This window comes from Caldicoprobacter guelmensis, from assembly GCF_016908415.1.
GTDB lineage: Bacteria > Bacillota > Clostridia > Caldicoprobacterales > Caldicoprobacteraceae > Caldicoprobacter > Caldicoprobacter guelmensis.
The window spans coordinates 288,358-346,028 of sequence record NZ_JAFBDW010000003.1 but is presented as its reverse complement, the minus strand read 5'-3'; the positions used below and the strand labels follow the sequence as shown (position 1 = coordinate 346,028).

The window sequence follows — 57,671 nt, the reverse complement described above, 5'->3', positions numbered from 1 at the left end:
GCCGAACTTCTAGGAGTAAAGCCGGGGCACAAGGTATTAGACCTGTGTGCAGCGCCTGGCGGCAAATCATTTCAGATAGCTGCTCGTCTCAAGGGAGAAGGTTTCCTGCTATCCAACGAGATTGATGCCTCGCGTGTCATCGTTTTGGGTGAAAACTTGGAGAGGTTAGGGGTTAGAAACGTCGCCATCACCCAGGAGACGTCGGGCAGGCTGGCCGCGGTCTTCAAGAACTATTTTGACCGTATACTGGTGGATGTCCCTTGTTCGGGCGAGGGTATGTTTAGAAAGCGCCCTGACATGTGCTCAGTGTGGTCTTATACTCTGCCTGATAGAATCAGCGTCAGACAAAAGAGCATATTAAAGCATGCTGCACAGATGCTGGCCCCTGGTGGGAGGATGGTGTATTCAACCTGCACCTTCTCTCCAGAAGAAAATGAGGGGGTGGTAGACTGGTTTTTAAAGGAGCACCCCGATTTTTGTCTGGTTGATGACGTTCACTTCACGTGGTTTGATAGAGGGGTTCCAGAATGGGTAAACGGAAGTTCCGAGCTTGTGAAGACCTATCGGCTTTGGCCGCATAAGATAAAAGGTGAGGGCCATTTTATGGCGCTTTTTGAAAAGAGGGTAGAGGGTGGTGCCGCCACTTTACCACTTTTCTACAAGCGTAAAGGAATAAGCAAGCTGCCTGTAGAGTATGAGTGTTTTATGAAGGAGTATATGAAGGAGTTTATAGAGGGGCCCCTTTATGTCCATAAGGACCAATTGTACTGGATACCTCCCTCTCTACCGGATTTGAGCGGGCTTAAAGTATTGCGTCCTGGCTTGAGGCTGGGCACTATCAAGAAGGGGAGATTTGTGCCTGGGCATGCGCTGGCTATGGCCTCTAAAAAGGAGTCTGTAGTGCAAACTGTAGACTTTTCAAGTGACTCAAAAGAAGTAATACAATATCTTGAAGGTTTTACCCTTACGGGGTTTGACGGGAAGGGATGGGTACTGGTTACTGTAGACGGGTATTCGTTGGGATGGGGCAAACTGTCGGATGGCATGCTTAAGAATTATTATCCCAAGGGACTGCGGCGTGTATTGACGTAATGTGTGAATAGGTGATACAATTATCCAAATATACCTTCAATAAAAGAAGGAGAGGGTTGGCTTATGGTCAATGAGATTCTTGAAATATTGAATGAGGACAGCAGAAGAACTCCTGAGGAGATAGCCGTGATGCTGGGAGTCGATGTGGAGACAGTAAAGCAGAAGATAGCAGAGCTTGAGAGAAATAAGGTTATAGTGAAGTACAACACCATAGTCAACTGGGATAAAACTGATCGGGAATACGTTACGGCGCTTATTGAGGTAAAGGTGACACCGCAGAGAGATCAGGGGTTTGATGCCATCGCTGAAAGGATTTATAAGTTCCCGGAGGTTAAGTCGGTGTTCCTTATGTCGGGGGACTACGACTTGGCTGTTATGATTGAGGGGCGTACTATGAAGGAAGTGGCCTTTTTTGTCGCTGAAAAGCTATCGGTATTGGATTCGGTGCTCAGCACAGCTACCCATTTTGTATTAAAGAAGTATAAAGTGGATGGGGTTATATTAGAGGACGGAGAAAAAGACTACAGGCAGGTGATTGTACCGTGAACGTGGAGAACATGATAGCCGAGCGGGTAAAAGAGGTACCACCCTCGGGCATACGGAAGTTCTTTGACATAGCCAGCGAGATGGAAGGAGTCATTTCTTTGGGGGTGGGAGAGCCTGATTTTGTGACCCCTTGGAACGTGCGCGAGGCATGCATATATTCCCTAGAAAAGGGGATGACGTGTTATACCTCAAACTGGGGGATGCCGGAGCTCAGAAAGGCCATAAGCTGTTACTTGAGCAGACGATTTGGATTGGAGTACAACCCCAAAAACGAGATAGTGGTGACCGTTGGTGCCAGCGAGGCCATAGATCTGGCTTTAAGGGCTATCTTAAATCCTGAGGATGAGGTTTTAATTCCTGACCCGTCGTACGTGGCCTATATGCCCTGCGTCCGTTTTGCTGGAGCGAAGGCTGTAGCGGTGGAGTGTAGGCCGGAGGACGAGTTCCGTTTAACTCCTGAAAAGCTGGAACAGAAGATCACTCCCAGAACAAAAGCGCTTATTTTGCCCTATCCCAACAATCCCACCGGAGCTATTATGACCCGAGAGGATTTGGAGGCCATCGCGCAGGTATTGCGCCGTACTGATATTATAGTCATATCCGATGAGATTTACGCAGAGTTGACTTACGGGCAAAGGCATGTTAGCATAGCCAGCCTGCCAGATATGAAGGAGCGTACCATTGTGATAAATGGCTTTTCAAAAGCATTTGCCATGACTGGCTGGCGGCTGGGGTATGCCGCAGGCCATCCGGCGTTAATTGGCGCTATGGTTAAGATTCATCAGTATACCACCCTGTGTGCTCCCATAATGGCTCAGGTAGCTGCTATAGAGGCTTTGAGGAAAGGATTTGAAGACGGGTTTGCTTCGGTGGAGTACATGGTCAAGCAGTACAACATGCGCCGTAAGGTCATGGTGAACGGTTTCAGGGAGATAGGATTGGAATGTTATGAACCAAAGGGGGCTTTTTATGTCTTTCCTTCTATAAAGAAGACCGGTATGTCGTCGGAGGAATTTTGCGAGAAGCTGCTCATGGATCAGAAGGTGGCGGTCGTTCCAGGGACAGCTTTTGGAGCCAGCGGCGAGGGCTTTATAAGGTGTTCATATGCCTATTCTATCGATAATATCAACGAAGCCATAAAACGTATTGGCAACTTCTTGAAAAAGGTACTGTGACTAAGGAGGACGTCATGAAGTATGAATGGGACCGCGAGCCCGAAGTCATAGAAGGGGAATATGAAGTTTTAGACGAATGGGACGCGGGAGAAACGGGTGACGGCTGGGGAAACAGGAATATACGGCTGGACCCAAGACCGCCGTATGTTACCTATGCTATTTTGGGACTGAATGTTGCCGTATGGCTTGTGATGAGCTTTATAGGTACGTTGTTTGACATCGATTTAGATTACCAGTTGTTTTATTTTGGAGCCAAAGTGAATGAACTGATTGCAGAAGGGGAGTACTGGCGTCTTTTTACTGCTATGTTCCTGCATGTCGGGGGCATGCATCTGCTGTTCAATTCATACGCCCTGTATGTATACGGTCCAATAGTGGAGAAGCTGTACGGCAAAATCCGTTTTGTGGTTATATATGTGCTGTCGGGGCTGATGGGTAGCCTCTTTAGCTACCTTTTTAGCCCTCACCCTGCGGCTGGTGCATCAGGTGCCATATTCGGCCTTATGGGCTCACTTCTCTATTTCCGCAAACGAAAGCGTGATGCATTTCAACGGGTATTTGGTCCGGCTCTGTTTATCGTAATCGGCATTAACCTACTTTTGGGGTTTATTCAGCCAGGCATAGATAACTGGGGGCATATAGGAGGTCTGGTGGGAGGATTTTTAGCGGCAAATGCCGTGGGGTTGTACAGGGAGCGCAGGTTATCGGATAAGGTGATTGCCTGGGCACTCATCGTTATGATCTTTGCATTAGGCCTGTGGATTGGACAGCAAAAATACCACCCAAAAAAGGCAATGTATATAGAAGGTTTGCGTCAAGCCTATAGTGTGCCATTTTGTCAAAAAGTGTAGTGCGGAGAAATGATTCGTATGGGTATGGAGTCTGGTAATCACATTAGGCTTTGTTTTTTCACTCTCAATGATGTTATAATGCCGCTATGTGTTAAAATCCGTTAATTTGAGGATTGTTACATTGTGAACGCACGAAAAACGGTTATCGATGGGGGAATGGGAATGAAATATGGACCGGTGGCGCTGGTAAAGTGCAAAGGTTATGACCGCCAGGAAGTTGACAGTGCGGTGAGCCGGGCCGTAGAGATGCTGGGTGGCATTGATAGATATATAAAGCCCGGGATGAAGGTTCTTTTGAAGTGTAACCTTCTGGCTAGGAGAAGGCCTGAAGAAGCTGTGACTGTGCATCCTGCCGTGGTGGAGGCCGTGGTGAGGGTTGTGCAGTCGATAGGGGCTACACCTGTAATTGCCGACAGTCCAGGGGGGCTGTATACAGAAAGGATTTTGAGGGGGATATACAGAGCCTGTGGCATGGAAGAGGTGCATGAAAGGACAGGGGTTATTCTTAACTATAATACCGATACAGTTGAGGTCAGCCACCCCGAGGGTAAGGTGGCAAAGCGCATGACAGTGATAAAGGTGCTGCAGGATGTGGATGCAGTCATATCCGTGGCAAAGCTAAAGACCCACGAGCTCACTTTGTTTACCGGCGCGGTCAAAAACCTCTTTGGCGTTATCCCGGGTATGACCAAGGCGGAATATCACCTGCGCATGAAGCGGCTGGAGGATTTTTCAGATTTGCTGATCGATATATGCACGTATGTGAAGCCTGTGCTTTCGGTGATGGATGGGATAGAGGGAATGGAGGGTAACGGCCCTTCGGCCGGTAGTCCGCGACATGTGGGGGCGCTGCTTGTAAGCCCCAGCCCTTACGCACTGGACGTGGTTTCGGCGGCTTTGGTGGGGCTGCCAGTTGAGAGGATATGTACAGTACAACGAGCCGAGGAACGGGGCTTATGCAGCAGCAAGTTAGAAGACATAGAACTTGTGGGGGACCCATTTGATGACCTCTACATATCTGATTTTAAGCTGCCCGATTCCAAAAAGCTGGGCTTTTTGGTCAGAGCCCTTGAAAGCAATAACAGGGTCTCAGAGTTTTTGAAATTCTATCTTGGACCTCATCCTGTGATAAGGTATGATGCTTGTGCAGGATGTGGTGATTGCGCCAGGTATTGCCCGCCCAAGGCAATAAAGATTATAGATAAAAAACCGCACATTGACTTAAACGCCTGCATTCGCTGTTATTGTTGTCAGGAGCTGTGTCCTCACAAGGCCGTTGCCATAAGGCGAAACTGGTTCTTTAGGATATTTAAATAATGCGTTAGGAGTGGGATGATGTTTGGCAAGTGGGAGTTGCTGTGGCAGCTCATGAGAGGCAACAGAATGCGGTATGCAGGGGCTGTAGTAGCTACCGCCTTTTCTGCTTTGCTCTCCCTTATACCTACTCTGGTTATAAGGACTACGGTGGACTCGATAATCGGTGATAAGCCCATGGACGTGCCCACATGGGTTGAGGGAGTTGTGCTGTCTTTAGGGGGCAGGGATGTTTTGACACATAACCTGTGGGTGTGTGGGTTGGCTCTGCTCGTCGTAAGCCTTATAAACGGAGCGTTGATGTATGTAAGGGGTAAGTGGACGGCTCAGGCCTCAGAATCCATGGCAAAGGGCTTGAGAGACTTGCTCTATGACCACCTTCAGAATTTGCCTTATGATGAACATGTGAAAGCCGAGACTGGCGATTGGATACAGCGTTGTACTTCTGATGTGGAAACCATACGTCGTTTTTTTGCAGTACAAATGGTTGAAATTGGAAGGACTGCGTTTTTGCTTGTTATGGCTTTGGCCATAATGTTCAGCCTTGATATAAGGATGACGTTTATTTCCATCGGCGTGATTCCTCTTATCTTTGCTTTTTCTTATGTGTTTTTCACAAAGGTGAGGGACGCCTTTCGCTTGGCTGATGAGGCTGAGGGGAGATTGACTACCGTGTTGCAAGAGAATCTTACAGGGATCAGGGTGGTAAAGGCTTTCGGACGGCAAGCTTATGAAGTTGAAAAATTTGATAGTAAAAACAGAGAATACAGGGATTTATCGTATCGTTTGGCACGACTGATGGCCAGTTACTGGGCGCTTTCAGATTTTCTTATCATGGCTCAAATGGTAGTGGTGATGATTACAGGCGTTTACTGGGCAGCTCAAGGCATCATGACGTTGGGAACTTTGCTTACATTTGCAAGTTACGAAGGTATGCTTTTGTGGCCCGTTCGCCAAATGGGCAGAATGTTGACCGATATGGGCAGAGCGCAAATCTCCCTCACGCGAATTAAAGAGCTGCTTGATAAGCCCAAGGAGGATATGGAGGAAGATGGACTTACTCCTGACCTCAATGCTGATATCGAATTTAAAAACGTGTATTTTGAGTATGAAAAGGGGCGCCCTGTGCTTAAAGACGTATCGTTTAAAGTTAAAAAAGGGCAAACCGTCGCTATTCTTGGTCCCACTGGGGCAGGAAAGTCGTCGTTGGTACACCTGCTTTTGAGGTTATATGACTATCAAAAGGGTTCTATCACCATCGGCGGAGTTGAGCTTAAAGAAATAAACAAGAGGTGGTTGCGCAAAAACATAGGGATTGTGCTCCAGGAACCTTTCCTGTTTTCTAGGACAATAAAGGAAAATGTGGCTTTAGGCAGAAGCGACGTCACTGAAGAGGAGATACTGGAAGCCATGCGTGTAGCTGCCCTTACAGATGTCATACAGCAATTTGAAGAGGGCTATGATACCCTGGTGGGAGAAAGGGGAGTAACCCTCTCTGGGGGGCAGAAGCAAAGGGTTGCCATTGCCAGGGCTCTGGTCAGGAACAGCTCCATATTGATTTTTGACGACTCCTTAAGTGCTGTAGATACCGAAACCGATGCGGCTATACGCAAGGCTTTACGGCAGAGACGAAAGGGAATAACTACGTTTATAATATCCCATCGCATTACCACCTTGTCGGAAGCTGATTTGATACTGGTGTTGGATCAGGGACGGTTGGTTCAGTCGGGTACTCATGAAGAGCTTATAAGGCAACCGGGTCTATATCAGAGGATATGGGCTTTGCAGAGCAGGCTCGAGGAAGAGCTGCTAGAGGAAAATGGTAGTCTTGCCTATCCAGCGCAGGAAAGGGGGGCGATGTGAGTGAGTGCCTATCAGGAACAGGAATATACCCAGCCGTTTAATATGGAGTTATGGAAAAAGCTTATACGTTATGCCCGCCCTTATAGAAAAGACCTACTACTTCTGGCAGCGACTATGGCAATCTCCGGCGGCATTGATGCCATCTTTCCGCTTATGAATAGATATGCCGTTGATAATTTTATTGTGCCTGGAAAGCTTGGAGGACTTTGGATTTTTGCCTTAATCAGCGTAATTTTGATCTCAATTCAGGCGTTTAACGTGTGGAGGTTGATATGCATTGCTGGCAGAATTGAGACCGGGGTGTGCTATGATATAAGAAAAATAGGCTTTAAAAAGCTGCAGGAGCTGTCATTTTCATATTTTGACAGGACCCCGGTTGGCTGGATCATGGCGAGGATGACTTCCGATATACAGCGTCTGGGGGAAACTGTTGCTTGGGGACTTGTGGACCTCATGTGGGGAAGCGCCATGATGGTGGCCACGATAGCTATCATGCTTTACTTGAACTGGAGATTGGCTCTCATAACCCTCTCAGTGGTGCCGATTTTGGTAGCCGTCAGCGTTTATTTCCAGAGGGTGATATTGAAGGCTTACCGTCAAGTGCGGAAGATCAATTCCCAAATCACCGGAGCTTTCAACGAGGGGATCATGGGGGCCAAGACCACGAAGACCCTTGCCAGGGAAGAAGAAAACCTGGAAGAGTTTAAAATACTTACTGAAAGGATGAGGCATTCATCGGTTAGGGCGGTTGTAGTGTCATCAATTTATATGCCGGTTGTGATGGCTTTGGGGAGCATCGGGACCGGACTGGCTCTATGGGTAGGAGGCGAGGGAGTCATTGCACAATCTATTACTTATGGTACTTTAGTAGCGTTTATAAACTATACCACTCAACTGTTTGAACCAATCCGTGAACTGTCCCGAATATTTGCCGAGCTGCAAAACTCGCAGGCTTCAGCCGAAAGGGTATTTTCTATGATTGAGACTGAACCTGATGTCAAGGATTCGCCGGCAGTTATTGAAAAGTATGGGGACCTGTTTAACCCAAAAAAGGAAAACTGGCCACCAATAAAAGGAGATGTGACTTTCCATAATGTCTCCTTTTGGTATAAAGAGGGCGAGGAAGTGCTTAAGGATTTTAATCTGGAAGTAAAAGCTGGAGAGACTATTGCTTTGGTGGGCGAGACGGGGGCTGGTAAGAGTACAATCGTAAACTTGCTTTGCCGCTTTTATGAACCTACCAAGGGTGAGATCAGGATTGATGGGGTGGACTATCGTAAGCGTTCTCAGCTGTGGCTACAGTCCAATATAGGGTATGTTCTTCAGACTCCACACTTATTCAGTGGAACGGTAAAGGAGAATATAAGGTATGGAAGGCTGGATGCTACCGATGAAGAGGTGGTAGGAGCTGCAAAGTTGGTCAATGCCCATGATTTTATCGTAAGGTTGGAGAATGGATACGATACCCAAGTGGGCGAAGGTGGAAACAGGTTATCAACGGGGCAGAAGCAGCTCATTTCATTTGCTCGTGCTGTCTTGGCTAATCCCAAAATATTTGTATTGGATGAAGCCACCTCTTCGGTAGATACCGAAACCGAGCGAATTATCCAAAATGCCATACAAAAGGTATTGCAGGGCAGGACCAGCTTTGTCATAGCCCACAGGCTATCAACCATAAGGTCTGCTGATCGCATATTGGTGATTCGCAACGGGCGTGTGGTTGAGCAGGGCACTCACTGGGAGCTACTAAGGCGAAAAGGGTATTACTATAGGTTGTACACAAACCAGTTTATGGAGGAGAAAGAAAGGGAGATTATTTCACAGATGAGGGGATAATTTTAACCTTATACTTAAGGTAAGTGGCTTTCATATACCATATTTTTCAACTAGAAGGTCCTCCCCCAACCGGGTTATAATATACTTACAATAAGATACAAGCCATCCTTTTTAGCACATCATTTCAATTATTTGGGAGAGGGGAGGAAAAAGCGTGTTGAGGCTCAATAAAAAGCTGATTCTGTTGATGGTTTTGAGCTTAACCCTTATTGTGTTTATGTGTGTAGTTACTTCAGAGGCTTCAGCTGCAGGGTACCAGCTTACCAGGGATTTGAGAAGGGGTATGAGTGGCCAGGATGTGGCCGTTGTGCAGCGCCTTCTTAAAGACCTGGGTTTTTTTGTATACCCACAAATCACAGGTTACTTTGGCAGCGTAACCGAGACGGCCGTAAAGGCTTTTCAAAAGGCGAATGGGTTGGTGGCTGATGGCATCATAGGGCCTGTTACCCGCAGCGTCATGAACAGGCTCCTAGCGGGTTCTACTACCTCACGAGGCGATGCTACTACTGTTTACATTGTACAGCCGGGTGATTCCCTATGGAAAATTAGCCAGCGTTTTGGGGTTTCGCTGGATGTGCTATGTGCCGCTAACAACATTAACAGTTCAGCTGTGATTTATCCAGGGCAGAAAATAATTATCCCGCGAAATACCATGCCTGTGGATACACCGAGGGTTACATATATAACCCATACAGTGGTCAAAGGCGATACGCTATGGAGCCTGTCATACAAGTATGGCGTGCCTGTCGAAGACATTGCCGTGGCAAATGGCATAACCACTTCTACTGTTTTGTATGTGGGCCAGGTTTTGAAGGTTCCTCAAAGAGAGATACCTGTAAAACCCACACCAGGACCTCAATACGGCGAACTACTCGATTGGTGGACGGAAGCCCAGTATGTATTTCCACTTAATTCCACTGCAACCGTAGTGGATTTTTATACCGGCATCAGCTTTAAGGTGGTTAGGACCTATGGTTCTGGACATGCCGATGTGGAGCCGCTTACCTCTGAAGATACACGCACAATGAAGAGCATATGGGAGAAATACGAGAAGATGGCAAGCGGTGCTGTAAATTACTGGGCAAGGCGTCCGGTGTTGGTGCTGATAAACGGGCGTAAGCTGGCGGCTTCTGCCACTGCGGCGCTGCATGCTGGCCTGGATTCTGCACCTGATGGAGCATACGTGAACTGGAGAAGCGGCGATTATGGTCCAGGAATAAATTATGATAGGATAAAGGGCAATGGAGCCGATGGGCATTTTGATATTCACTTCTTAAACAGCGTGCGCCATAAGGATGGACAAGTGGATCCCGAACATCAGGCCATGGTAAGACTAGCCGCAGGGCAATAAGCGATGAGTTGGTATGAAATAAGGTTTGACGCGATAGAGAAATTTGTTGGTCAATCGTAAAGACAGAATGGTATGAGATGATGTATAATATAGAATTGAAATGATGTGCAAAAGGATGGCGCTTTTTATGAAAAAGCGCCAATTGAAACTTTTTAACGAAGTTTTTTGTTAAAGCGGGGGTAATAAAGCTGGTTCTAACAGGGGGACTATGGGATGACTGAGTACGACAGTAGGTTTTATGACATGGAGAGTATAAGCATCGAAGATGTCGTTGATGTAAAAGAGTTGAAGAGCATACTCAACTGTTTTGTGCTGGCCACGGGGTTAGGGGCTATATGCGTAAATACCAAAGGTGAGCCTATTGTTGTTCCAGATGAATATGAGGGTCAGTGCCCATTTTGCAAGATAGTGCGCTCTGACCCTGAAGGCTTGAAGCGGTGTAATCAATCCATGAGCTATGCGGGAAGGCAAGCGGCTCAACTTGGTGAGCCATACATCTTTAGATGTCATGCAGGGTTGATAGAGTTTGCCGCGCCTATAATGTTTAAGGATGTATACCTCGGCAGCATTTCGTGCGGGCCGGTCATCATGTGGGAATGGGATGAGATTGCCGTTCAGGAGTTTTTAAACCTGACGCGAGACCTTAACATTAACCGTGAAGCTCTGGTGGTGGCTAGCAGGCAAGTGAAAATGCTTTCCAGTAGAGGTGTACAGGCAGCAGCCCGGCTTATCTTCATAGTAGCCAATCACATTGCAAAAACTGGGATGTTGACTTTGCAGTATAGGAAAGAGCTAAATGAACAGCAGGCAAAGCTGGCTGAGGCGATATTTGAGAGAAAGCGTGCAGAGGAGACCATTAAGGCGCTTGAGGCCAAGGTTCAGGAGCCGTTATATCCTATAGATAAAGAACATGAGCTTTTAAGCAAAGTAAGGTTAGGAGACCGTGCAGGAGCAAAAGAGATTTTAAATGACCTGCTAGGGGATATATTTTTCCGTACTGTCGGAAACATGGACCTCATGAAAGCTAGGATATTGGAGTTGGTAGTTGTGGTGTCGAGGGCGGCAGTAGAAGGTGGTGCCAGCTTAGAAAAACTGTTAGGGCTAAACTACGGCTTTATTTCTGAATTATCGCGGATAGATAGCATGGATGAGATATGCCATTGGGTTGTGAAGGTGTTGGACACCTTTATGGATACCATGTATGAAACCAAAAAAGTTCGCAATGCCAGAAGCCTTGGAGAGGCTTTAAAGTATATTCGGGAGAATTATAATAGAGATATCACGCTTGAGGATGTAGCTCGAAGTGTTTATATAAGCCCGTATTATCTCAGCCACCTGTTTAAGGAGGAGCTCAATATAACGTTTCTGGAGTATTTAACTATGGTACGGATGGAGGAGGCAAAAAAGCTGCTTAAAGATACGTCACTATCCATAGTGGCTGTAGCATCTCAGGTGGGCTATGACGATGCCAGCTATTTCAGCAAGGTGTTTAAGAAATACGTGGGAGTAACCCCTGCTCAGTACAGAAAAAATCTTTAGAATGGGTTGACAAGATTTTACCTATGTTCACAAGATTTAACCGATACAGCTTAAGACAAACCTGCTATAATTTATTATAGTAAGATTTTAAAAGCAACACAGTTAGCATTAGGCCATTACTTTTGTTGAAAAAGTGAACTCGTAAATATTTGAAGAGGAGGGGGTTAAACCGATGGCTGATTTCAGAGCGATTGCTGATGCCTTGAAAGCTGGCAATGCTCCAAAAGTGAAGGAAATGGTTGAGGCAGCGCTGGCAGAAGGGATAAGCCCGGAGGATATTCTCAATAAGGGGCTCATAGTAGGGATGAGCGAAGTGGGCGAGCTGTTCAAGAATAACGAGATATACGTTCCAGAGGTGCTCATCGCTGCCCGCGCTATGTATGCTGGGTTGAACATATTAAAACCCTTATTGGCTGAACGAGATGTGAAGCCCATGGGTAAGGTAGTTATCGGTACCGTAAAAGGCGATTTACATGATATCGGGAAGAATTTGGTTGCCATGATGTTGGAAGGGGCGGGATTTGAAGTAACTGACCTTGGCATCGACGTCTCGCCCGAAAAATTTGTCAATGCAGCCAAAACTGCAGGGCCAGGTTGTATCGTCGCTATGTCTGCGCTGCTCACTACCACTATGCCGGCTATGAAGGATACCATCGAGGCCTTGAAGGCGGCAGGAATAAGGGACCAAGTAAAGGTTATGGTGGGAGGAGCTCCGGTTACACAGAAGTTTGCCGATGAGATCGGAGCTGACGGATATGCCCCAGATGCTGCATCGGCTGCTGACCTGGCGAAGACCTTTGTTGCGTGATGCATTTTATCAAAAAATCAGCAAGAAGACCTTTCTTTTTTACAGTACTGTACTTTTTACAAAGTTTTTAACTCTTGAAGTAAAAGGCGGTTCAACGGTGTATAAAACTACCAAAATAGGGCATTTTACAATGAAATGCCCTATTTTTTGTTGTATTCAATTTTTCTCTCTAATACGCAATTCATTGCTGAAATGCCTTTTCCAGCTTTTTTGTATGGTGTCCATCACAGGCTGTCTAGTCTTTAATATTACTACCATTTGCGAGATGTCGCGTTCTATGTTAATAGGCGTTATAGAGAAGGAGCTGTTAACCCCGTCCACATAATGCCATCCTTCCTTTAGCTTAAAGAATCCTTTTATTCTGAAAGCCAAGTCCGAAATGCTTTGTAAAAACTTCTTCAGCTTTTCCCTGTTGAACTCTCCATCGGTTTCAAGAAGCAGGGTTTTTGGTCTGTTCGTTGGGCAGTTTAGGTTGGGAGTAGCTGGAGGCAGCGGGAAATCTTTGAGATTTTGCTGCAACCAGGCATAATCCAACCTACCGTAGGAAGTAGTTACGATGGGAGCGACAGGATTTAAGCTGCGAATCCTTTCGTGAATGCTTTTGAGTCTTGCCTCATCCACCAGGTCTACCTTGTTTATTACTACCAGGTGGCTGTATTCAATCTGTTTCCGTGTGACCTCTAGTGTCTGTGACAGCTCTATAAACGAGGTGGCGTCAACTATGCATATGGTACCTCTAAAATCGTAGATATCGCCGGTTTTTGGCTGTACATCGTAAAGGACCTTTTCCATACCAGATGGGTCCGAAAGCCCTGAGCTTTCGATAAACAGCCACTCGATGGGAGTACTGGCCATGGCGATTAGGCCCTCGGCAAAGGTAGAGGAAAGGCAACTGCAGAATATAGACCCGTTATTTATTTCAATCAGGTCAACGCCTTCATTTTTTACCAGTGTACCGTCTATTCCCACGCTGCCAAATTCGTTCATTATTATGCCCATCCTTTTGTTTTTGCTGAATTCTAACAGATTTTTTAAAAGGGTGGTCTTGCCTGCCCCAAGGAAGCCGGTGATCAAGTAAACCGATATATTGTGCCTCATTATTTTAGACACTCCTCTATGCTTTTAAACAAGTCATTTCTACTAGGTATTATGGATGAATACTTGAGCTTGCCATTGATATATATGCAGGGCAGATTCTTTATGCCCATCTTCTTGATACGGGCTATACCTTCACGGGTGGTAAACTTGTGTTCTACCCAGTCTATTTTATCTCCAAAATGTTCCTTGGCAATTTTCACGGCGTTTACCATATAGGTACAAGCGGCGCAGGTGGCCGAGTCCAGGGTGAAGACCTCAATGAGTGGTTTTTGAAGGTTTTCATAGTCGGGCAGTTCAACCTCTACGTCCAGCTGTGTGCCCTGGTAATTCTCCAGCATCTTTCTTATCTCGTCAGTATTGCGTATGGCCTGTTGTATGCCAATGGGGTTTTCGGGTGGGACGTCATATGGCATGTCGCATCCCGGTGCAATGACCAAGTTATGATGGCTTAGCTTGTCAAGCAAGTCTATTACATATTTCATATTGTCCTGCTGGCTACCGTACAGCATTACTGATGTTAAGGGGATGTTGCCGCCTAACACTATATTGTATCTATCGGTTATCTTTTTTGCTTCCAACATGTCTATGTTTTCATCTATGAATATAGAATCGGGGCCGGTTTTACACATCTCCTCGATGTTCTTTGCTGCGTTACCACACACGAAGAATGAGGACAAGGCTCCCTTTTGTCTGATGAAGCTAAAAATATCGGTAGCAGGTTTTGATACAAACTGGGCAAAGTGCTGTGGAGAGATCTGCGAAACTAAAGGATCCACAATGGCGATGACATCCATACCTGCTTCTAGATAATATTCTGCCATTCTTTTGGCCACTCTTGCGGTGTATTCAATTAGTTGGTGTACGTAATCGGGGTCTATGAACATATCCATGAACAGCTCTGTGCCTCTTAAGTGGGATGCCAGAGTCAAAGGCCCGCATATCAGTCCAAATAGGGCGGTGTTTTGACCTACTTCGGTTTTAAAGTTCTTCATTACGTCTAGTATCATGGGAATCCTGCCGTCTAATTTTTCGGGCAAACGTTGAGGAACAGATTTTTCAGAAGCCAGTGGATGGAACTTGACAGAGGGTGGGGCTTTTTCTGCCCATACCAGCTCACATCCCAGGATTTCGGCTTCCACCTGCAGGTCAAACAATACTGGCTGCCCATCGGGACGGTACAGCCTGTTAGCTTCTATAAGGGATTCAAGGAGCTTTTTGCCATCGGTTAAAACCTCAATGGCGCTGTAACCCTTAAGTCTGCCTGCATGGACGCCTGCAAAGGGTACCCACGGCACTCTTGGAAGGTCTTTTTCATGTTTGAAGGTTTTGATAAGTAGCTCTTTTCCAGTAATTGCGTCCATATCTGATAACCCCCTTTTTTGCTGCAACTGCATTGTATCCTTATTTGTCTTTTATTGTATCAGCCGGAATTTGAGATGTCTGTATCGTATCTTGTTATGTTTGGTGAAATCTTGTGGAAAAAGTATTTTGTTTGTTAAACGATTGTGTTTATATCAGATAGGCTATAAGAGTAAAAAGGCATCAATGTTTAAAAAGGATATAAAAAACAGCGCACTAAGCGCTGCATTTACTTCACTACAGGCCTTTTATAGTGTTTGTCCCTTTTTAATACATAAGATGCAATATTAAAGGCGTGATCACCTATGCGTTCTAAAAAATATTACACCCGAACTGGGGTTACATTTGCCTTCGTTAAGCCTTTTTATATGATTTTCACGGAGTTTTTCGTCCATATAATCTATGTCGTTTTCGTTATTTACTAAAATTTGCTATGAAATTGGTGAATTGAGGCATCTTAGAAAGGGGTTTTAGGCCAACTTCCATGGTTTGCATGCCGAAAAACAGGAGCTCAAAGCCTAGGATGACCTCTCCCCAGAATTTTCGTCTTTTATTTTTTTGAAAACATGTATATTGTTGTACCTAAACCAATAGCGGGGAGAGCAATTTTGGTAAGCTTTAGGGCTATGAGCTGAGCTGTTATTGTGGTACCTATATTGGCTCCCATTATGACTCCAGTAGCTTGCATAAGATTTAAAAGCCCAGCATTGACTAATCCTACTATCATGACTGTAGTGGCGCTGCTGCTCTGGATGATTACTGTTACTAAAGTCCCAGTCAAAACACCCATTAGCCTATTTTTGTAAGATATCCTAGTATTGATTTTAATCTGTTACCAGCTATTTTCTCAAGTCCATCTCCCATGAGCTTCATTCCGTATATGAAAAGGCCCAGCCCACCTATAAAAGAAAATAAATTTTCCAACTGCAAAACAGCTTCCTCCTTTTGTGAATACTTATATGAGTTTTGCACCTCGGATATTATAACATAACGTCGAAAAATGTTAAACTTGGTTTTTTGTTAAACATGCTTTCTTGAGTAATGATTTGTTTCAAAAGTATAGTGAGGAATTGTGAAGTCACGTTTGACATAGCATAAAGAAGATGGTAGCATAAAGTCAGTAGTTAACTACTTACTACGTGAAGGGGTGTTTGATTATGGATAAAAAGCTTGCTATCATACACACTACCCCTGTTACTATAGAGCCCTTGAAGAATTTGGCATCTGAACTTATCCCTGAGGTTAAAGTGATAAATCTTCTTGATGATTCGATATTACCTCAGCTTATAGAAAATGGGGGCAATGTTGCAGAGGTAAGGGAGAGATGGTTTACCTATGCCAAAATTGCGGAGAGTCTGGGGGCGGATGTCATACTGAACGCCTGTTCGTCTGTAGGGGAGCTGGCTGATGAGTTGAATGGCAAGCTCAGCGTGCCGGTGATTCGTATAGACGAGGCTATGACAGAGCGGGCAGTAACTTTAGGGAGCGTTATCGGAGTGGTTGCCACCCTAAGTACTACTTTGAAGCCAACCATAAATTTAATTAGGGTAAAAGCCGAAAAAGCGGGTAAAAGGGTAACGGTAGAACCGGTACTTGTAGATGAGGCATATAAGTTGCTCATGCAGGGCGATGGAGAAGGGCATGACAGGGTACTGGCTAAAAGGCTAAACGATCTTGCTCAAAAGGTAGATGTTGTGGTGTTGGCTCAAGCTTCTATGGCCAGGGTATTGGATAGATTACCTGATGAGATAAAAGATAAATTTTTGACTAGCCCTAGATTAGGTATTATAAAGGTAAGGGATATACTGAGAGGGGTATGAGACAGTGAACGATGTTTTAGTTGGAATAGATATAGGTACCACACACTGCAAGATAGGGCTTTTTGACGTTAAAGGTTGCCTTATAGATGTAGTTAGGTACGTTAACAGGGTATATAACAACGGGGATGGTTATTATTATGACCCTGAGGAGATTTGGCAGTCGGTTGAACAGGGCTTGATCAAGGTATTATCATCAGCTGGAAGGGATAAACTGGTGGCTATTGGTATCACAAGCATGGCCGAAACGGGGTTATTAGTAAGTACTGAAGATGGCAGGTCTTATACTCCCTTTATTCCATGGTTTGATATGAGAGCTACGGAAAAGGTGCGGTTTATACAAGAAAAGATCCGACAACTTGATGTATTTTCAAAAACGGGATTAAGGGTAAGTTACAAGCATGGCCTGCCAAAACTTATATGGCTAAAAGACAAAAAAGGAGAGCTACCGCTTAATGTAAAATGGCTTTCGGCAGCCGATTATATAGCTTTTAAGCTAACGGGAGTAATGGCTACCGATTATACCTTGGCTGCCAGGACTTTTGCATATGATTTAGAGAACAACAAGTGGAATGATGAACTTATTAGTACCATGGGTATAAGAGTAAATATCTTCCCTAAGGTGGTAGAAAGCGGTACTTCTATAGGATTTTTAAAAGGTGAGATGTTGTCGAAGTTAAGGTTGGCAGGGGATATACCGGTATGCATATGTGGGCATGACCACCTGTGTGCTGCCTTTGGTGCAGGAGTAGTAACTCTTGGGACTGTACTCGATTCTATGGGTACAGCCGAGACACTGGTAGGGGTAACGCCGAGTAGGCGGCTGAGGGAGACAGAGTGGAATACTGGTTTCAGCTTTGGAAAGCATGTAGTGGAAGGTTATTATTTCTGGATGGGTGGATTGCCGGCTTCGGGTGGATCAGTTGAATGGATAAGGAGCATGATGTCAGATCCGCCTTTGAATTACGATGATTTGTCTGAACTGTTAGCGCACGCGCCACAGGGTCCTACTGGGATATTGTATTTTCCATATCTGGCTGGAGGCAGTTCGCCTGTTTCCAGCATACCCCTAGAAGGCGCTTTTGTGGGACTTAAAAGAAGTCACAAGAGGCATGACGTGGCCAAAGCCATCCTGGAAGGAGCTGCATACGAAGTAGAATACATGAGACAGGTAGCCGAAGAGAATTTGAATGTTGAGATGAATAACATTATAGCTGTAGGAGGTGGTGTACAGAACAAATATTGGCTTAATATAAAAGCCAATGTGTTCAGCAGGCCCATAAAGGTGATAGCAATGCCGGAGGTTGCGCTTATGGGTGCGGCATTTTTAGCGGCGCTCAAGACAGGGTATTTTTCTAGTGTGGAGGAGGTATATCAGGGCATTAATACGGAAACGCACATTGTGTATCCTGATGACGACTTGAGTGCTTTATATCGTCGACAATATAAAAGGTATGCACAATTTCAAAAATATTTGAAACAGTATTATACTTCGATATGATATCGGGATGTAACAAATCGAGTTTATAGCCCTTAAGAAAGGTAGTGTCAAATAAACAATGAAAAAGTGAACGATAAGAGAATCGCTACCAAAACATGGACTTAAAATATAAAAGCACAGCAATTAGAAGCACTTTATTTGGTGGGGGTGATTATGTGAAAAAAATATGTGTGGTTGGTAGTTTAAATATGGATTTGGTGGTGACAGTTGATAGGTTTCCTAGACCGGGAGAGACCATCATAGGTAGGGAATTCACTACATATCCGGGGGGTAAGGGTGGTAATCAAGCTGTAGCTTTAGGACGCTTGGGTGCTGATGTATTGATGGTTGGGAAATTAGGGGATGACATATTTGGAGAGCAGTATATTAAAAACTTAAAAGAAAATGGTGTATACGTAGATGGAGTGCGGGTAGAAAAAGGGATTTCATCGGGGATCGCTGTAATAGAAGTGGATAATACTGGCGAAAATAACATTGTTATTGTTGCAGGAGCTAATGGGAGAGTCGATAGAGCTTTTATTGATGAAAATTGGCCTCTTATGGAAGAAAGGGATATTTTTTTATTTCAGCTGGAAATACCTTTAGATACTGTGCTGTATACCGTAGAAAAGCTCAAAAAGGCCGGTAAAATAATCATCCTAGATCCTGCTCCTGCAAGGGTACTGCCTGACGAGATTTTATTGAACGTTGATTATATTACTCCAAATGAAACCGAGATAGAAATTATAACAGGGATGAAGATAGAAAACGATGAAGATTTGCATCGAGCCTGTAATTGGCTTATCAGCAAAGGTGTGAAAAACGTTATTGCCAAAGTGGGTAAGAGGGGTGCATATCTGGCAACCCATGATAGCTTTGCTCATGTACCTGGTTTTTCTGTAAAAGCAGTGGATACAACTGCTGCAGGAGATTCTTTCAACGCGGGATTTGTTTTTGCGTTGGCTCAAGGCAAAGGCATAATTGAGAGCATACAGTTTGCTAACGCTGTGGGGGCCATATCTACTACCGCAAAAGGAGCCCAGTCTGCTATGCCTACCTTAGAGCAGGTGAAAGCCTTTATGGATGAGCAGATGTGTTAATCCCGTTTCAGTAAAGAGCCTATTCCAACAGTCAGATTGTTATTTTAATGTTAAAATGAAATATCATAGCAAAAATATTTTCATTTTTAGTGTTAAATTAATTAATAGGAAAAAGGGGATTGCCATGTATGGTAATAATATGCAATATTTGAAAATAAGCCAAAACCGTAGATTTCTAGTAAAAGAAGATGGCACGCCGTTTTTCTGGCTTGCCGATACCGCTTGGGAACTCTTCCACAGGCTCAGCCGTGAGGATGCAGAATATTATCTATCAACGCGTGCGCAGCAGAAATTTACGGTTATTCAGGCGGTTGCATTGGCTGAATTTGATGGCCTGACTGTACCCAATGCATATGGAAGGGTGCCTTTATTAAAGAACAGCCGTGGGGAGTATGACCCTACTTTGCCCGATGTTTTACCAGGAGATAACGGTTATAGTTATTGGGACCATGTGGACTTCATAATCGATAAAGCTGCCTCGCTTGGATTGTACATAGCGTTGCTTCCTACATGGGGAGACAAATACAACAAAGCCTGGGGTAAAGGACCTGTTATATTTGATGAGAGCAATGCCAGAGTGTATGGTCGCTGGCTAGGACAGCGTTATAAGAATAAATCAAACATCGTATGGGTGCTAGGTGGGGATCGTCCTTTAACTACTTTCAAGCATTTCGCGATTATTAGAGCGATGGCAGAAGGTCTCAAAGAGGGGGATGGTGGAAGCCATTTAATTACCTTTCATCCAATGGGAGGATATTCATCTTCGTATCATGTTCATGATGAGGAATGGCTTGATTTCAATATGATACAGTCAGGTCATGGTGCCTTGAATACTCCCAACTACAAGATGGTAAGCGCTGATTATGACTTAATACATGTCAAACCCACATTGGATGGGGAACCGTGCTATGAGGACCATCCCATTGGTTTTAAGCCTGAAAATGGCTATTTTGATGATGCCGATGTGAGGAAGGCTGCGTATTGGGCTGTTTTTGCCGGAGCAGCAGGTCATACCTATGGACATCATTGCGTTTGGTCTATGTGCACAAAACCAGAACCATATTTCATTATGCACTGGAAACAGGCCATTATGAGGCCTGGGGCGAGGCAGATGCAGTATTTGAGGGCGCTTATGGAGTCAAGGCCTTTCCTGGAACGCATTCCTGACCAAAGCCTGATTGCTGAAAATTATGAAGGCGCTAATCATTTAAGGGCAACGCGTGGGAATGATTACGCGTTTATATACACTCCATATGGACTTGAAATAAAAGTTAATATGGGGAAGATATCAGGTCAAAAAGTAAAGGCTTATTGGTATGACCCCAGAGAAGGAGTTACTGTTTTTATTGGAGAATACGATAATCAAGGTGTGCAAAGCTTTATGCCGCCTTCAAGTGGTAGAGGAAATGACTGGGTGCTAATACTGGATGACGCTTTGAAAGATTATCAAGCGCCAGATCCTGGGAAGTTACTTTAAAGGGGTTTAAATTATGAAATTGAAGGTTTAAGGAGATAAGTATTATGAAAAGCCAAAAAAATTGCTTATCACAATATTTGAGGAACATTTGAGTGATGTGTAATGGTGTGATATTATATTTGATGAAATGAGTTAGTTTTCGATATAAAAAATGTGTTTAATGGACAAATAATTTTCAACCTTATTAAATAAGGGGATTTAAGCGAACAAATGAGGGAAGGATGTATTGGTTATGGACTTTAGAACCGAGCTAAAGCGCCGCTTGATCGTATTTGACGGTGCAATGGGCACTATGGTACAGCGCCATGGACTGCCTCCTGGTCAGCCACCAGAGATATTCAATATTATACGTCCAGAGGTTATAGAGGACATCCACAGGCAATACATAGAAGCGGGAGCTGATGTGATAACCACCAACACCTTTGGGGCTAATGACCTTAAGCTTAAAGGGACAGGGTACACGGTGGAGCAGGTGATAACCCAGGCAGTGGCTTTGGCACGGCGTGCAGCAGGGAATAAATGGGTAGCCTTGGACATGGGGCCTATAGGTCAGCTCATGGAGCCCATGGGGCCATTATCCTTTGAGGAGGCTTACGAACTTTATGCCAGGCAGGTAAAAGCAGGGGTAAAGGCAGGAGTAGACCTCATTTTGATTGAAACCTTAAGTGACCTGTATGAGGCTAAGGCGGCTGTGTTGGCTGCAAAAGAAAACAGCTCTTTGCCTGTCATATGTACTTTGACTTTTGATCAAACCGGAAGAACGCTTACAGGAGCTGACCCGCTGACTGCCGTGGTGGTACTTGAGAGCCTTGGGGTTGATGCTTTAGGAGTTAACTGCTCATTGGGTCCAGAAGGCCTGCTGTCTATAATAGATGAATTTGTATCCTATTCCAGCCTTCCAGTGTTGGTACAGCCCAATGCAGGGTTGCCTCAGGTAGTGGAGGGGCGTGCGGTTTATCCTTCAACTCCTGAAGTTTTTCAGCGACATATCATGACGATGGTCCAGATGGGTGTCAGGCTAGTAGGGGGATGTTGTGGGACTACCCCCGATTTCATAAGGGCTATAAAACAGGCAGTAGAGGGACTGACACCTGCATCAATATCAGCAAAGGGGTTTACGGCCGTGGCTTCGGGTTCAAAAGCTGTCATTCTCGGTCAGGGTGTAAAGGTTATTGGAGGTAGAATAAAGGCAAGTTATAATGAAAATATTGCCTGGGCAATACAAAATAGAGAGCTAGGGGATGTGGTATCAGAAGCCATCGTACAGAGAAGGCAAGGGGCGGATATACTTGCCGTCGATGCAGCTGTTCCAGGGCTAGACGAAAAGGAGGCAATGCTCAACCTGGTACGCGAAGTTCAGGCTGTAGTCAATCTTCCGCTGCAGCTTAATAGCGCGAGTGCTGATGTTTTGGAAGCCAGTATGAGGATATACAATGGTAAGCCCCTGGTGCGTGGAGTGAGCTCAGAGCAGGCTGTCATGGATTCGATATTTCCAACTGTAGCAAAGTACGGTGCCTGCGTTGTCGGATGCACTAGAAATGAAGAAGGGACCCCGGTTGATGCCCGGAGTAGGGTAAAGATGGCCGAGAGGATTGTAAGCGTTGCTGAGTCCTATGGTATACAGAAGGAGAATATAATCATAGATTGTACAATGACAGATGTGGCTGATCACCCTTTGAAAGCCATGGAGACGCTTAAAGCTGTTGAGCTGATTGAGAAGGAACTGGGGCTTATCACGACGATGGACATACAAGGCGTATGTGAAGTATGGCACGGCAATGAAAATATTGGGAGTACTTATCTTGCTATGGCGTTGGCCTATGGCCTTGATATCCCGGTAGTAGACCTGGGGGATGCGCGCATTGTGGAAACCATTAAAGCTTTCCGCTTTCTTAGTGGTCAACAGTAGGATGAGCCTTCAAGGTTGTTGGCTTTGTAGAAAAATTGAAATCAAGGTTAAAAAGCAAAAGCGGCTGTTTAACATTACAGCCGCTTTTTTATGTGGTAATGTAGGATGGGCGTTTTGCGACAGGTATGACAGGGATATTTTGGGGAAAAATAAAAGTATGAGGTGAGTTGAGTTGAAAAAGGTGCTCTTTTCCTTCAAAGTTTTCATCCTTTTAACATCTTTTATGGCCTCGGATGTCAGTGTAGTGTTGGCTAACACTGCTAGGACTGCAGTATTAATCTGTCAGGTTGCCGCATGCAATGAGCTTGCTTCTATTTCAATCGCGGATACTGTATTTTCTTCTCCAGCCAGTGGTACAAGTGTACAAAATACCTCTTTATCAGTGGAAGAAAGGGTTGCGACGCAAAAAGGCAAAGTAGTCCTGGTGGCCATGGATCGTATAGGATGGGAGGACATAAAGGAAGCTTCAACGCCCAATATAGACAGATTGATAGAGATGGGCGCAGTTGGGCTTATGACCACCAATACTGCAGGAAGTCGTTCGTGTGAAAACCTGTACGTTACCATGGGGGCAGGTGCCAGGATTACCGGCTCTATAACTTCTCCTCTGGCTTTTTCGTCTGATGACATGTATCAGGGGCAAAAAGTTGCTGACCTTTATTACCAAATAACCGGGCACAAGTTGAAGGATGGTTCAATAGCCTGTATAGGGATTGCTGGTGTGTACCGGAACAATGCTAAGAGGCCATATCCTGTCAAAGTGGGGGCACTGGGGACTGCACTGGCGCAAAATGGATACGAGGTAGCTGTCATAGGAAATAGCGACATCCCTGAGAAACAACAGCGATATCTGGTATCCATGATGATGGATGACAAGGGGGTTGTTTCGCTGGGAGATGTAGGAGAAGAGCTCAATGCAAAGGATAGTTCTCGGCCTTACGGTATAAAGTTGGATTTTGACAGGATGGCCCAAGCAGTTGAAAGGGTATGGGATGAAGCTGATGTTGTAGCCATTGAATGGGGCGATACTTACAGGGTTGAAGCGTATAGGCATATGGTTATGGATGATATGGTGGAGGAACACAGGCGTAGAGCGATAGAAGAAGGAGATGCCTTCATAGGATGGCTTATGAACCGGCTTGATATGGACAGGGACCTTATTATAATCTTCACAGCTTTGGGACCTCTGCGTGAACTACAGGTTAACAACCGTTTAACGCCCGTGATTATGTCAGGAAAAGGCGTTCACAAGGGGTGGCTGACCTCTGCTTCTACCCATCGTATGGGGGTGGTAACCAATCTTGATGTTGGAGTGACTGTGCTTGATTTTTTGGGTATCTCGCCCCTTCCTGAGCAAGGCGGTGCGCCCATGAGGAGCGTTTATAACAGCAGCGGCTTAGATGGCATTATGGCTTTTAATCAAAGGCTGGTAGAGATTTTCAATCAACGTCCGTTTTTGATACGAGCATTTGTCTTTTACGTTATAGCAGTAGTCATGGGTTCGTTGTTGGTGCTTTTATTTAAGAGAAAATATTTAAGGTTTGTCAAGTTTTGTCTACTGTTCGCTATGGTGGTACCTTTTACTTACCTTGTTTTACCCCTTGTACACCAGTCTTCTCTGGTGATAGCTGTCTTGATAGCTATGGTTTCTACTCTATTACTTACAATTGCCATTTGTAAGTTTATCCCCGATATGTTAGGCAGGATTATGGCTGTGTGCCTTATGACGGCAATGGCGTTGGTGATTGACCAGTGGACGGGTGCAAAGCTAATACAAGGGTCTCCTTTGGGCTATGACGTGATAAGCGGAGCGCGGTTTTATGGGATAGGCAACGAATACATGGGAGTGTTGGTAGGGGCAGCCTGCATAGGCAGTGCAGGGGTATTGGAAAGGTTGCGTGGGATAAACCGCTATGTGATTTTATGTGCAGTAAACGTATTTCTTGTTATAGTGTTGGCTGTACTGGCTTTACCATGGTGGGGCACCAATGTAGGGGGAGCTATAACGGCATTTGCTGCATTTGGAGTATTCTTCTTTTTGATAGCTGGATTAAGGATTACGTGGAAACAGATAGCGGCACTTGCGGTAGCTTTGATAATTGCAATAGTGGGGCTGTTTATTTTGGACAGCTTCAGAGCGGTTGAAAGTCAATCGCATATAGGGCAGACCGTAAGGTTGATTAGGGGAAACGGTGTACAAGAGCTGTTAAATATAGCTTACAGGAAAGTATCCATGAATATCCGCCTCTTTAGATATACCATATGGTCTAGAGTGTTTTTATCCTCATTGCTGGCCATGATAGTATTGTTTTACCGACCTAAAGGGATTTTCAAAGATGTAAAGGAACGGTATCCAGGGTTGTATTGCGGTTTTGTTAGCGGGATAGTGGGAAGCGTTGTAGCCTTTGCGTTTAACGATTCAGGCATAGTTGCAGCTGCCACCTGTATGATATATGTGGGCCTATCATTTATATTTGTCATTGCACAGCAGATAGAAGATATTGAGCTTTCAAAGAAAGATATGTACAAACGAGAGGGGGTTATGTAAAAACTGAGCAAAGCTGAAATAAAAAATAAAAGATGAAAAAAAGAGGGACATAGGCGTGAGGAGCAGTCGAAAACTTAGGGTTTTAGAACTTATACGAACAGCTTCGGGGGGCATGAAGCAACACTATATTTCTCTAGCAAAGGGATTGAAAGGTGCAGGATTTGAGGTGTTAGCGGCATGCAACTTTGATGCAACCACAATGGAAGAACTACGGGATGAAGGTATAAAGGTTTGTCCATTTCATCTTCCGGGAGAAATACAACCACATATGGATGCAATTAGAGCGGTGGAAATCGCAAACATGATAGTCAAACACGGGGTGGACGTGTTACACTGCCATGGATTCAAGGCCGGGGTGGTAGGTAGGGTCGGAGCAATTTTGGCTGGATGTCCTAAAGTATACACTGTTCACAATTCCGTGTTGTCATCATTCCATGGGATGAGGCGTACAATGCTATCCAAGATAGAGAAAGCACTGACAAGACGTACAGAAGGTATTGTCGCGGTGTCCAATGCACTCAAGCTTGAACTTGAACGGGAATGCGGCATTCCCGGTGATAAGGTCACTGTTATTTATAACGGCATATCATTGCCTTTGGTTGGAAAAGGTCAAAATGTAAGGCGACGTTTGGGGATAAAACCAGAAGCAGTGGTAGTAGGGAGTGTAGCCAGGCTCATACCATCCAAGGGAATTCATTATCTTTTGGACGCCATACCGTTGATAAAGAATTGTTGTGAAAATGTTTGTTTTATGATAGTGGGGGATGGCCCGTATGAGAGGGCGCTTAAAATGCGAACCGAGGACCTTGGTATTGAGGATGATGTAATATTTACGGGATATGTAACGCCGGTATGGGATTATTTAGATGCCATGGATGTCTTTGTATTGCCTAGCTTATCCGAAGGTTTAAGTGTTTCCATACTGGAAGCCATGGCAATGGGTAAACCCGTTATAGCTTCAAGTGTTGGCGGAATACCTGAAATAATTACGCATGGCAAAAACGGATATCTGGTACCGCCGGGAGATCCCGCGGCTCTGGCTTGTGCCATAATTTGTTTAATTAAAAATGCCCATCTACGGGAAAGCTTGGCATGCAAGGGCCGCGAACGTGTGATGACACACTTTTTAGTTGAAAAAATGGTTGAGGTTACGGCCCAGTTACTGGAAAAGTGTGTATGTGTAAAAACTCATGGTTAAAACTCTTGAAGTTTTTGGATAGTAGGGAGTATAATAACTTTGAAGGCCTGGCATGTGGAAGTATTGTTGGTTTGCTGCTTGTCAGTTTTGAAAAATTATGTATTGAAGGCATGAAAATGTATGTTCTCATTGGGGACAAGCAATAGATGGCTTGAAAGGAGGAAGCGGCACAGTTTCCCGCTGTGCGGCATAACACGGGGAGGGTGCCGGGGCATAATGAATTGGAAATTGTTTTGGTTGGCGTTTTGTATGTTGTTTATAGCAGAGCTTGGGGATAAGACGCAGCTGACTGTCTTCACCCTGGCTACTCAACACAAAGATCCTTTGCCGGTATTTCTTGGCGCTTCTTTAGCTCTTGTAGTGGTCACCTTGTTGGGCTCTTTTCTCGGTGGGGTGATAACTAGATATATTCCCACGTATTATCTGCGGCTTTTAGCTGGCCTTTTGTTTGTGGGAATCGGCATCTTCATTTTGCGGGAAGCCTTACCCCAAGTATGGCATGTGATAATTATGAGGAAATGATTTTCCAGGTCTTTTACGGATCTGGATTTCATTAAATTTTTAAAGGGGAGAGTGGGTGTATGAACAGGGTTATAAGCCTTAATGGGGTATGGAAGTTTTGCTCTAGAAAAGACAGGCAATGGAAAGAAGGAAAGGTGCCGGGCTGTGTTCAGCTGGATTTAATGACATTGGGAGAGCTGGGGGATCCTTTCTATCGTTTAAACGAGGTAGAGTTTCACAAGCTGGAAGAGGAGGAGTGGGTATATCGCAAGGAGTTTGAATGGAACGATGCTCTGCTCACAGATGGGAAGGTATATCTTGTATTTGAAGGAATTGATACTTTGGCAGATGTATATATGAATGGGCATTATCTCGGTAGGGCTGAAAACATGTTTATCCCCTATCGCTTTGATGTGGGTAATATTTTACGCACTGGAATGAACGAAATAGAAGTACATTTTGATTCTCCGGTTAAAACCATCCGGACAATGGAGCGCAACAGTCCGGTGACTCTGCATGGCGGCAGTGAGATTGGTAGGCCCTACGTGAGGAAGGCACAATACTCCTACGGCTGGGACTGGGGGCCAAGAATTGCGCAGGTAGGGCTATGGAGGCCGGTATATCTAGAAGTTATTGAGGTTGCCAAGATACGCTATCCTTTCTTCGAAACCTACTGCATCGATAAAGAAGGGGCTTTTGTAGCGACAGGGGCGGAGCTTGAAATAGTTCCTCGTCAAGATGGAAAAGCGGTTTCCGACGAAGAGATGGAAGCATTTGTGGAGATACTTTACGAGAAACAAGTCGTTGTTTCAGATAAAGCGAACATTGATAGATTCAGAGGCAAGCTTCAGATAAGCTGGCAAGGCGTGATCGAGAAGCCAGCTTTGTGGTATCCCAATGGTATGGGGCAGCAGCCATTGTATGAGGTAAGGCTGCGCCTTATGTACAATGGCAAGGTGGCAGACGAATACAGTTTCTATGCAGGTATCCGCACTGTGAGGCTGATACGGGAGCGTGATGAAGAAGGAGAGAGCTTCATCTTTGAGATAAATGGAGAAAAGGTATTTGCCAAAGGTGCCAACTGGATACCTGCAGACAGCCTTTTGCCCAGGTTGACGGCGGAGGATTATTACTATTACATAAAAGCAGCGAAGGATGCTAATATGAACATGCTTCGTATATGGGGCGGTGGAATATATGAACATCCCGCGTTTTACGAGGCATGTGATAGGATGGGCATCATGGTGTGGCAGGATTTCATGTATGCTTGCGCTCAGTATCCCGACCAATTTGATTGGTTCCAGAGGTTGGCCGAGGTGGAGGCCGAGCACGTGGTTAAAAGTTTGAGGATACATCCATCCATAGTTCTGTGGTGCGGTAATAACGAGAACAACTGGGGATTCCATTCTTGGTGGGGTAACGGTGTTCCCAAATATTTGGGTAACTATATATACCAGGAGATACTGCCTAAGGTTTGTGCCGAGAACGATCCTTCACGTCCTTACTGGGTGTCCAGCCCATATGGGGGTGAGGACCCCAACTCGATGGCTGAGGGGGATCGTCATTCATGGACGGTATGGAGCGGTTGGGCAGACTATAATGAGTATCTCCATGATACGGGTAGGTTCCTAAGCGAATTTGGATTTCAGGCTATGCCCTGTTTGAAGACCATATATTCTTTTACACAACCTGAAGACCGTCACCCGCTCAGTCCGGTAATGTTGTCTCATAACAAGATGGTGTGTGGGACTGAGCGATTGGTAAGGTTTATGATAGCAAAAGCGGGATTTCCAAGAGATTTTGCGAGTTTTGTGTATTTGACGCAGTTTATACAGGCAGAGGCAATAAAGACAGGGGTAGAGCACTGGCGCACTAGGAAATTTAAGACGGCGGGTACGCTTTATTGGCAGATCAACGATTGTTGGCCTGTGGCCAGCTGGTCGTGTATCGATTACCAACGCAGAAAGAAAGGACTGTACTATTATACCAAGAAATTCTTTCATAATATCTTGGTGGTACCCAAATACAAGGAGGGGAGCATATTCATACATGCAGTAAACGACACGCTCGATAAGCTGGATGCGCAGGTCAAGGTAACTGCCTATGCATTGGATGGAACCAAGAAGGGCGAGATGTACATGAAGGCGGTTTTGCTGCCCAACAGCGCTATAGTGGTGGGCAGCATAAAGCCTGAGGAGTTGGGGATCGGGTACAGGCGTGTGGTTATGCCAGTGGATGCAGGCTCAACCACTTTCCCTGTTGAAAAAAACGGCGAGCTTTTGGATACTGTATTGTTTATAGAATTGGTGGCCGGTGGTCGAAGCGTGAAAAACTATATGGTGTTTGATGTTTTCAGGAATCTTGAGCTTAAAGAGCCTGACATAAATTGTACAGTAAAGGGAAATGTAATAGAGCTTGTATCAGATAAGCCGGCATTTGGGGTATTCGTGGAGACCCAGCAGGATGTGGAGTTGTCGGATAATTGCATTATCTTAGAACCTGGTGTCCCCTATGTAGTGGAAGCTTCGGGTGAACCAGGAGAGGTGAAAGTAATTGACATTACGCGTATGGTGACTAAACTGTATTGAGGATGAGCCATTCATCCTCTTTTTTTATGGCTTTTTATAGAGTGAATATGCAGGAGTAATGAGAAACGGTTAAGCACAGCAAGATTGTACTTTTTAAGGCAACATTATTTAGAGACAACAGCTTATAGGTATTGTATAATATTTGCTAAAAATATTGCTGTATGGCCTTAGATGCCTGCATGGATTATTTAATAGTCGTTATTTTTAAAAAGCTACTGGAGTGGGATGCCACGAAATGTTTTAAAGGGGGGTAGCATTAGATTGCATCAAGTAGAGATAAGACAAGGTAATCGTTCGGACAAGTGCTGGGTGCCCGCAGGATACAACCTGCTTAAGCTTTTAAAAGAAAAAGGTTTTTATTTGGATTCACCGTGCGGTGGCAGGGGTTTTTGCGGGAAGTGTAAAGTGAGAATTGTCAGAGGGGATGTGACAAAAAACCAGTGTTTGCCGGATGAGATGGGACACCTTTCGTTTATTGAGCGAAAGGGTGGTATACGCCTGGCATGCAGGGTAGAGGTGAATGAGGATTTAGTTGTTGAGTTGGCTGAGAGCGGTCAGAGAGATGCAGCTATTCTTACCGATGGGAAAAGCGATGTTGCTTTAAATCCCACAGTTGTTAAGCGTTATGTTGAATTGCCTAAACCATCGCTGGATGACCAAGACAGCGATGTCGATAGGCTCGAAAAGGCGTTAGGAGCACCTGGAAAGCTTTATCTTAATGTCATGAAGGATTTACCTGAAATATTGAGGGATAATGGCTATAAAGTAACTGCAGTATTTTTTGATGGGGATATAATTTCAGTTGAAGCTGGGGATACTTCACATGTCAAATACGGGGTGGCGGTCGATATTGGCACCACTACAATGGTGGGATTCTTGATGGACCTTGCCACAGGACGGCAGTTGGACGTGTATTCGGCTATAAATCCCCAACGCCAGTATGGCGCCGATGTTATAACCCGTACTGATTTTACGATAGAAAACGAGAATGGGCTTGATGTGTTAAGCGGTTTGGTGAGAGATGAGATAAATAACATGCTTAAAGCTTTCTGCCAGAGATGGGGTATAAATCCAATCAATATTTACCATATGACGGTGGTAGGCAATACTATAATGATGCATTTGTTTGCAGGGTTGCCAGTCAAGCACATAGCGGTTTCACCTTTCATCCCGGTCATAGCTCGAAAACTGGAGCTTGAGCCCTGGCGCTTGGGATTGAATATGTGTCCTTCTGGCAGGGTAACCATATTGCCCATGGTGGCAGGATATGTAGGTGCCGATACTGTGGCTGCTATACTGGCATCCGGAATGGCTGAAAAGGACGAGCTGGCACTTCTCATAGATATAGGGACAAACGGTGAGATTGCGCTTGGTAACCGCGAAAGGATTGTAGCCTGCTCGACGGCAGCGGGACCCGCTTTTGAAGGTGCCCATATTCGCTATGGAATGGGAGGTGTAAAAGGTGCCATCAGCAAAGTGAGGATAATCGAGGACAGGGTAGAGTACGACACCATAGGCGGGGAACCGGCTCGCGGGATATGCGGCTCTGGGATTGTAGATGCTGTTGCACAGATGTTAAAGGCAGGGATCGTGGACGTAGCGGGTAGGATGAAGAGCATTGAAGAGGCCAAATCTGAATTGCCGATTAGCCTAGCTAACAGGGTCAAGGAGATGGATGGGAAGCCTGCTTTTCTCATCGCTTCCAGAGAAGAAGGGGCATCGGATGATATATACATCTGTCAAAAAGATGTACGTGAGGTTCAGCTGGCTAAAGCCGCGATTGCCAGTGGCATTCACATCTTGATGAAGGAAATGGGGGTACAACACAAAGATATCCAAAAAGTGTACCTGGCAGGAGGTTTCGGTAATTACATTGACTATGACCATGCGGCCGACATTGGGCTTATTCCAGCTGAATTGAGGAGCAAAATAGTTCCCGTAGGCAATGCTGCTGGAGCTGGAGCCAAGATGGCGCTCCTGTCAAGGGAGCACATGGAAATGACTGAACGTATAAGGCAGAGAATGCGTTATATTGAATTATCCTCTTGCCCGGATTTTCAAACCGTCTTTGTGGACTTTCTATCATTTTAGAGTATTCTGGTTAAACACATTAGTTCCCCCGTTGAGGAGTTTTCAACGGGGGATATTATATTTGTCATAAATTCTGAGGTGGATGTTGGCATTTTAACCAGCTCAATAATTTGATGTTAACCCAATATATGATATCCTGCATCCACGTGTATGACTTCTCCTGTGATGCCTCTTGACAAGTGGCTTAGCAGGAACAAAGCTGCATCACCCACATCCGATTGGTCAATATTCCTCCTCAGCGGCACTTTTTCCTCATATGTTTTGAGCATCTCGCTGAAATTTTTGACGCCTCTTGCTGCTAATGTCTTTATGGGGCCGGCAGATATGGCGTTTACTCTAATATTGTAAGGACCTAAGTCTACAGCTAAATATTTTACAGAGCATTCTAGCGCTGCCTTGGCTACCCCCATTACGTTGTAGTTGGGTACCACTCTCTCACCGCCAATGTATGTTAACGTTACGATGCTGCCACCCTCTGTCATAAGCGGTAAAGCATGCCTTGCCACCGCTACCAGGGAATATGCGCTTATGTTTTGTGCCAGCAGGTATCCTTCACGGGAAGTGTTATAGTACGCGCCGGCAAGTTCCTCTTTTTTTGCAAAAGCCAGGCTGTGCACCACGCCGTGCAATACGCCCACATCCCTCTTTATGTTTTCAAAGAGGTCTATTATTTCCTGATCGCTGGTGACATCACAGGGGTACAGCAAGGCTCCTGGAATGCCCGATACCAGCTCTTCGACTGCGTCCTTTGTACGTTCTCCCTGGTATGTAAATATTAAATTGGCGCCGGCTTTCAGGCAAGACTGGGCTATACCCCAAGCGATACTCCATTTATTGGCTACACCCATTATCAGTATGTTTTTACCCTTGAGTAGATTTTCCATTTCGCTCATCCATCCTTTCGAATTGTTTTTGTAGAGTTAAGCCTGCCTCCCTAAATTATAGGCAAATTTTGTTTAATAGCATGGCTTTGCAAAAAATTTAGGTAGTCAATATATTGCATTGCGGTAGAGTGTGTGTTACTATAATATGAAAATACCAAAATTACTGTTTAATAGGATATCAAAAAATATTGGACTTGTCTACAGTTTATGCTATAATTAAAATGTTGTGAAGAAGAGCAGTATTTAACAAAGGAGGAACTTAACAAGTGAAAGCTACAGCTGAAAAGATAGAGAACAATAAGGTTAAGCTGAAGTTTCAAGTTGATGCCCAAGAGTTTGAGAAGGCGCTGGACAAATCTTACGTTAAGAATAAGGGCAAATTTATAATACCGGGTTTCAGAAAGGGGAAGGCTCCTAGGAAGCTCATAGAAAGGTATTATGGAGAAGGCGTCTTTTATGAGGATGCCTTTAATGAGATATTTTCAGATGTTTACTGGAGAGCGGTTGAAGAAAATGGGCTTGAACCTGTGGACTATCCCACGGTAGAAGAGATTGAACAGATTGGCAGCGGGAAAGACTTGGTATTCACAGCCAGCGTCATTGTAAAGCCGGAAGTGGAACTGGGGCAGTATAAAGGAATAGAAGTGGAAAAAGTGGAGTATAATGTTACAGATAAAGATGTAGAGGATACCCTTAAGCGAGTGCAGGAAAGGTATGCCAGATGGGTGGCTGTTGAGGGTAGGCCTATAAAGGAAGGAGACATGGTCACCCTTGATTATCAAGGCTTTGTGGATGGGCAACCGATTGAGGATGGAAGTGCTCAAAATTATACCCTCGAGATAGGCTCTAGATCATTTATCCCTGGCTTTGAGGAGCAGCTTATCGGCCTTAGCGCAGGAGACGAAAAGGAGATTAAAGTCACCTTCCCCGAGGACTATGGTGTAGAAAGCTTGAAAGGCAAAGAAGCCGTATTTAAGGTGAAGATTCATGACATAAAGGAGAAGGAGCTGCCAGCGCTGGATGATGAATTCGCCAAGGAAGTGAGCGATTTTGAAACCATCGAGGAATATAGAGCGCACCTAAAAGAGGACCTTGAACGAATTGCCCGAAATCGGGCGCGAGAACAGATGGAGGACCAACTTCTGTCGCAAGTGGTTGAGGCAGCGAAAGTCGATATCCCCGATGTTATGGTAGAACGGGAAATTGACATTATGTTGGGCAATTTCGAGATAGGGCTTTATTATAGAGGCCTCACCCTTAAGCGGTATTTAGAGCTTACCGGCATATCCAAAGAGGATTTGAGGGCACAATATAGGCAAGAGGCATATACTAGAGTTAAGACTGGCTTGGTGTTGGAGAAGATAGCAAGGGTTGAGGGCATTGAGGTTACCCAGGAGGACCTGGATAAAGAGCTGGAAGAGCTGGCTAATCAGTTTAATATAACCGTAGATGAAGCGAAGGAACGCTTTGCTGAAAGCGTGGAGAGAAGGAAAGATGAAATATTGGTTAAAAAGACCATAGATTTCTTGATGGATAATGCTGTTATAGTGGATAAAGCGCAAAAGACGCAGCAGGATGACCAGCAGGGTGATGTTAAGGCTGAAAATGGTAATGAGAGCACAAGCCAGCAAGCAGTAAAAGATACTACGGCTGAATGAACTTAAGTTTATGATAGATTGAGAGGTGATCAAGGGATGAGCTTGGTACCTATCGTTGTGGAGCAGACCAGCCGTGGTGAACGCGCATACGACATATACTCACGGCTTTTGGAGGATAGAATTATATTCCTTGGCGGGGAGATATATGATGAAACCGCCGACCTTGTGATAGCTCAGATGCTGTATCTAGAAGCCAAGGACCCCGACAAGGACATACAGCTTTACATCAACAGCCCTGGGGGCTCGGTGACGGCTGGGCTGGCCATTTACGATACCATACAGTATATCAAGTGCGATGTGTCAACCATATGTATTGGAATGGCTGCCTCCATGGGAGCTTTCTTATTGGCGGCCGGCACTAAGGGTAAGAGGTATGCTCTGCCTAACAGCGAAATCATGATCCATCAGCCTATTGGCGGGGCACGGGGTTCTGCATCCGACATAAAGATACACGCTGAGCAGATCCTCAAGATCAAGAGGCGCCTTAACGAGATTTTGGCCGAGAGGACAGGGCAACCCCTGGAAAAGATAGAGAGGGACACTGATCGTGACTTCTTTATGTCGGCATATGAGGCCAAGGAATACGGCATCGTCGACGAAGTCATTGTGTCGCGTAAATAGTTAAATTAAGAGGTGAAAAAATTGGCAAGATATGATGATAGAAAGCAACTTAAATGTTCTTTCTGTGGTAAGACCCAGGACCAGGTAAGGCGCCTGGTGGCTGGGCCGGGGGTCTATATTTGTGATGAGTGCATAGAGTTGTGCCAGGAGATCATAGAGGAGGAATTTGAAGAATCGTCCAGCTTCGATATGCACGATATCCCCAAGCCCCAGGAAATTTATTCTATACTTAACCAGTATGTCATAGGTCAGGACAGGGCCAAAAAGATACTTTCAGTGGCAGTATACAATCATTACAAGCGCATTAACAGCGATTCAAAGAAGGATGGTGTGGAGCTACAGAAAAGCAATATATTGATGCTGGGGCCAACGGGGTCTGGCAAGACGCTGCTTGCTCAGACGCTGGCAAAGATATTGAACGTCCCCTTTACGATAGCAGATGCTACCACTCTAACCGAAGCTGGATACGTGGGCGAAGATGTGGAGAACATCCTTCTGAGGCTCATTCAAGCCGCCGATTATGATATCGAGAAGGCCGAAAAAGGTATAGTGTATATAGATGAAGTAGATAAAATAGCCCGAAAGTCAGAAAACCCTTCCATAACCCGAGATGTATCCGGCGAGGGCGTACAGCAGGCTTTGCTTAAAATCTTGGAGGGTACCATTGCCAATGTTCCGCCCCAGGGGGGGCGTAAGCATCCCCACCAAGAGTTTATACAGATAGACACCACCAATATTCTCTTCATATGTGGTGGCGCTTTTGAAGGTATAGAGAAAATTATTCAGAACCGTATAGGAAAGAGTTCGCTGGGATTTGGGGCAGAGATTCGAAGTAAGGTAAACAGCGATCCCAGTGAGCTTCTCAAGCACATTATGCCAGAAGACTTGCTCAAGTTTGGTTTGATCCCGGAGTTTGTGGGACGTCTCCCCATTATCGTTACCCTCCATGCTTTAGACGAGGAGGCTTTGGTGAAGATTTTGACGGAGCCCAAGAATGCTTTGGTTAGGCAATATCAAAAGTTATTTGAGATGGATGGGGTGACATTGGAATTTGAGGATGAAGCGCTGCGCTTGATTGCCAAGCAGGCCCTTGAACGCAAGACGGGCGCTCGTGGTCTGAGGGCTATAATGGAAGAGCTGATGCTAGATGTAATGTTTGAGATTCCTTCTCGTGAAGATGTGGAGAAGTGCATAATAACCAAGGATGTGGTGCTAAGAAAGAGTGAGCCCATAATAATAATTTCGGAAGGGCAGCGGGCACGTAAAGGGTTCAAAAAGCAAAAAGAAAAGCGCGAATCGGTGTCATAAGGCGATACAAAAGCGGGTTTAAAAAGGGAGTGATATAAGTCGCTCCCTTTTTATTTTTACCAAATTTTTACTAAGCGTGATGTCTTTTCTTTAAAAACACCTCTTGTAGAAAACAAATTGGATAAAAATCATCTGGTTACATATACTATCCAGGAGAACGGTTAAAAAAACGGTATCTCGAAAAGGGGGAATACCACTTGCTGACTAATGCCGTGGTCATAATACAGCTCTTTTTTGCCATAGTCATAGGGCTGTATTTTTTAAACCTGCTCAGAAGCCAGCAGGGCAATAAAGTAGCGGTGGAGAAAGAATCAAAAAAGGAGCTTGAGAACCTCCAACGACTTCGCGAGATTTCTTTGACCGAACCATTGTCTGAAAAAACCCGCCCTACCAGCTTTGATGAGATAATAGGGCAGGAAGAAGGAATAAAGGCTTTACGGGCAGCGCTGTGCGGACCTAATCCTCAACATGTGATAATTTATGGACCTCCAGGGGTGGGGAAAACCTGCGCTGCGCGGCTGGTGCTGGAAGAAGCAAAGAAGAATCCGATGTCGCCATTTCGTCACGATGCCAAGTTTATAGAAATGGATGCAACATCCATACGTTTTGATGAGCGCAGCATAGCCGACCCTCTCATAGGTTCGGTGCATGACCCCATATATCAAGGAGCGGGGCCGCTGGGGATTGCTGGGATTCCGCAACCAAAGCCTGGAGCAGTTACTAAAGCCCATGGAGGGGTGCTATTCCTGGATGAAATAGGCGAGCTTCATCCCATACAGATGAACAAGCTGCTGAAGGTACTAGAGGATAGAAAGGTGTTTTTTGAGAGCGCATATTACAGCTCCTATGATACCAATATCCCCAGACACATTCATGAGATTTTCCAGAAAGGGTTGCCAGCAGACTTCCGCTTGATTGGGGCAACCACAAGAAGTCCTAGCGAGATACCTGCGGCCATAAGGTCTAGGTGCCTCGAGATATTCTTCAGAGAGTTAAGGCCCGATGAGGTCATGCAAATTGCCAGGAATGCGGCTAAAAAAGGCGGCTTTTCAATTGCTGAGCGAGCCGTTGAGTTGGTGGGCAAGTATGCAGGCAATGGCAGGGATGCGGTTAATATGATACAGCTTGCTGGTGGTCTTGCTTTGACCGAGGGGAGGACCGACATTACCGTAAAAGATATAGAATGGGTGATAAACAGTGGACATTACAGCCCAAGGCCTGAGAAAAAGGTAGAAGGTATTCCAAGGGTGGGCTGTGTAAATGGACTGGCTGTATACGGGGCTCACCTGGGAACCATCATGGAAGTGGAGGCCTCAGCAATGCCTGCCGGAAAAGGGAAAGGCATGGTTACGGTAACAGGTATAATCGACGAGGAAGAAATGGGTTCTGAAGGAAAGCGAATGCGCAGGAAGAGCACTGCCAGGGATTCGGTGGAAAATGTGCTGACAGCCGTGAGGAAGTGGCTGGGTGTAAACCCCAGGGATTATGATGTGCACCTAAATTTCCCCGGTGGCATACCTGTGGATGGCCCTTCGGCGGGGATAGCCATGGCGGTGGCGGTGTATTCGGCTATAACGGGGCAGCCTGTGGATGGTAGAGTGGCCATGACGGGAGAGGTATCCATTTTGGGAGAGGTAAAGCCGGTGGGGGGTATAGCTGCCAAGATAGAGGCGGCTGTTCAGGCGGGAGTAAAAAAGGTAATAATACCTATGGAAAATTGGCAGGAAACCTTTAAAAATTGCGATATATCGATTGTTCCGGCAAAAAGGATTGAAGAGGTTATAGAACATGCTATATATCACGGGGAAGATGATGCCAGCGTTACAAATATATCACATAAAGCTAAATTATTGAGCGCATCGGCAAAATAGTCAGGCCGGGATTATATATCCCGGTTTTTTATTGCGTAATTTTTAAATAATGGCAAATTATATATGGCAGCTTGATTTTTTATCCATTTATTATATAATTTAAAAGTCGAAAGGTTGTGCAGAATAGTATGTAGGGAACTTCCCATAGATGTGGAGGAGAGAAATTTATGGCCGAACAAACGGCTGAGAAGAAAAGAGGTAGAAAAAAGAAATCCAACAACAAATTAAGGCGCATACCTTGTCTGCCGCTTAGGGGTCTGACGGTTTTCCCGTATATGGTGTTGCATTTTGATGTGGGGCGGCAAAAATCCATTGCTGCACTGGAAGAAGCAATGGTAAATGACCAGGAGTTGCTTTTGGTGGCACAAAAGGATGCAAAGATGGATGACCCTGGTATTGATGACATATATCATGTAGGTACTGTGTCTAAAATAAAGCAACTTCTCAAGCTTCCAGGAGATACCATACGCGTGCTGGTGGAAGGGCTCAGGCGTGGACGCATTGTAGAGTTCATATCCACAGATCCCTATTTTGAGGTGAAGGTTGAAGAGATAGAAGAAAATGACCTTGAACCGAATAACTTGGAACAAGAGGCTTTGATGCGAAGCGTACTTGACATATTTGAGGATTATGTGAAGCTGGGCAATAAGGTGTCTCCTGATACGCTTATATCGGTCAATGCTGTTGACAAACCTGGTCAGTTGGCCGATATCATAGCTTCCAATGTGCTTGTCAAGATTGAGGACAAGCAAAACATATTAGAGGCATTTGATCCGCAGGAGAGACTAGAAAAGCTGTACGGCATATTGACTAGGGAAATTCAAATCCTGGAGATTGAACGGAAGATCAATCAACGGGTGAAGAAGCAGATAGACAAGCTGCAGAGGGAATATTACTTAAGGGAACAGCTTAAGGCCATACAAAAGGAATTGGGAGAAAAGGATGGTATAGGTGAAGAGGTAGAGGAATACAGGCGAAAGATAGAAGAAGCTCATCTGCCTGAAGAAGCCTACGAGAAGGCAATGAAAGAGCTTGACAGGTTGTACCGGATGCCCCCTGGGTCGCCTGAGATAGGGATTATAAGGACGTATTTGGATTGGCTTGTGGAGCTGCCGTGGAATGTTGAAACCGAAGACAATACTGACATAAAAAAGGCTGCTAAGATACTTGATGAGGACCATTATGGCTTGGAGAAGGTGAAGGAACGGATACTTGAGTATCTGGCGGTACATCAGCTGACCAAGCAGATGAAAGGCCCTATACTGTGTTTTGTGGGACCGCCAGGGGTAGGTAAGACCTCGATCGCTAGGTCTATCGCGCGGGCGCTCAACAGGAAATTTGTCAGGATGTCTCTGGGCGGCGTAAGGGATGAGGCGGAGATCCGCGGGCATCGAAGGACTTATGTGGGAGCCATACCCGGCCGGATTATAGCTTCCATAAGGCAGGCTGGTACTAAAAATCCGGTATTTCTGTTTGATGAAATAGACAAGATGAGCAGCGATTTTCGAGGGGATCCCGCTTCTGCTATGCTGGAGGTGCTTGACCCGGAGCAGAACTTTGCTTTTCGAGACCATTATTTGGAAGTACCGTTTGACCTGTCCAAAGTTATGTTTTTGACAACAGCCAATACCCTTGAAACCATTCCCAGGCCCTTGTTGGACCGGATGGAAGTAATTCATATTTCTGGCTATACTGAAGAGGAAAAGGTGCACATAGCTTCCCGTTATCTTATCCCCAAACAGGTAAAGGAACACGGGCTTAAAGAAGGAAGCGTTCAGATACACGAGCGCGTCATAAGGGATATAATCAATTATTATACTCGTGAGGCTGGAGTACGAAATCTGGAGCGGCAGATTGCAACCATATGTAGAAAGGCTGCCAGGAAGATATTGGAGACAGGTCAACAGAAAGTAAGGATAACCAGCGGCAATTTAAAGCGTTATTTGGGCGTTCCCATATACCGCTATGAGAGGGCGGGACAGCATGACCAGGCTGGCATTGTCACCGGTTTGGCCTGGACGGCTGTAGGGGGAGAAACCTTGCTGGTAGAAGCCATCCATATGCCCGGAAACGGTAAGCTGGTGCTTACTGGTCAACTGGGTGATGTCATGAAAGAATCAGCACAAGCCGGCTTTAGCTATATACGCGCCAAGGCCAAAGATTTGGGCATAGACCCTAATTTTTACAACAATACCGATATTCACGTGCACATCCCCGAAGGTGCAATACCAAAGGATGGCCCATCGGCAGGAATTACCATGACAACCGCCATAATATCGGCATTGACGGGTATACCTGCCCGTAGCGATGTTGCCATGACGGGCGAGATAACTTTGAGGGGCAGGGTGTTGCCCATTGGCGGCTTAAAGGAAAAGGTACTGGCGGCTCATAGAGCAGGCATTAGTAAAGTGATTATCCCTGCTGAAAATGAAAAAGACTTAAAGGATATACCAGAAAATGTTAAACGTAAGATAGAGATAATACTGGTGGAGCACATGGACCAGGTGCTTGAACATGCTTTGGTGGAGGTTCCCAAAACTAAGGAGTGACTTTTAGCTTTCTTCTTGCGAATTTACTATTATGTCAACATTTCCCAGGGATATGCGCTGAGGAGTGGTGGGGGACTGCATCGCTTGTGGGGTTTGGTTGTCGCTTATATTTTTTAGTTTAGAGTGAAGATCGCATGATGGTTGTTCAGTGCTGTGTGGGTGCAGGGTGGTTTGTCTGCTGTTTGTGTCGGGGGCTGTGACGTCGTCATCCACTTTTATAGTAGATTGAGTTGGCAGCGTGATGTGGTTGTCTGGAGTGTTCTTGGAGGTCTGAATAGTCGGATGCGTTTGAGAATCCTGTTCTTTATGTGAATCAGGCTTTTTTTCTTTATTGCCGATATTTCCGTTGTAAAACGTCTGTTTTGTGCTTGCCCTTAGCTGTTCTACCTGGAAATTGAGCTTTTTTATCATAGCTTCCAGGAAATATATGGATTTGCTGTTTTGCAGGAGTTGCTCTTGAAAAGCATAGAGGGCGGAGGTTATGTTATCAAGCTGTTGTTCTATTTCAGCTACCTTTTTTTCTAATTTGGCGTATATCGGTTGCTGGTCATTTTTTTTGTCGGGGATTGGAGGAATGGCTTGCAGGCTTGGATGCTCTAAGGAATCATGAAGGTCTAAAATCCCTTTGTAGTTTATGCTCCATAGCCTGAGAGTTGGGGGAAGGTTTGGCTTATCAAAAGATGTATAGTAGAAAAAAGTTAGGTTGTCTGATGAGGTACGGGGAATAGTTGTGGGTGAACTCCAGGTATTTCCGCCGTCTTTTGAAGATATAAAATATATATCGTTTTTCATTTCCCACAGACAATACAGGTCTTTAAGTAACAGCAATGTTGGAAGGATGGGCTCTTCTTGTCCGGAGTATATGATTTTTGCTTCCTGTATATTGTTTCTTGCTTGAAGCCCGTTTCTTGCCTGTAAGTATTTTATAACATAACCGTTATCCTCTTTTTCTTTCCAGATGATGTGAAGGTTTTGCGAATCGGCATATAGATAAAAATCTGAGCAGCCATTATCGAGTTTGTAGATAGCTATTGGCGTTGCCCAAGATGAGAAGGAGGGGCTGAAACAAGAATAGAAAAGTTGGGTTTGATGGTTCTGATGCTGGCTAAATAAGAGGTGGATGTTTCCTAGGTTATCGACGAAGAGGTTTTCTATGTTTGTAAAGCTGTTGGGAGGCAAGGCCCATGTCTTTTGTTTTATCCATTTGTTTCCATTCCAACGGTAATGCGTTAGCATTTCTGTGTTACTTTTTGATGAGCCCTTTATTTGATATAGTACATGAATAGTATTGAGGTATGCTGTTACGGCGAGATAGGGGATGCTTTGCATCGAAGATCGAAGGGATTCTACGGTCTGGTATTGCCATTTTAGGCCGTCCCAGTGACAGTATATAAGCTGGTTGGCAGTAGTATATGCCAATACATGTATGTTGTCGCTGGAGTCAATGGTAGCTGAGAAGTCTTTTACTTGCTGCCAATCCAGTAAAGGGTTGTGAATTTGGCTTTCGGGTTGGGAATCTAATTGACAGTATACTATGTTACTTTCAGGCGAGAGGAAGAAACGCCACAAGGCTCCTGTTGAGGTTTTGAGAACAAATGACTTATTTAGGCTTGTTGACATGATATCACCCGTTTCTGCTCAAGAGTATTTATTAAATTCCTATGATATGATTCGAGAATTTATCCCACAGGCTATCACATCTGATTGAATTTTTACATATTATGCAGTGAGAGGAAATACCGATTTCCTCAAAATATTGTGAGAGAAGGAGGTAGAAAGGATGTCTTTCTATTCATATAAAAATCGTGGAAATGAAAGGTGTCCGGGTAGAATTACTTTTGATGGCTGCAAAAAGATAATAGAAAAAGTGTGCATACAGGTGGACAAGGTATATGATGCGTGTCTCCAGCAGGAAACTTTAAATGACGTAAGGATTGTTGTAAAAGATGTGTGCGGTGATTTGAGGGAGTTTACCCCGCCGTTTACTTTCATAGGTTGCAGGAGTACCAGCGTAAAAGGTAAGTTGGTTGGAACCCAAATCACCAGGTTGCCTGATCGGCCAAACTTTGCAAGGGTACAGACTAAAGTGGAAATTCCTGTTGAGGTGGTTTTTGAGGACGCACACGGCAAGAAAGGTACTGGTAACAGCTTTATATGTGTGCCTAAGGATGTAATACTCTACGTACCCGATGAGTCGGTAATCCCCTTCCAGCTGGAAAGCACTGTAAATGCCATGTGCGTCTCAGGCAGGATTGTGCCCGGTGATGTCTTAAGGTTTGATGTAGACGTCTGCGTTACAATAATTTTGAAGATTGTGGCCAAAGTCGAACTGCTAGTGCCTTCGTTTGGATTCTGTGACATTCCACCTTGTGAAGAGTTTGCTGAGAACGTCTGCGAACAGTTCTTCAGCCTTCCGTTGTTCCCTCCACAGCTGGAAGATGTGAATCCCCGTATGCGCACCATGCAGGACGAACAAGAATAACTGATAAGGCATAAAAAAACGGAAAGGACGTGCATGTCCTTTCCGTTTTTGGGGGTCATTTTGGCGTGTCAGTATATCAACTTAAGAATCAACACTATCATAGTACAGCATATTATAATAGAAAAAAATGTTATCACGCTTTCCCGTTCTTTGGGGGTCAATCTATATTCATTTGGTGGAGCAAATTTCCTTTTTCTACAACATAACTTTTTTAATCCGGATAAGAGTGCCATCATTTACACTCCTTTTGCTCTGTATTTACAGAGAACTTTACCCTGTATATACGCTTTTATTTTAAGTTATCAATTATTAAAATACAATAGGACTTTGGTATTGTTTGTCGTATTTTGTTGAAGTGTGTAGTCCTATAAAAATAGGATTTAGGTTCCAGCATGATTGTTTTGACCTACTTTTTCCTTGTTTTATCGGTAAAAATGTATTACAATAACTAGTAAAGTGGGTCTAATGTCATAGGCCTTAAGTCCTAAAAGAAGGCTTTAAAAGTTTTGAAACGTTGTAAAGGGTTGATTATTCTATTATGTAAAATGGGGTTATACGGAGAACACTTATACAAATGGTATTCCATGACCGCCTAATCTCTCTTAAGGTTGAAAAAGGAGGAACGGTAGCTAACTAAACAGCCATCCCGGAGATTGATCGGGATATGGTGTTGTGTGTTAGCAAAGTAGTGGAGCTATGATTACGACGGTGTCTTCCATAATGGAAAAGGACCTCATTACAATTGAATCGATGGATAGCGTGGATAACGCACGCCGAATAATGACTCAGTATAGGATAGGTTGTCTGCCTGTAATGGAGGGCGGACGGCTAGTGGGAATTATAACCACGTGGGATATCATGTCTTCTCATCCTGATGCGTTGGTGGTTGATGCTATGACTGCACCTCCTATTTATGTTGAGCCTACGGCTTCATTATGGGAAGCAAAGGAAAAAATGGATAGGTACGGCATAGAAAGGGTGTTGGTAGTAAAAGATGGGCAGCTGTTAGGTTTGGTTACCAAGACCAGGCTCTATTTTGAGATTGCTAAGCACTTTGATATGCTTACGCAGCTTAACAAAAAGGATTATATTCTCTATGAAGGTGTTAAACTACTGAAAAGTGGCCAAGAAGTGTCTGTGATATTTATAGATATTGATGGATTTGGCATTATTGACAAAGAATATGGCCATGTATTTGGAGATTTGATATTGAAGGAAATAAGCGATTTGCTTAAGGCCAAGGTGCCTGATGACTGCTTTTTGTGCCGTTATGGTGGTGACGAGTTTGTCGTGTTGACTCCTTACAGGCAGGAGCGTTGTATAGAACTGGCGAAGGAGCTTTTGAAGGTTATATCCCAGAATGAGTACAGCATAAAAGTGAGCATCACAGCCTCTGCCGGTATTTCAGGAGGGAGGAGGGAGAAAAGCCGCTTTTCAGGAAATTATGTTGATGATATAGAAAACCTAATCAACCTTGCAAGCTTAGCATCTACCAGCGCCAAGAGAAATAAAGTGCCTTTGATGATTGCTGAAGGTTTTATACCGAGCAAAATGTAAAAAAGTCTCGATTGCTCGGAATTTTTGTATAATAGCATTAAAAATCATTTAAAAAAAGCAGAGAACGTTCTTGAATTTATTTAGCTGTGTGATATAATTGCTCTGATGATTTTATGGAGGGACCAGGATATGCAGCTTTAAGGAGGGGGTAAGGGTAAGTCTTATATATCGCTTTTGTCTATACTGATGGTTAGGTCCGTCAGTTTTTCTATTTTTTTGTTTTTGATTCCAATATATACTAAAAATTTACAAATTAGTTTAATTTATGGAGGTAGATTATGGATAAGCTGTTTGTGGGGTTTGCTCATATAGGTTTACCGCAAATTATAATGTATGCAATAGGCGGTTTCCTGATATATCTTGCAATTAAGAAGGAATATGAACCTATGCTTTTGTTGCCCATAGGCTTCAGCACCATATTGGTGAATTTACCCCTTTCATCGGTTTTAAATTATGAAGGTACACCAGGGGTGCTAAAGATATTGTTTGATGCCGGTATTCAAACCGAGCTTTTCCCAGTGCTCATTTTCATTGCAGTTGGAGCCATGATCGATTTTACCCCTCTCCTTGCTAATCCCACGATGTTATTCTTTGGAGCTGCAGCCCAATTTGGCATATTTGCTACAACTGTCATTGCGCTGCTGGTTGGGGCTGACAGCCTCAAAGTTGCTTCAGCTATAGGAATTATAGGAGCTGCTGATGGTCCCACAGCCATATTTGTAGCCAGCAAGTTTGCCAAGGAATACCTTGGTCCTATCACTGTAGCGGCGTACTCTTACATGTCTCTTGTTCCCATTGTTCAACCCCCTGTAATTAAGCTGTTGACTACAAAAGAGGAACGCATGATTAGGATGGAATACAAGGACGTCAAGGTGCCCAAATCTGTCAAGATTTTGTTCCCCATATTCGTTACAGTTATTGCAGGAATTGTAGCGCCTATAAGCGTGCCGCTCGTAGGCCTTCTAATGTTTGGCAACCTGATAAGGGAATCGGGGGTTCTGGAGAGGCTTTCAAAGGCGGCACAAAATGAACTAGCGAATATTGTGACGATACTTCTTGGAATTACCATTGGCTCGACCATGGTGGCCGAAAAATTTTTGCAGCCCATGACTTTGGTTATCCTTTTAGGTGGGTTGGGAGCTTTTATATTTGATACAGCAGGTGGTGTGCTGTTTGCTAAATTTTTAAATCTTTTCCTCAAGAAGAAGGTTAACCCCATGGTAGGAGCAGCCGGTATATCGGCCTTTCCGATGTCTGCACGAGTCATCCAGAGGATGGCTCAAAAAGAGGACCCTACCAATTTTATTCTTATGCATGCGGTGAGCGCTAACGTAGCAGGTCAGCTAGGTTCTATTATAGCAGGAGGCTTGATTTTAGCATTGGTGCCGCTTTTGGCGGGTTGAGCTAGGAGGTGTGACAGTATGTTTGAAGGCATCGTACATGCGTCGGAGCTTACAAAATCGCTTTTTTTAATGGTAGTGGGTGTAGCAGGTGTTTATACTACTTTGGCGCTTTTCTATCTAATGGTAAAAATATTGATGAAGGCTTTTAAAAACCATGACGCTTAAAAAGGCATAAATTTTGCTGCAGGGCTTGCGTTTGTAAACGTACGGTTGCTTGAAATGTGGCGGCTGTGCTTTTGCAAGCGTAAGGTCATGTGGCATAAAATTTAAAAATTTAAAAGGAGAGGAGAATGGAAGGTGTTTTGGGTTTATGCAGCTATCGTAGTTTCAATTGCTTCTTTTGTGCTTGCAGGATACCTGTATTCCTGGGTAAAAAAGCAGCCAGGCGGCAATAAAGAAGCCGAAGAGATAGCGTCCCTTATAAGACGCGGGGCCAGTGCCTTTCTGAGAAGGGAGTACAAAATACTGGCTGTGTTTGCTTCGGTGGTGGCAGTACTCATCTTGCTTTTCTTGCCCCATCCTATTTGGAAGAGCAACTTCTGGACAAACTTCAGAATGGCTATTACTTTCTTGTTTGGTGCTTCTCTGTCTGCAACCGCTGGTAAGATCGGTATGGATATTGCCACTATTGCCAATTTAAAGTCGGCTGTAGCTTCCAAGAAGGGTATAGCTCCTGCTTTTGGAGTGGCATTCAAAGGCGGAGCTGTTATGGGTATGGCTGTGGTTGGCTGCAGCTTGTTTGGCGCTTCAATATTGTATCTTCTTACTAATGATCCTAATACTGTATTGAGCTTTAGCTTTGGTGCAAGCACTTTAGCCCTGTTTGCCAAGGCCGGTGGTGGGATTTATACCAAAACTGCTGACGTAAGCGCCGACTTAGTAGGAAAGGTAGAGCTTGGCATACCGGAAGATGACCCCAGAAATCCTGCTGTAATAGCTGATAATGTAGGCGATAATGTCGGTGATGTGGCCGGAATGGGTGCTGACTTGTTTGACTCCAATATCGCTTCCATAGCTGCTGCTATGGTTATAGGTCTATCACTTGGGCAGCAACACCTGGTGTTCTGTTATGCTACACTGGGATTGTTTGCCTCTATATTGGGTGTGCTGTTTATAGGTATGGGCAAGCACAAAGACCCAGGCAGAGCTTTGAATACCGGTACCTATATCACCACCGTATTGTATGCGGTTTTGACCCTTGTGGTATCGCTGGCTTTTAATTATGATTTGCGCATATGGGGTGCTACGATGGTAGGGCTTGTGGTTGCCGTCATTATAGGTATTACTTCAGACTATTTCACAGGGGACGGCAAAAAGCCTGTGGAGAAAGTGGCTAAGGCATCCAGCATCGGACCTGCTTTCACTATACTGAGTGGTTTTTCATATGGACTTTTGAGCTGCTTCCCAGCACTTTTAGGGATAGGTTTTTCAGCTTTGGTGGCTTATAAGCTGTGCGAGCCGATGGGAGCAAGCTATGCCATGTTTGGCATAAGCATGGCGGCTATAGGTATGCTATCTATTGTGGGAATGATCATTTCAAATGACGCTTTTGGTCCAATTGTTGACAATGCTCGTGGTTTGGTTGAAATGGCCAAGATGGGCGATGAGGCTCTAGTCGTCAGTGACGAGCTGGACGCAGCAGGTAACACAGCTAAGGCTATAACTAAAGGGTTTGCTATTGGTGCCGCGGGGCTTACCGTTATAGCTTTGCTTGGCGCTTATAGAGAGACGGTAATGAATGTGACAGGTTCGGATATTAGCTTTAATATAATGAATCCTCTGGTATTCTTTGGCATAATGGTTGGGCTGGCTGTGCCGGCTGTATTTTCTGCCATGTTGATGCTGGGCGTTGACCGAAACGCTGAGCGCATGGTAGCCGAGATCCATCGCCAGTTCGAGACCATACCCGGCCTTAAAGAGGGTAGGGAGGGCGTAAGGCCCGAATACGAGAAGTGCATAGATATAGCCACAATAGGTGCCATAAAAGAGCTGATTCCTGCAGGCTTAATGGCTATAGTGGTAACGCTCATAGTAGGCTTTATAGGCGGTATCCATGCTATTGGTGGATTCCTAACGGGTAATATCGTGTCAGGTTTGTTCCTAGCTTTACTCATGGCCAATTCCGGTGGTCTGTGGGATAACTCCAAGAAATACATTGAGACAGGTGTGTACGGCGGTAAGGGGTCTGATGCTCACAAGGCGGCTGTTATCGGTGACACCGTCGGAGACCCCTTCAAGGATACCGCAGGACCGTCGCTTAATACGCAGGTAACCGTTGTTTCCTTGATTTCCTCCCTGGCTGCTACTCTGTTCATAGCCTTCTCGTTATTCTGATAGGTTGACTTTTAAATACATGTTTTTATCTGGGCCTAGCACAAAAAACCCGCTCATCAAAAAGATGGGCGGGTTTTTGTATGGCTAATCGGCAATCAATGTGTTAAAATAAAGATGGGGAGTGTGAGACTATGGCAAGACCTGTAAAATGGCGAAGGGTGGAGTTCATTCCTAATGTCAGGCACTTTATTCCCGAAGGTGTGCGCAACAGTACAGTTGAGGAGAACTTACTGCAGATAGAGGAGCTGGAAGCCCTGCGTTTAAAGGATTTAGAAGGATTGGAGCAGGAGGCCTGTGCTGAAAGGATGGGTGTTTCACGTCAGACCTTTCAGCGCATTTTGAACAGCGCTCGCCAAAAGGTGGCTGATTCGTTGGTCAATGGCAAAGCTATAAGGATTGGGGGCGGGTATTTTACCCGAAATGTATGCCAGGTTTACTGCAGGCAGTGCATGGCCCAGTGGGATGAAAGCTATGAGAATTTTTCTAAGACAAAAGAGGGGGGTTATACATGCCCACATTGCGGTTCAAATGAGGTGGCGTGCCATGTGCCTCCTGGACAGGGCAGAGGGTTTTGTTATGGCCATTGTTGGAGGTACGGGCAGAGGGGATGAGTTGTGGCGTGTATTACTCCACCCCGCGGGTGAGGCATACCTCCACCACTGAGGCTATCTCGGATATTATTTCAGCAAAGACTTCAGGGGGATGTGGGGAGCGAAAAAGGCGTATATCTCTCATTTCTATTTTTGTTTGGGGCATTCTGAACTGCTGCAGCACATACCGCCTTGCGCCTTTTATGGTTTGAGCGATTTTAAGTATGTCATCCTTATTAAGATCAGGTACAAAAGTGGTGCGGAACTCATAATCTACTTTTCCGTTCATTATTATCTCTATGCTTTGTTGTATACTGGCAACGTTAACTTCTACTCCACAGAGTTCGTTATACCTCTCAAATGGGGCTTTTATATCCATGGCGATGTAGTCTAACAAATCCTTTTTTATTAGCCTTTTCAGCACGTGGGGATGGGTACCGTTGGTGTCAAGTTTAACCAGGTAGCCTAATTCTTTTATCCTGGCGACAAATTCTTCTAGGTCAGGCTGAAGGGTGGGCTCCCCGCCGCTTATTACTACCCCGTCAAGGAATAAACGTCGGGACTTTAAAAACTCCATTACATTGTCTACATCGTATGTAACATCGATGTTTTCGGTGTCAAGAATGTGGCGATTGTGGCAAAAGTAGCAGTTTAGGTTACATCCAGGGGTGAACACGACTGCAACGATATTACTTGGGTAATCCACAAATGAATTCTTTTGTATGCTAGCTATCCTCATAGCGCCTCTTCCCGTATCTTGAATTTTTTTCGGTCAAGGTACTCGCGTTTTTTGCCGGGGTTGTAGTTTTGCACCGGCCTTAAATAGCCCGTAACCCTTGACCATACCTCGGTTTCGGTTCCACAACGAGGGCATTTAAAATGCTCTCCCTTTATATACCCGTGCTGGTTGCAAATGCTGAAGGTCGGTGTGATGGATATATAGGGTATTTTGGAATGGGTAAAAATCTTTTGTATGAGCTTTTTAGCCACTTGGGTATCCTCAATCTGCTCTCCCAGGTAAAGGTGAAGCACCGTTCCGCCGGTGTACAGCGATTGTAACTCGTCCTGCAAAGCTACTACCTCGAATATATCATCGGTATAGCCCACTGGAAGCTGAGTCGAGTTGGTGTAGTAGGGTGTCTCGTCATTGCCTGCGGTTATGATGTCGGGATACCTGCTTTTGTCCAGTCTGGCCAGGCGGTAGGCTGTGGCCTCGGCTGGGGTGGCTTCCAAGTTATAGAAATGACCTGTCTCCTTTTGCAGCTCTACCAAAAGGCTGCGTAAATAGTGCATTATCTCTATGGCAAAGGCCTGACCTTCTGGTGTGGTGATATCCTTTCCCATGAAATTTAAAAGGGCCTCATTCATGCCTACAATGCCTATGGTGCTGAAGTGGTTGTACCAGTACTGTCCCGTGCGCTCTTTTATGTGGCGCAGATAGTGTGTGGAGTAAGGGTAAAGCCCATTTTCGGATTGCTGTTCGATGACCTTTCTCTTGATCTCCAGGGCGGTCTTGGCGATCTGTACCTGCCTCCATAGGCGGGATTTAAACTCGCTCTCGGAGGAAGACAGATACCCTATTCTGGGGAGGTTTATGGTTACCACTCCAATTGATCCGGTCATAGGATTGCTGCCAAAGAGGCCGCCGCCCCGTTTCCTTAGTTCGGTTATGTCCAACCTCAAGCGGCAGCACATGGATACCGCATCCTCGGGGGATAAGTCAGAGTTTACGTAGTTGGCAAAGTAGGGTATGCCATACTTGCAGGTTATCTTCATAAAATCTTCAACCACCGGGCTGTTCCAGTCGAAGTCACGGGTTACGTTGATGGTGGGAATAGGGAAGGTAAATACCCTACCCTTTGCATCGCCTTCCAGCATTACGTCGCAAAAAGCCCTGTTGAACATGTCCATCTCTTCCTGGAATTCGCCGTAAGTCTTATCCATCATCTGTCCGCCTATTATGACAGGCTGGTCCCGGAGGGTGGAGGGGACCTTGATGTCAAAAGTCAGGTTAGAAAAGGGGCACTGGAATCCCACACGGGTAGGAACATTGATGTTGAATATGAACTCTTGAATGCATTGACGCACCTGAGTGTAGGTCATGTTGTCATAGCGGATGAAAGGGGCACAGTAGGTGTCAATGCTGGACCAGGCCTGAGCCCCTGCAGTCTCACCCTGGGTAGTGAACGTGGAGTTCACTATCTGTCCCAAAAACGATCGCAAGTGTTTGGCAGGCTTGCTTTCCACCTTGCCCGGCACGCCGCCGAATCCCTCAAGTAGCAGCTGGCGCAGGTCCCAACCGGCGCAATACGGACCGAAAAATCCCAGGTCGTGGATATGGAGGTCGCCGCTCTCGTGTGCCTCCCTTACCTCTTGGGGGTAAATTTCATGGAGCCAGTAATTTTTTGTAAACACCTCGCGCACGTAATTATTAAGGCCGTTTACGCTCTTGTGGGTGTTGGCGTTCTCTTTTATCTGCCAATCTTTATCCCCAAGATAATTGGAAAACATCTCGATGGTGGCACCGATCAATGCGTTTAGATTTCGTGCATTCCTTCGCTTCTCACGATACAGTATGTATGCCTTTGCCGTTTGAGCATGCCCGTTTTCTATGAGTACCTTTTCCACAATGTCCTGTATCTCCTCAACTTCGGGGATTCTATCGCCAAATTTGAGGTTTGCAATGTCGACCACCTGGCGGCACAGCTCTTGTGCTCTGTTAAAATCATTACCACCGCATGCCATGGCAGCCTTAAATATTGCCCAGGTAATTTTTTCAGGCTGAAATTTCTCAATCCTTCCGTCTCGCTTGCGAATATGGGTTATCATGGTTTTCGCTCCCCTTTCGACTTATTGATGCTATTGTTAAACCAACATGGTTTATGAAAACAGAAGGTTATAATATACTACATATTGGTGTTTTTAATTTTAACACATACAACAAGTTGTGTACACAACAATAGAGGATTTTTTTTTAATATTTTATGACTTATAACTTCAAATAGCTCAAGAATATTTGATTTTTTTAAAAATAGCATAATTTTTTTACTGAACCAGTCATAAGGGCATCATGTGTTACATTATCGCGGTAGTTAAATTTAGGATGATGCAATTTTCCCATTCATTTAGGCCGAATTGTTCACATTAAAATTTACTATAATTCGTTATTCCCAAAAGAGGTTAGAGAGTATATAATATATTTGGTCAAAAGAGCCATATTAACATTTTTTGTAAAGGAGGAGCTATGAAACTGCTAAACAATTTTTTCCAAGTTGCGGGACCGGCGTTGTCGCACAGGTTTGATGCAACTGCTTATTTGCTAGACGGTGGCAAGGAGCTGCTGCTCATCGATTGTGGTACCCCGGAGGGTTACAATGATTGCATCAGTAACATTAGGAAGTTAGGCTATAACCCGGCGGATATATCCTTTATATTAGGAACCCATGGGCATTATGACCATGTGGGAGCAGCTGCCTTGTTTAAAAGGGATTTTGGATGCAAGTTATATCTTCATGAGGCAGACGCCCAGCGTGTAATTGACGGTGATGGTCTTAAGACCACTGCTTGGCTTTTGTATGGCTCGTCTTTTCCACCGTGCGCTGTGGACGGGTTTTTAAAGGATGGCGATGTATTCAAGTATGATAACTTTACCCTTGAGGTCCTTCACACTCCCGGACATACCCCTGGCAGCGTATGTTATATCTTGACCATTCAGGGCATTCGAGTGCTTATAGCAGGGGATACCATTTATGGGGGTTTTAGTATGCATATAGGCTCTAGCGAAGAACGATGGCGTGAGAGCCTTGATAAGATATGCAGCCATCATTTTGATGCCATGGTAATAGGCCATTCAAATCCCGTGTTGCTGGCCGATGCTGATGCCAGGCTCCGAGACGCAAGGGCATCATTTGCAAATTACTACAATCCCTGGTTTAAAAATTTCAAAGATGAGTACAAATATTGATTGTAGAGAAAATATTATCTTGCTGCTTGAAGCATATCTATAATTAAACCTAGATTGCACGTAATAGGTGGTGTAATTGTGATGAAGAACAAAAAGCTTAGCATGATAGGACATGCTCACATTGATCCAGTGTGGCTATGGCAGTGGCAAGAGGGTTTTCAGGAAGTGAAGGCTACATTTCGTTCGGCTTTGGACAGGATGAAAGAATACCCGGAATTTAAGTTTATCTCAAGCTCGGCTGCTTTTTACGAATGGGTAGAGAAAAATGACCCAGAGATGTTTGAGGAGATCAAAAAGCGCGTGGAAGAGGGACGTTGGGCTATAGTAGGGGGTTGGTGGGTAGAGCCAGATTGCAATATTCCCTGTGGTGAATCATTTATAAGGCACGCGCTGTATGGACAGAGGTATTTTAAGAAAAAGTTTGGGAAAGTAGCTAAAGTGGGGTTCAATCCCGATAGTTTTGGGCACAACGGTATGCTCCCACAGCTCCTGAAGGTAGGCGGTATAAAGTATTATGTGTTTATGAGGCCTATGCCTAATGAGAAGGGCCTGCCCAGCAGGATATTTTGGTGGGAGTCGGATGATGGCAGCAGGGTTCTGACATTCCGTATTCCGTACGAGTATCTTACCTGGAAGGGGAATGTGGAGGGGCATGTAAGGCGTTGCGCAGGTGAACTGAAAGAACCCTATACCCATTTGATGTGCTTTTATGGCGTGGGCAACCATGGGGGTGGCCCCACAAAGGAGAATATAGAGAGTATATATGAGCTGTCCAAGAGGGAAGACATGCCACAGCTGGTGTTTAGCACTCCTGAGGAGTTTTTTGCCGAGATAGAAAAATCAGGCATTGAATTTCCTGTAGTACATGATGACCTGCAATACCATTCGGTAGGGTGCTACAGCGCCCATTCAGGAGTTAAAAAATGGAACAGGGAATCGGAAAATTTGCTGATTAAGGCCGAAAAGTTTTCAGCCCTTGCTGATATTTTAACAGGGCAACCCTATCCCGATGATTTCGAAAAGGCGTGGAAGGACGTGCTTTTCTGTCAGTTCCATGATATCCTCGCCGGGACTAGCCTGGAAGAAGCCTATGAAGATGTGCGAAATATGTATGGTGAGGCCATGGCCATTGCCGGTCGAAACCTCAATTACGCGGTACAGTCAATTTCCTGGAAGATCGACATACCTTTGGATGAAAATATGCGGCCAATAGTGGTCTTCAACCCCCATTCGTGGGATTGTGCAGTGCCCATTGAGGTGGAACTGGGGAATTTAGGCAGTGAGTTTAGCCTATTGGATGATGATGGCAAAGAGGTTGCTGTTCAAAGGATAAAGCCGCATGCTGCTTCCAACGGTAGGTACAGGATTAGCTTTGTGGCTGACCTTCCGTCTATGGGCTATAGGACATACAGGTTATTCAATAAAAAAGCCACAGTACGGTTTGACAACATTAAAGCAAATACATATTGTATGGAAAACGGCAGACTACGGCTAGAGATAGACCCGGAGACGGGATATATTAGCAGCCTGTATGATAAGATAATGGGAGTTGAGGTATTCAAAGGTCAGGCGGCAGTGCCGGTTGTCTTGGAAGACAACTCTGATACTTGGAGTCACAACGTGGTAAGGTATGATAGAGAAATAGGAAGGTTTAAGTTGGATAGCATAAGGCTTGTGGAACAGGGGCCTGTCATGAGCACCATTAGCGTGAAATACTCTTATGGTAGCTCTACCCTTATTCAGAACTTTACTTTATATAGTCAGCTTAATGAGGTGGATGTTAAGGTCACAGTTGACTGGCGAGAGCAGTTTAAGCTCCTTAAGATAAAATTTCCTTTCAATTTGGTATTCAGACAGAATACCTTCGAGATCCCTTATGGGTGTATAACGAGGTGCGACGATGGTAGGGAGCAGCCAGGACAGTCATGGGTGGATGTGACCGGTATAATACCTGGTACATCTGTACGGTATGGTGTAACCATAATAAATGACTGCAAGTACAGCTTTGACGTGTCCAATAATGTATTGAGCATGACTGTACTGAGAAGTCCTGTATACGCAAACCACGATCCATATAAGCCTTGTGCTGAGGAATATTATTCATTTATAGATCAAGGCTTACAGCATTTTAGTTACAAGATACTTCCTCATGATGGTGGTTGGGAAGAGGCTGGTACTGTTAAGAAAGCAGCGCTTTTTAACCAAAGGCCGGTGGCCCTCATTGAAACATATCATGAGGGTGCGTTGCCACAGAAGATGTCCTTCTTGGCTGTTGACGTTGACAATGTAGTTGTGGAAGTTGTGAAGAAGGCAGAGGATGACGATGATATAGTGATAAGGTGCAGAGAGGTCCATGGGCTTAATACCAAAGCGACAGTATTTTTCCGTAGCCTAAATAGGGACATAGAGGCTGAGTTTAGACCATACGAGATTAAGACGTTCAAGGTTCCTAGGGATTTATCCAAGCCGGTTGTTGAGACAAACGCTTTAGAATGGGTGGAACAATGTTGAAATAAGCCGAGAGGAGGTTAATTTTAAAATTAGAACCTTCTTGTTTTTTATATAGGTTACATTGTGGAGGTGTATCTTTTTTTTTCTGTTTGTGTTTCCAAATCAAGGCTAAAAAAACCTACCCCTTCACAGTTTGATGAACTTATGCTATTATAGGAAAGAAATAAGCGTCAGTGCAGGAGGTTAGCATACTTATGGCTGGACATTCAAAATGGGCAAACATCAAGCACAAGAAGGAAAAGACTGATGCACAAAAGGGCAAGCTGTTTACCAAGCTTGGCAGGGAGATTGCCGTGGCTGTTAAAGAGGGAGGCAGCAACCCTGAGACAAATCCCCGGCTGCGAGACGCTATAGCCAAGGCTAAAGCGGCCAACATGCCCAGCGAAAACATAATGAGAACGATAAAGAAAGCCGCTGGTGAGTTGGAGGCGGTAAACTATGAGGAAGTCATGTATGAAGGGTATGGCCCACATGGAGTGGCTATAATTGTCGAGGCGCTTACTGACAACAGGAACAGGACAGCCAGCGATGTGAGGCACATATTTGAACGCCATGGGGGTAACTTAGGAGCTGCCGGATGTGTGGCCTGGATGTTTGACCGAAAGGGCTTGTTGGTCATAGAGAAAAATGGGAATATAAATGAAGAAGAACTTATGATGCAGGCTTTAGAGGCCGGTGCAGAAGATATATCCGATGAGGGGGAAGTGTTTGAAATCATTACGGCTCCGTCGGATTTTTCCGAAGTGAGGGAACAGCTTGAAAAAGCGGGGTATTCATTTGTAACCGCTGAGATAGCCATGATTCCTCAAAATTATGTTGAGCTGGATGAAGAGGCTGCAAATAAGGTGATGAATCTCGTTGAAAAGCTGGAAGACCATGACGATGTACAAAACGTATTTACTAATTTGAGGATGGACTGATGGATAATTATTTTAGCTAAACTCTGGTATTAGGATTTTAGTCGATTAAAAGTGAAAGTCGATTTTCTAGGTATTGACAGCGTCACCGCCATGTGACCAAGCTTTGGGGTATGTATAACAAGTGCAAAAAATGGGAACACTATAATCCAAATCCATATTTTGGAGGGATTATGGTGTATATAGGGCGAAAGAGCGTTTTTCTGGGTGCGGTGGCGTTGATTATACTGGGAATGATAATGGGTTACACTTATACCTTGTTAACCGAGATGTTCCAAGATGAGGAGCGCATTGAAAAGGAAAAAGCGCAGGATAACAACGAAGGGGTGCTGTTTAACTCGTTTGAACCTTTAGCAGTGGCTGAGCCACTTCAAACCACCTCTGAGACGACGACTTTTATATTTGAAAGGGTATACAACCTGTGTGGCCATAATTTAGTTTCTTACAGGTCAGCAACGCCGCAAGAAGTTGGGCTTTCACGGAAACAGGTGAAGGACATGTATTCATCGTGGGATATAAAAGAGTTTTCGGCGTCCATCGTATGGCTGTGTGAACGGGTAGATGGTTATTGTCCTAATCACTATGTCATAAAGGATAACGATGGGCGCATAGCTATTTGTCGGCCTCTTGAGGACGGAAGGGGATTTTATCTGATACGCCAGACAAGTATCGATACCGCCTTTTTGGATGCTGACCTTCAAGAACGCGTAAAAGAAGGATGGGTAGTGGATTCCCTGGAGCAGGTAGAACAGCTTGTTGAGAGCTGGGATAGCTGAGTTTTTTTGAGCAGCGATAATGGTTTGCCGAGATGATGGTACTTTGTAGGGTTTTTATATGATGGACGGTAAGGCCTTTGGTAATACTAGGGAATTTATTAAGAAGGGGTAAGGCGATATGGGGGATGTTGTAGAGGAGAAACAGGAAAGGGGAAAAACTACAAGCAGTGAGGACTTAATGGATGCAAAGGATGTCATGGAAAGGATAAAAAACGCAAAAACCGTTGTGGTAAAGGTGGGGACGTCCACCATAACTCATCACAATGGCACTATAAACCTGCTTGTGGTTGAAAAGTTGGTCCGAGCTTTGTCGGACCTTAAAAATGAGAACAAGAACGTGGTGTTGGTCACCTCTGGAGCTATAGGTGTAGGGTGTTCCAGGATGGGGCTTAAGAAGAAGCCTGACTCCCTGCCGGAGAAGCAAGCCTTGGCTGCCATAGGCCAGGTGAGTTTGATGCATGTATATTCAAAGCTGTTTAGCGAATACGGCCAGATAGCTGCACAAATCTTGCTTACCAAGGATGTAATAGAGGATGAGCATCGAAAGAACAACGCCATTAACACGTTCAATACCCTTTTCAAGTATGGGAGCATTCCTATAGTGAACGAGAACGACACTGTAGCTACTGAGGAGATCGAGTTTGGGGACAACGATACCCTGTCAGCAGTGGTGGCAGTGCTTGTGAAAGCGGACCTTTTGATACT

44 protein-coding genes (2 of these 44 only partly in view) are annotated in these 57,671 nt (G+C 44.9%); 36 read left to right on the top strand and 8 right to left on the bottom strand.

Annotation, left to right across the window (positions count from 1 at the left end; genetic code table 11):
- The 10 genes from JOD02_RS05950 to JOD02_RS05905 all read left to right on the top strand — a co-directional run.
- Positions 1 to 1,092, top strand: partial view of an RsmB/NOP family class I SAM-dependent RNA methyltransferase gene (locus tag JOD02_RS05950; protein ID WP_341534540.1) — the 3' portion only. 282 nt of this gene lie to the left of the window's left edge; only the last 1,092 of its 1,374 coding nucleotides appear in the window; the start codon falls outside the window, past its left edge; it ends in the stop codon at positions 1,090 to 1,092.
- A 63-nt stretch (positions 1,093 to 1,155) separates the two neighbouring features.
- Positions 1,156 to 1,638 (top strand): Lrp/AsnC family transcriptional regulator, encoded by a 483-nt coding sequence (locus JOD02_RS05945; RefSeq protein WP_204487854.1) that lies wholly within the window; start codon positions 1,156 to 1,158, stop codon positions 1,636 to 1,638.
- A complete protein-coding gene (locus JOD02_RS05940) occupies positions 1,635 to 2,813 on the top strand; it encodes an aminotransferase class I/II-fold pyridoxal phosphate-dependent enzyme (protein ID WP_204487852.1) in 1,179 nt (392 codons plus the stop codon). The genes JOD02_RS05945 and JOD02_RS05940 overlap by 4 nt, the downstream gene beginning before the upstream one ends.
- A gap of 14 nt (positions 2,814 to 2,827) precedes the next feature.
- Entirely contained in the window at positions 2,828 to 3,664 is an 837-nt protein-coding gene (locus JOD02_RS05935; protein WP_204487851.1) for a rhomboid family intramembrane serine protease, read from the top strand.
- A 123-nt stretch (positions 3,665 to 3,787) separates the two neighbouring features.
- Complete coding sequence (locus tag JOD02_RS05930) at positions 3,788 to 4,981, top strand: DUF362 domain-containing protein (RefSeq protein WP_341534539.1); 1,194 nt, start codon at positions 3,788 to 3,790, stop codon at positions 4,979 to 4,981.
- An 18-nt stretch (positions 4,982 to 4,999) separates the two neighbouring features.
- Positions 5,000 to 6,841, top strand: coding sequence for an ABC transporter ATP-binding protein (locus tag JOD02_RS05925; protein ID WP_204487849.1), 1,842 nt, complete (start codon positions 5,000 to 5,002; stop codon positions 6,839 to 6,841).
- 42 nt (positions 6,842 to 6,883) lie between these two features.
- The gene (locus tag JOD02_RS05920) at positions 6,884 to 8,677 is read left to right on the top strand and encodes an ABC transporter ATP-binding protein (RefSeq protein ID WP_204487955.1); all 1,794 of its coding nucleotides are present in this window, start codon (positions 6,884 to 6,886) and stop codon (positions 8,675 to 8,677) included.
- Between the two features lie 154 nt (positions 8,678 to 8,831).
- A complete protein-coding gene (locus JOD02_RS05915) occupies positions 8,832 to 10,028 on the top strand; it encodes a LysM peptidoglycan-binding domain-containing protein (protein ID WP_204487847.1) in 1,197 nt (398 codons plus the stop codon).
- A gap of 213 nt (positions 10,029 to 10,241) precedes the next feature.
- Positions 10,242 to 11,567: a PocR ligand-binding domain-containing protein gene (locus JOD02_RS05910; RefSeq protein ID WP_204487845.1), complete on the top strand. Its 1,326-nt coding sequence runs from the start codon at positions 10,242 to 10,244 to the stop codon at positions 11,565 to 11,567.
- A 172-nt stretch (positions 11,568 to 11,739) separates the two neighbouring features.
- The gene (locus JOD02_RS05905; RefSeq protein WP_204487844.1) at positions 11,740 to 12,375 is read left to right on the top strand and encodes a corrinoid protein; all 636 of its coding nucleotides are present in this window, start codon (positions 11,740 to 11,742) and stop codon (positions 12,373 to 12,375) included.
- A gap of 156 nt (positions 12,376 to 12,531) precedes the next feature.
- Here the strand turns inward: JOD02_RS05905 and JOD02_RS05900 are convergent, their stop codons facing one another.
- The 4 genes from JOD02_RS05900 to JOD02_RS11905 form a co-directional block, all read right to left on the bottom strand.
- A complete protein-coding gene (locus tag JOD02_RS05900) occupies positions 12,532 to 13,473 on the bottom strand; it encodes a CobW family GTP-binding protein (protein WP_204487842.1) in 942 nt (313 codons plus the stop codon).
- On the bottom strand, positions 13,473 to 14,825 hold the full coding sequence (locus JOD02_RS05895; protein ID WP_394355749.1) for a uroporphyrinogen decarboxylase family protein: 1,353 nt from the start codon (positions 14,823 to 14,825) through the stop codon (positions 13,473 to 13,475). The genes JOD02_RS05900 and JOD02_RS05895 overlap by 1 nt, the downstream gene beginning before the upstream one ends.
- A 557-nt stretch (positions 14,826 to 15,382) precedes the next feature.
- Positions 15,383 to 15,613 (bottom strand): Na/Pi symporter, encoded by a 231-nt coding sequence (locus JOD02_RS11910; RefSeq protein WP_394355747.1) that lies wholly within the window; start codon positions 15,611 to 15,613, stop codon positions 15,383 to 15,385.
- Positions 15,614 to 15,621: 8 nt separating this feature from the next.
- Positions 15,622 to 15,762: a hypothetical protein gene (locus tag JOD02_RS11905; RefSeq protein ID WP_394355746.1), complete on the bottom strand. Its 141-nt coding sequence runs from the start codon at positions 15,760 to 15,762 to the stop codon at positions 15,622 to 15,624.
- A 227-nt stretch (positions 15,763 to 15,989) separates the two neighbouring features.
- Between JOD02_RS11905 and JOD02_RS05885 the strand changes: the two genes are divergently transcribed.
- The 10 genes from JOD02_RS05885 to JOD02_RS05840 all read left to right on the top strand — a co-directional run bounded on the left by JOD02_RS05885 (position 15,990) and on the right by JOD02_RS05840 (position 31,541).
- The gene (locus JOD02_RS05885) at positions 15,990 to 16,652 is read left to right on the top strand and encodes an aspartate/glutamate racemase family protein (RefSeq protein WP_204487839.1); all 663 of its coding nucleotides are present in this window, start codon (positions 15,990 to 15,992) and stop codon (positions 16,650 to 16,652) included.
- Positions 16,653 to 16,656: 4 nt separating this feature from the next.
- Positions 16,657 to 18,150, top strand: a complete 1,494-nt coding sequence (locus JOD02_RS11790) for an FGGY family carbohydrate kinase (protein ID WP_204487837.1) — start codon at positions 16,657 to 16,659, stop codon at positions 18,148 to 18,150.
- Between the two features lie 155 nt (positions 18,151 to 18,305).
- A complete protein-coding gene (gene rbsK / locus JOD02_RS05875; protein ID WP_204487835.1) occupies positions 18,306 to 19,229 on the top strand; it encodes a ribokinase in 924 nt (307 codons plus the stop codon).
- A 124-nt stretch (positions 19,230 to 19,353) separates the two neighbouring features.
- Positions 19,354 to 20,706 carry a glycoside hydrolase family 140 protein gene (locus JOD02_RS05870; RefSeq protein WP_204487832.1) on the top strand — a complete coding sequence of 451 codons (1,353 nt, stop codon included), beginning with the start codon at positions 19,354 to 19,356 and terminating at the stop codon, positions 20,704 to 20,706.
- Positions 20,707 to 20,938: 232 nt separating this feature from the next.
- Positions 20,939 to 22,615 (top strand): homocysteine S-methyltransferase family protein, encoded by a 1,677-nt coding sequence (locus tag JOD02_RS05865; protein WP_204487830.1) that lies wholly within the window; start codon positions 20,939 to 20,941, stop codon positions 22,613 to 22,615.
- Between the two features lie 172 nt (positions 22,616 to 22,787).
- Positions 22,788 to 25,163 (top strand): hypothetical protein, encoded by a 2,376-nt coding sequence (locus JOD02_RS05860; RefSeq protein WP_204487829.1) that lies wholly within the window; start codon positions 22,788 to 22,790, stop codon positions 25,161 to 25,163.
- Positions 25,164 to 25,275: 112 nt separating this feature from the next.
- Positions 25,276 to 26,361, top strand: coding sequence for a glycosyltransferase family 4 protein (locus JOD02_RS05855; RefSeq protein WP_204487827.1), 1,086 nt, complete (start codon positions 25,276 to 25,278; stop codon positions 26,359 to 26,361).
- Between the two features lie 216 nt (positions 26,362 to 26,577).
- A complete protein-coding gene (locus tag JOD02_RS05850) occupies positions 26,578 to 26,883 on the top strand; it encodes a TMEM165/GDT1 family protein (RefSeq protein WP_204487825.1) in 306 nt (101 codons plus the stop codon).
- Between the two features lie 59 nt (positions 26,884 to 26,942).
- Positions 26,943 to 29,450, top strand: coding sequence for a glycoside hydrolase family 2 protein (locus JOD02_RS05845; protein ID WP_204487824.1), 2,508 nt, complete (start codon positions 26,943 to 26,945; stop codon positions 29,448 to 29,450).
- Between the two features lie 261 nt (positions 29,451 to 29,711).
- Positions 29,712 to 31,541 carry an ASKHA domain-containing protein gene (locus JOD02_RS05840; RefSeq protein WP_204487822.1) on the top strand — a complete coding sequence of 610 codons (1,830 nt, stop codon included), beginning with the start codon at positions 29,712 to 29,714 and terminating at the stop codon, positions 31,539 to 31,541.
- A 116-nt stretch (positions 31,542 to 31,657) separates the two neighbouring features.
- Here the strand turns inward: JOD02_RS05840 and fabI are convergent, their stop codons facing one another.
- On the bottom strand, positions 31,658 to 32,425 hold the full coding sequence (fabI, locus tag JOD02_RS05835; RefSeq protein WP_204487953.1) for an enoyl-ACP reductase FabI: 768 nt from the start codon (positions 32,423 to 32,425) through the stop codon (positions 31,658 to 31,660).
- Positions 32,426 to 32,691: 266 nt separating this feature from the next.
- Between fabI and tig the strand changes: the two genes are divergently transcribed.
- The 5 genes from tig (at position 32,692) to lon (ending at position 40,432) form a co-directional block, all read left to right on the top strand.
- Positions 32,692 to 34,083: a trigger factor gene (gene tig, locus JOD02_RS05830; RefSeq protein ID WP_204487820.1), complete on the top strand. Its 1,392-nt coding sequence runs from the start codon at positions 32,692 to 32,694 to the stop codon at positions 34,081 to 34,083.
- 36 nt (positions 34,084 to 34,119) lie between these two features.
- On the top strand, positions 34,120 to 34,704 hold the full coding sequence (gene clpP, locus JOD02_RS05825; RefSeq protein WP_204487818.1) for an ATP-dependent Clp endopeptidase proteolytic subunit ClpP: 585 nt from the start codon (positions 34,120 to 34,122) through the stop codon (positions 34,702 to 34,704).
- 21 nt (positions 34,705 to 34,725) lie between these two features.
- Positions 34,726 to 36,012, top strand: coding sequence for an ATP-dependent Clp protease ATP-binding subunit ClpX (gene clpX / locus JOD02_RS05820; RefSeq protein WP_204487816.1), 1,287 nt, complete (start codon positions 34,726 to 34,728; stop codon positions 36,010 to 36,012).
- A 197-nt stretch (positions 36,013 to 36,209) separates the two neighbouring features.
- Positions 36,210 to 37,883, top strand: coding sequence for an ATP-dependent protease LonB (lonB, locus tag JOD02_RS05815; RefSeq protein WP_394355745.1), 1,674 nt, complete (start codon positions 36,210 to 36,212; stop codon positions 37,881 to 37,883).
- A gap of 167 nt (positions 37,884 to 38,050) precedes the next feature.
- Positions 38,051 to 40,432, top strand: a complete 2,382-nt coding sequence (lon, locus tag JOD02_RS05810) for an endopeptidase La (protein ID WP_204487814.1) — start codon at positions 38,051 to 38,053, stop codon at positions 40,430 to 40,432.
- A 3-nt stretch (positions 40,433 to 40,435) separates the two neighbouring features.
- Here lon and JOD02_RS05805 read toward each other — a convergent pair whose 3' ends face one another.
- Positions 40,436 to 42,001: a hypothetical protein gene (locus JOD02_RS05805; protein ID WP_204487813.1), complete on the bottom strand. Its 1,566-nt coding sequence runs from the start codon at positions 41,999 to 42,001 to the stop codon at positions 40,436 to 40,438.
- 211 nt (positions 42,002 to 42,212) lie between these two features.
- Here JOD02_RS05805 and JOD02_RS05800 point away from each other — a divergent pair, with 211 nt between their 5' ends.
- The 6 genes from JOD02_RS05800 (at position 42,213) to JOD02_RS05775 (ending at position 48,819) form a co-directional block, all read left to right on the top strand.
- A complete protein-coding gene (locus tag JOD02_RS05800; protein ID WP_204487811.1) occupies positions 42,213 to 42,914 on the top strand; it encodes a hypothetical protein in 702 nt (233 codons plus the stop codon).
- A 696-nt stretch (positions 42,915 to 43,610) separates the two neighbouring features.
- Complete coding sequence (locus JOD02_RS05795) at positions 43,611 to 44,471, top strand: GGDEF domain-containing protein (RefSeq protein WP_204487809.1); 861 nt, start codon at positions 43,611 to 43,613, stop codon at positions 44,469 to 44,471.
- A gap of 278 nt (positions 44,472 to 44,749) precedes the next feature.
- Positions 44,750 to 45,874 carry a sodium ion-translocating decarboxylase subunit beta gene (locus JOD02_RS05790; protein ID WP_204487808.1) on the top strand — a complete coding sequence of 375 codons (1,125 nt, stop codon included), beginning with the start codon at positions 44,750 to 44,752 and terminating at the stop codon, positions 45,872 to 45,874.
- A gap of 18 nt (positions 45,875 to 45,892) precedes the next feature.
- Entirely contained in the window at positions 45,893 to 46,039 is a 147-nt protein-coding gene (locus JOD02_RS05785; protein ID WP_204487806.1) for an OadG-related small transporter subunit, read from the top strand.
- A gap of 132 nt (positions 46,040 to 46,171) precedes the next feature.
- Positions 46,172 to 48,208, top strand: a complete 2,037-nt coding sequence (locus JOD02_RS05780) for a sodium-translocating pyrophosphatase (protein WP_204487804.1) — start codon at positions 46,172 to 46,174, stop codon at positions 48,206 to 48,208.
- Positions 48,209 to 48,339: 131 nt separating this feature from the next.
- On the top strand, positions 48,340 to 48,819 hold the full coding sequence (locus tag JOD02_RS05775; protein WP_204487802.1) for a DUF134 domain-containing protein: 480 nt from the start codon (positions 48,340 to 48,342) through the stop codon (positions 48,817 to 48,819).
- Positions 48,820 to 48,832: 13 nt separating this feature from the next.
- On the opposite strand, the gene JOD02_RS05770 is transcribed toward JOD02_RS05775, so the two are convergent.
- On the bottom strand, positions 48,833 to 49,537 hold the full coding sequence (locus JOD02_RS05770) for an anaerobic ribonucleoside-triphosphate reductase activating protein (protein WP_204487800.1): 705 nt from the start codon (positions 49,535 to 49,537) through the stop codon (positions 48,833 to 48,835).
- Complete coding sequence (locus tag JOD02_RS05765) at positions 49,534 to 51,627, bottom strand: ribonucleoside triphosphate reductase (RefSeq protein WP_204487798.1); 2,094 nt, start codon at positions 51,625 to 51,627, stop codon at positions 49,534 to 49,536. The genes JOD02_RS05770 and JOD02_RS05765 overlap by 4 nt, the downstream gene beginning before the upstream one ends.
- A gap of 415 nt (positions 51,628 to 52,042) precedes the next feature.
- Between JOD02_RS05765 and JOD02_RS05760 the strand changes: the two genes are divergently transcribed.
- From JOD02_RS05760 to proB, 5 genes are all read left to right on the top strand, one after another.
- Entirely contained in the window at positions 52,043 to 52,762 is a 720-nt protein-coding gene (locus tag JOD02_RS05760; protein WP_204487796.1) for an MBL fold metallo-hydrolase, read from the top strand.
- An 81-nt stretch (positions 52,763 to 52,843) separates the two neighbouring features.
- Positions 52,844 to 55,273, top strand: coding sequence for an alpha-mannosidase (locus JOD02_RS05755; protein ID WP_204487794.1), 2,430 nt, complete (start codon positions 52,844 to 52,846; stop codon positions 55,271 to 55,273).
- Positions 55,274 to 55,467: 194 nt separating this feature from the next.
- Complete coding sequence (locus JOD02_RS05750; protein ID WP_204487792.1) at positions 55,468 to 56,193, top strand: YebC/PmpR family DNA-binding transcriptional regulator; 726 nt, start codon at positions 55,468 to 55,470, stop codon at positions 56,191 to 56,193.
- 173 nt (positions 56,194 to 56,366) lie between these two features.
- Positions 56,367 to 56,966 (top strand): hypothetical protein, encoded by a 600-nt coding sequence (locus JOD02_RS05745; protein WP_204487791.1) that lies wholly within the window; start codon positions 56,367 to 56,369, stop codon positions 56,964 to 56,966.
- Between the two features lie 118 nt (positions 56,967 to 57,084).
- A protein-coding gene (proB, locus tag JOD02_RS05740) for a glutamate 5-kinase (RefSeq protein ID WP_394355744.1) crosses the window boundary here: on the top strand, positions 57,085 to 57,671 show its 5' portion. 367 nt of this gene lie beyond the right edge of the window; 587 of the gene's 954 nt are visible here — the first part of the coding sequence; it begins with the start codon at positions 57,085 to 57,087; its stop codon lies beyond the right edge, outside the window.

Coding starts and splice junctions, on each gene's coding strand:
- JOD02_RS05900 (WP_204487842.1), bottom strand. CDS start 13,473: ATGAGGCACAATATATCGGTTTACTTGATCACCGGCTTCCTTGGGGCA.
- JOD02_RS05935 (WP_204487851.1), top strand. CDS start 2,828: ATGAAGTATGAATGGGACCGCGAGCCCGAAGTCATAGAAGGGGAATAT.
- JOD02_RS05885 (WP_204487839.1), top strand. CDS start 15,990: ATGGATAAAAAGCTTGCTATCATACACACTACCCCTGTTACTATAGAG.
- JOD02_RS05750 (WP_204487792.1), top strand. CDS start 55,468: ATGGCTGGACATTCAAAATGGGCAAACATCAAGCACAAGAAGGAAAAG.
- fabI (WP_204487953.1), bottom strand. CDS start 32,425: ATGGAAAATCTACTCAAGGGTAAAAACATACTGATAATGGGTGTAGCC.
- JOD02_RS05925 (WP_204487849.1), top strand. CDS start 5,000: ATGTTTGGCAAGTGGGAGTTGCTGTGGCAGCTCATGAGAGGCAACAGA.
- JOD02_RS05870 (WP_204487832.1), top strand. CDS start 19,354: ATGTATGGTAATAATATGCAATATTTGAAAATAAGCCAAAACCGTAGA.
- JOD02_RS05850 (WP_204487825.1), top strand. CDS start 26,578: ATGAATTGGAAATTGTTTTGGTTGGCGTTTTGTATGTTGTTTATAGCA.
- JOD02_RS05910 (WP_204487845.1), top strand. CDS start 10,242: ATGACTGAGTACGACAGTAGGTTTTATGACATGGAGAGTATAAGCATC.
- JOD02_RS05755 (WP_204487794.1), top strand. CDS start 52,844: ATGAAGAACAAAAAGCTTAGCATGATAGGACATGCTCACATTGATCCA.
- JOD02_RS05945 (WP_204487854.1), top strand. CDS start 1,156: ATGGTCAATGAGATTCTTGAAATATTGAATGAGGACAGCAGAAGAACT.
- JOD02_RS05770 (WP_204487800.1), bottom strand. CDS start 49,537: ATGAGGATAGCTAGCATACAAAAGAATTCATTTGTGGATTACCCAAGT.
- JOD02_RS05775 (WP_204487802.1), top strand. CDS start 48,340: ATGGCAAGACCTGTAAAATGGCGAAGGGTGGAGTTCATTCCTAATGTC.
- lon (WP_204487814.1), top strand. CDS start 38,051: ATGGCCGAACAAACGGCTGAGAAGAAAAGAGGTAGAAAAAAGAAATCC.
- clpP (WP_204487818.1), top strand. CDS start 34,120: ATGAGCTTGGTACCTATCGTTGTGGAGCAGACCAGCCGTGGTGAACGC.
- JOD02_RS05855 (WP_204487827.1), top strand. CDS start 25,276: ATGAAGCAACACTATATTTCTCTAGCAAAGGGATTGAAAGGTGCAGGA.
- JOD02_RS05760 (WP_204487796.1), top strand. CDS start 52,043: ATGAAACTGCTAAACAATTTTTTCCAAGTTGCGGGACCGGCGTTGTCG.
- JOD02_RS05785 (WP_204487806.1), top strand. CDS start 45,893: ATGTTTGAAGGCATCGTACATGCGTCGGAGCTTACAAAATCGCTTTTT.
- JOD02_RS05845 (WP_204487824.1), top strand. CDS start 26,943: ATGAACAGGGTTATAAGCCTTAATGGGGTATGGAAGTTTTGCTCTAGA.
- JOD02_RS05795 (WP_204487809.1), top strand. CDS start 43,611: ATGATTACGACGGTGTCTTCCATAATGGAAAAGGACCTCATTACAATT.
- JOD02_RS05905 (WP_204487844.1), top strand. CDS start 11,740: ATGGCTGATTTCAGAGCGATTGCTGATGCCTTGAAAGCTGGCAATGCT.
- JOD02_RS05865 (WP_204487830.1), top strand. CDS start 20,939: ATGGACTTTAGAACCGAGCTAAAGCGCCGCTTGATCGTATTTGACGGT.
- JOD02_RS05800 (WP_204487811.1), top strand. CDS start 42,213: ATGTCTTTCTATTCATATAAAAATCGTGGAAATGAAAGGTGTCCGGGT.
- JOD02_RS05920 (WP_204487955.1), top strand. CDS start 6,884: ATGGAGTTATGGAAAAAGCTTATACGTTATGCCCGCCCTTATAGAAAA.
- JOD02_RS05790 (WP_204487808.1), top strand. CDS start 44,750: ATGGATAAGCTGTTTGTGGGGTTTGCTCATATAGGTTTACCGCAAATT.
- JOD02_RS05765 (WP_204487798.1), bottom strand. CDS start 51,627: ATGATAACCCATATTCGCAAGCGAGACGGAAGGATTGAGAAATTTCAG.